This window comes from Variovorax durovernensis, from assembly GCF_977011995.1.
Genome location: NZ_CDRNCW010000001.1, coordinates 309,150 through 366,820, shown reverse-complemented (window position 1 = coordinate 366,820; position 57,671 = coordinate 309,150). Strand labels below are relative to the sequence as shown.

The 57,671-nt window shown below is 65.0% G+C and carries 47 protein-coding genes and 1 pseudogene (2 of these 48 cut by a window edge); 9 read left to right on the top strand and 39 right to left on the bottom strand.

Translation table 11 applies throughout. The annotated features are described in order from the left end of the window. Nucleotides 1-264, top strand: partial view of an IS21-like element helper ATPase IstB gene (istB, locus tag ACWV14_RS01675; RefSeq protein ID WP_454901618.1) — the end only. Its footprint begins 540 nt before the window's first position; only the last 264 of its 804 coding nucleotides appear in the window; its start codon lies off the left edge, out of view; it ends in the stop codon at nucleotides 262-264. A 185-nt stretch (nucleotides 265-449) separates the two neighbouring features. On the opposite strand, the gene ACWV14_RS01670 is transcribed toward istB (ACWV14_RS01675), so the two are convergent. The 3 genes from ACWV14_RS01670 to ACWV14_RS01660 form a co-directional block, all read right to left on the bottom strand. Beyond that, a protein-coding gene (locus ACWV14_RS01670) for an IS3 family transposase (RefSeq protein WP_454902123.1) occupies nucleotides 450-1,648 on the bottom strand; the annotation gives its coding sequence in 2 pieces (ribosomal slippage) (nucleotides 450-1,381 and nucleotides 1,381-1,648; 1,200 coding nt in all). A gap of 33 nt (nucleotides 1,649-1,681) precedes the next feature. Continuing rightward, complete coding sequence (locus ACWV14_RS01665) at nucleotides 1,682-4,105, bottom strand: heavy metal translocating P-type ATPase (RefSeq protein ID WP_454902121.1); 2,424 nt, start codon at nucleotides 4,103-4,105, stop codon at nucleotides 1,682-1,684. A gap of 172 nt (nucleotides 4,106-4,277) precedes the next feature. Beyond that, nucleotides 4,278-6,854, bottom strand: a complete 2,577-nt coding sequence (locus ACWV14_RS01660; protein WP_454902120.1) for a heavy metal translocating P-type ATPase — start codon at nucleotides 6,852-6,854, stop codon at nucleotides 4,278-4,280. A gap of 55 nt (nucleotides 6,855-6,909) precedes the next feature. Here ACWV14_RS01660 and cadR point away from each other — a divergent pair, with 55 nt between their 5' ends. Together cadR and ACWV14_RS01650 are read left to right on the top strand one after the other, a co-directional pair. Beyond that, nucleotides 6,910-7,350 (top strand): Cd(II)/Pb(II)-responsive transcriptional regulator, encoded by a 441-nt coding sequence (gene cadR, locus ACWV14_RS01655; RefSeq protein WP_454902118.1) that lies wholly within the window; start codon nucleotides 6,910-6,912, stop codon nucleotides 7,348-7,350. A 14-nt stretch (nucleotides 7,351-7,364) separates the two neighbouring features. After that, a complete protein-coding gene (locus ACWV14_RS01650; protein WP_454902116.1) occupies nucleotides 7,365-8,372 on the top strand; it encodes a phospholipase D-like domain-containing protein in 1,008 nt (335 codons plus the stop codon). A gap of 67 nt (nucleotides 8,373-8,439) precedes the next feature. Here the strand turns inward: ACWV14_RS01650 and istB (ACWV14_RS01645) are convergent, their stop codons facing one another. Both istB (ACWV14_RS01645) and istA read right to left on the bottom strand, forming a co-directional pair. Continuing rightward, entirely contained in the window at nucleotides 8,440-9,243 is an 804-nt protein-coding gene (gene istB / locus ACWV14_RS01645) for an IS21-like element helper ATPase IstB (protein WP_454901618.1), read from the bottom strand. Beyond that, on the bottom strand, nucleotides 9,233-10,822 hold the full coding sequence (istA, locus tag ACWV14_RS01640) for an IS21 family transposase (protein ID WP_454901620.1): 1,590 nt from the start codon (nucleotides 10,820-10,822) through the stop codon (nucleotides 9,233-9,235). The genes istB (ACWV14_RS01645) and istA overlap by 11 nt, the downstream gene beginning before the upstream one ends. A 58-nt stretch (nucleotides 10,823-10,880) precedes the next feature. Between istA and ACWV14_RS01635 the strand changes: the two genes are divergently transcribed. Next, nucleotides 10,881-11,549, top strand: coding sequence for a WYL domain-containing protein (locus tag ACWV14_RS01635; protein WP_454902114.1), 669 nt, complete (start codon nucleotides 10,881-10,883; stop codon nucleotides 11,547-11,549). 389 nt (nucleotides 11,550-11,938) lie between these two features. On the opposite strand, the gene ACWV14_RS01630 is transcribed toward ACWV14_RS01635, so the two are convergent. From ACWV14_RS01630 to ACWV14_RS01580, 11 genes are all read right to left on the bottom strand, one after another. After that, nucleotides 11,939-13,137, bottom strand: a protein-coding gene (locus tag ACWV14_RS01630) for an IS3 family transposase (protein ID WP_454902123.1) whose coding sequence is annotated in 2 segments (ribosomal slippage) — nucleotides 11,939-12,870 and nucleotides 12,870-13,137 — 1,200 coding nt in all. Because the reading frame shifts where the segments join, the coding sequence is not laid out codon by codon here. 33 nt (nucleotides 13,138-13,170) lie between these two features. Beyond that, nucleotides 13,171-13,884 (bottom strand): hypothetical protein, encoded by a 714-nt coding sequence (locus ACWV14_RS01625; protein WP_455342631.1) that lies wholly within the window; start codon nucleotides 13,882-13,884, stop codon nucleotides 13,171-13,173. Nucleotides 13,885-14,235: 351 nt separating this feature from the next. After that, nucleotides 14,236-15,144 carry an RES family NAD+ phosphorylase gene (locus tag ACWV14_RS01620; RefSeq protein WP_454902110.1) on the bottom strand — a complete coding sequence of 303 codons (909 nt, stop codon included), beginning with the start codon at nucleotides 15,142-15,144 and terminating at the stop codon, nucleotides 14,236-14,238. A gap of 510 nt (nucleotides 15,145-15,654) precedes the next feature. Further along, complete coding sequence (locus ACWV14_RS01615) at nucleotides 15,655-16,473, bottom strand: metallophosphoesterase (protein ID WP_454902108.1); 819 nt, start codon at nucleotides 16,471-16,473, stop codon at nucleotides 15,655-15,657. After that, nucleotides 16,470-16,922, bottom strand: coding sequence for an HAD domain-containing protein (locus ACWV14_RS01610; RefSeq protein WP_454902106.1), 453 nt, complete (start codon nucleotides 16,920-16,922; stop codon nucleotides 16,470-16,472). The genes ACWV14_RS01615 and ACWV14_RS01610 overlap by 4 nt, the downstream gene beginning before the upstream one ends. A 31-nt stretch (nucleotides 16,923-16,953) precedes the next feature. Further along, nucleotides 16,954-17,898, bottom strand: a complete 945-nt coding sequence (locus ACWV14_RS01605) for a metallophosphoesterase (RefSeq protein WP_454902104.1) — start codon at nucleotides 17,896-17,898, stop codon at nucleotides 16,954-16,956. A gap of 23 nt (nucleotides 17,899-17,921) precedes the next feature. Then, nucleotides 17,922-18,425: an HAD domain-containing protein gene (locus ACWV14_RS01600; RefSeq protein WP_454902102.1), complete on the bottom strand. Its 504-nt coding sequence runs from the start codon at nucleotides 18,423-18,425 to the stop codon at nucleotides 17,922-17,924. 26 nt (nucleotides 18,426-18,451) lie between these two features. Next, a complete protein-coding gene (locus ACWV14_RS01595) occupies nucleotides 18,452-18,667 on the bottom strand; it encodes a hypothetical protein (protein ID WP_454902100.1) in 216 nt (71 codons plus the stop codon). After that, complete coding sequence (locus ACWV14_RS01590) at nucleotides 18,664-19,497, bottom strand: metallophosphoesterase (protein ID WP_454902098.1); 834 nt, start codon at nucleotides 19,495-19,497, stop codon at nucleotides 18,664-18,666. The genes ACWV14_RS01595 and ACWV14_RS01590 overlap by 4 nt, the downstream gene beginning before the upstream one ends. 30 nt (nucleotides 19,498-19,527) lie before the next feature. Further along, nucleotides 19,528-19,659 carry a hypothetical protein gene (locus ACWV14_RS01585; RefSeq protein WP_454902096.1) on the bottom strand — a complete coding sequence of 44 codons (132 nt, stop codon included), beginning with the start codon at nucleotides 19,657-19,659 and terminating at the stop codon, nucleotides 19,528-19,530. A 311-nt stretch (nucleotides 19,660-19,970) separates the two neighbouring features. Next, nucleotides 19,971-20,309 carry a hypothetical protein gene (locus ACWV14_RS01580; RefSeq protein ID WP_454902094.1) on the bottom strand — a complete coding sequence of 113 codons (339 nt, stop codon included), beginning with the start codon at nucleotides 20,307-20,309 and terminating at the stop codon, nucleotides 19,971-19,973. Between the two features lie 279 nt (nucleotides 20,310-20,588). Here ACWV14_RS01580 and ACWV14_RS01575 point away from each other — a divergent pair, with 279 nt between their 5' ends. Together ACWV14_RS01575 and ACWV14_RS01570 are read left to right on the top strand one after the other, a co-directional pair. Beyond that, on the top strand, nucleotides 20,589-20,837 hold the full coding sequence (locus ACWV14_RS01575) for a helix-turn-helix domain-containing protein (RefSeq protein ID WP_454902092.1): 249 nt from the start codon (nucleotides 20,589-20,591) through the stop codon (nucleotides 20,835-20,837). A gap of 162 nt (nucleotides 20,838-20,999) precedes the next feature. Beyond that, a pseudogene (locus ACWV14_RS01570) lies at nucleotides 21,000-21,605 on the top strand (ATP-binding protein); the annotation flags it as partial. Between the two features lie 25 nt (nucleotides 21,606-21,630). On the opposite strand, the gene ACWV14_RS01565 reads toward ACWV14_RS01570, so the two are convergent. From ACWV14_RS01565 to tssJ, 6 genes are all read right to left on the bottom strand, one after another. Beyond that, complete coding sequence (locus ACWV14_RS01565; protein WP_454902090.1) at nucleotides 21,631-23,571, bottom strand: serine/threonine protein kinase; 1,941 nt, start codon at nucleotides 23,569-23,571, stop codon at nucleotides 21,631-21,633. 31 nt (nucleotides 23,572-23,602) lie between these two features. Beyond that, nucleotides 23,603-24,316: a type VI secretion system-associated protein TagF gene (tagF, locus tag ACWV14_RS01560; protein WP_454902088.1), complete on the bottom strand. Its 714-nt coding sequence runs from the start codon at nucleotides 24,314-24,316 to the stop codon at nucleotides 23,603-23,605. Nucleotides 24,317-24,449: 133 nt separating this feature from the next. After that, nucleotides 24,450-28,118 carry a type VI secretion system membrane subunit TssM gene (gene tssM / locus ACWV14_RS01555; RefSeq protein ID WP_454902086.1) on the bottom strand — a complete coding sequence of 1,223 codons (3,669 nt, stop codon included), beginning with the start codon at nucleotides 28,116-28,118 and terminating at the stop codon, nucleotides 24,450-24,452. Further along, the gene (locus tag ACWV14_RS01550; RefSeq protein WP_454902084.1) at nucleotides 28,118-29,485 is read right to left on the bottom strand and encodes a DotU family type VI secretion system protein; all 1,368 of its coding nucleotides are present in this window, start codon (nucleotides 29,483-29,485) and stop codon (nucleotides 28,118-28,120) included. The genes tssM and ACWV14_RS01550 overlap by 1 nt, the downstream gene beginning before the upstream one ends. A gap of 8 nt (nucleotides 29,486-29,493) precedes the next feature. Then, nucleotides 29,494-30,789 carry a type VI secretion system baseplate subunit TssK gene (gene tssK, locus ACWV14_RS01545; protein ID WP_422088821.1) on the bottom strand — a complete coding sequence of 432 codons (1,296 nt, stop codon included), beginning with the start codon at nucleotides 30,787-30,789 and terminating at the stop codon, nucleotides 29,494-29,496. Between the two features lie 243 nt (nucleotides 30,790-31,032). Then, a complete protein-coding gene (gene tssJ / locus ACWV14_RS01540) occupies nucleotides 31,033-31,611 on the bottom strand; it encodes a type VI secretion system lipoprotein TssJ (protein ID WP_454902082.1) in 579 nt (192 codons plus the stop codon). A gap of 105 nt (nucleotides 31,612-31,716) precedes the next feature. Between tssJ and ACWV14_RS01535 the strand changes: the two genes are divergently transcribed. The 3 genes from ACWV14_RS01535 (at nucleotide 31,717) to ACWV14_RS01525 (ending at nucleotide 34,907) form a co-directional block, all read left to right on the top strand. Beyond that, nucleotides 31,717-32,085 carry a TssQ family T6SS-associated lipoprotein gene (locus ACWV14_RS01535; protein ID WP_454902080.1) on the top strand — a complete coding sequence of 123 codons (369 nt, stop codon included), beginning with the start codon at nucleotides 31,717-31,719 and terminating at the stop codon, nucleotides 32,083-32,085. A gap of 64 nt (nucleotides 32,086-32,149) precedes the next feature. Beyond that, nucleotides 32,150-34,048 (top strand): type VI secretion system-associated FHA domain protein TagH, encoded by a 1,899-nt coding sequence (tagH, locus tag ACWV14_RS01530; protein ID WP_454902078.1) that lies wholly within the window; start codon nucleotides 32,150-32,152, stop codon nucleotides 34,046-34,048. Beyond that, nucleotides 34,041-34,907, top strand: a complete 867-nt coding sequence (locus ACWV14_RS01525; RefSeq protein WP_454902076.1) for a PP2C family protein-serine/threonine phosphatase — start codon at nucleotides 34,041-34,043, stop codon at nucleotides 34,905-34,907. The genes tagH and ACWV14_RS01525 overlap by 8 nt, the downstream gene beginning before the upstream one ends. Here ACWV14_RS01525 and ACWV14_RS01520 read toward each other — a convergent pair. From ACWV14_RS01520 to ACWV14_RS01440, 17 genes are all read right to left on the bottom strand, one after another. Continuing rightward, complete coding sequence (locus ACWV14_RS01520; RefSeq protein ID WP_081268122.1) at nucleotides 34,882-35,262, bottom strand: DUF4150 domain-containing protein; 381 nt, start codon at nucleotides 35,260-35,262, stop codon at nucleotides 34,882-34,884. The genes ACWV14_RS01525 and ACWV14_RS01520 overlap by 26 nt on opposite strands. Nucleotides 35,263-35,279: 17 nt before the next feature. Continuing rightward, nucleotides 35,280-35,936 carry a DUF3540 domain-containing protein gene (locus tag ACWV14_RS01515; RefSeq protein WP_454902074.1) on the bottom strand — a complete coding sequence of 219 codons (657 nt, stop codon included), beginning with the start codon at nucleotides 35,934-35,936 and terminating at the stop codon, nucleotides 35,280-35,282. 64 nt (nucleotides 35,937-36,000) lie between these two features. Beyond that, nucleotides 36,001-37,032: a pentapeptide repeat-containing protein gene (locus ACWV14_RS01510; protein WP_454905984.1), complete on the bottom strand. Its 1,032-nt coding sequence runs from the start codon at nucleotides 37,030-37,032 to the stop codon at nucleotides 36,001-36,003. A gap of 35 nt (nucleotides 37,033-37,067) precedes the next feature. Further along, complete coding sequence (locus ACWV14_RS01505; RefSeq protein WP_454902072.1) at nucleotides 37,068-39,671, bottom strand: DUF2169 domain-containing protein; 2,604 nt, start codon at nucleotides 39,669-39,671, stop codon at nucleotides 37,068-37,070. Beyond that, nucleotides 39,668-40,063 carry a hypothetical protein gene (locus ACWV14_RS01500; protein WP_454902070.1) on the bottom strand — a complete coding sequence of 132 codons (396 nt, stop codon included), beginning with the start codon at nucleotides 40,061-40,063 and terminating at the stop codon, nucleotides 39,668-39,670. The genes ACWV14_RS01505 and ACWV14_RS01500 overlap by 4 nt, the downstream gene beginning before the upstream one ends. Before the next feature lie 7 nt (nucleotides 40,064-40,070). Beyond that, the gene (locus tag ACWV14_RS01495; RefSeq protein ID WP_454902068.1) at nucleotides 40,071-42,437 is read right to left on the bottom strand and encodes a type VI secretion system Vgr family protein; all 2,367 of its coding nucleotides are present in this window, start codon (nucleotides 42,435-42,437) and stop codon (nucleotides 40,071-40,073) included. A 32-nt stretch (nucleotides 42,438-42,469) separates the two neighbouring features. Further along, nucleotides 42,470-45,184 (bottom strand): type VI secretion system ATPase TssH, encoded by a 2,715-nt coding sequence (tssH, locus tag ACWV14_RS01490; protein WP_454902067.1) that lies wholly within the window; start codon nucleotides 45,182-45,184, stop codon nucleotides 42,470-42,472. After that, a complete protein-coding gene (gene tssG / locus ACWV14_RS01485; RefSeq protein ID WP_454902065.1) occupies nucleotides 45,181-46,353 on the bottom strand; it encodes a type VI secretion system baseplate subunit TssG in 1,173 nt (390 codons plus the stop codon). The genes tssH and tssG overlap by 4 nt, the downstream gene beginning before the upstream one ends. Then, nucleotides 46,350-48,221, bottom strand: a complete 1,872-nt coding sequence (gene tssF / locus ACWV14_RS01480; protein WP_454902063.1) for a type VI secretion system baseplate subunit TssF — start codon at nucleotides 48,219-48,221, stop codon at nucleotides 46,350-46,352. The genes tssG and tssF overlap by 4 nt, the downstream gene beginning before the upstream one ends. 127 nt (nucleotides 48,222-48,348) lie before the next feature. Then, nucleotides 48,349-48,894: a type VI secretion system baseplate subunit TssE gene (tssE, locus tag ACWV14_RS01475; RefSeq protein ID WP_454902061.1), complete on the bottom strand. Its 546-nt coding sequence runs from the start codon at nucleotides 48,892-48,894 to the stop codon at nucleotides 48,349-48,351. Next, nucleotides 48,891-49,754: a type VI secretion system accessory protein TagJ gene (locus ACWV14_RS01470; protein WP_454902059.1), complete on the bottom strand. Its 864-nt coding sequence runs from the start codon at nucleotides 49,752-49,754 to the stop codon at nucleotides 48,891-48,893. The genes tssE and ACWV14_RS01470 overlap by 4 nt, the downstream gene beginning before the upstream one ends. A 97-nt stretch (nucleotides 49,755-49,851) precedes the next feature. Beyond that, nucleotides 49,852-50,334: an Hcp family type VI secretion system effector gene (locus tag ACWV14_RS01465; RefSeq protein ID WP_081268111.1), complete on the bottom strand. Its 483-nt coding sequence runs from the start codon at nucleotides 50,332-50,334 to the stop codon at nucleotides 49,852-49,854. Nucleotides 50,335-50,381: 47 nt separating this feature from the next. Beyond that, nucleotides 50,382-51,890 (bottom strand): type VI secretion system contractile sheath large subunit, encoded by a 1,509-nt coding sequence (tssC, locus tag ACWV14_RS01460; RefSeq protein WP_081268110.1) that lies wholly within the window; start codon nucleotides 51,888-51,890, stop codon nucleotides 50,382-50,384. 24 nt (nucleotides 51,891-51,914) lie between these two features. Continuing rightward, nucleotides 51,915-52,490, bottom strand: coding sequence for a type VI secretion system contractile sheath small subunit (gene tssB, locus ACWV14_RS01455; RefSeq protein ID WP_454902056.1), 576 nt, complete (start codon nucleotides 52,488-52,490; stop codon nucleotides 51,915-51,917). A gap of 88 nt (nucleotides 52,491-52,578) precedes the next feature. Further along, the gene (gene tssA, locus ACWV14_RS01450) at nucleotides 52,579-53,670 is read right to left on the bottom strand and encodes a type VI secretion system protein TssA (protein WP_454902054.1); all 1,092 of its coding nucleotides are present in this window, start codon (nucleotides 53,668-53,670) and stop codon (nucleotides 52,579-52,581) included. A gap of 132 nt (nucleotides 53,671-53,802) precedes the next feature. Next, entirely contained in the window at nucleotides 53,803-54,996 is a 1,194-nt protein-coding gene (locus ACWV14_RS01445; RefSeq protein ID WP_454902052.1) for a fumarylacetoacetate hydrolase family protein, read from the bottom strand. Between the two features lie 74 nt (nucleotides 54,997-55,070). Beyond that, nucleotides 55,071-57,671, bottom strand: partial view of a molybdopterin cofactor-binding domain-containing protein gene (locus tag ACWV14_RS01440; protein ID WP_454902050.1) — the 3' portion only. 1,179 nt of this gene lie beyond the right edge of the window; only the last 2,601 of its 3,780 coding nucleotides appear in the window; its start codon lies beyond the right edge, outside the window; the stop codon is at nucleotides 55,071-55,073.

Genomic DNA, 57,671 nt, shown 5'->3' with positions numbered 1-57,671 from the left:
TCAGGTGGCGCGCTGTTGTTCCATCTGCTGTCCAAACTCTACGAACGCACGAGCGTGGTGATCACAACCAACTTGAGCTTCAGCGAGTGGGCCAGCGTCTTCGGCGACGCGAAGATGACGACGGCGTTGCTGGACCGGCTCACGCATCACTGCCATATTCTGGAGACCGGAAACGACAGCTTCCGCTTCAAGCACAGCTCGGCTCAACCCGTTCAAGCAGTCCAACCTAAAAAGGAGAAAGCCAAGAACTTATCCACACCGTGAGCCGGCTGGCTCGCAAAGAGGGTGGGTCAATATTCGATGGAAATCGCGGGTCAGGATTCCATGGAACTCAACAGCCCAGGCTCACGTAGAGGTTCTGCTTGATGATTCGACTCGTGCTGCGCGACAGCCCTACTGCGAACGGCAACTGACCTTGCCCCTGTTTCGTGTAGCTCTTAACCCACGATTCACGCGGCCTTTTTACGCTGTGCCTCGTACCAGCGCTGCTCGTACTGCATCGGGCTGAGGTAGTCCAGCGATGAATGCAGCCTGCGGTGATTGTAGAAGGCCATCCAGTCCATCACCGCCTGCCTGGCCTGCTCACGGGTAGCGAATTTGTGCCCATGCACGCTGGCTGTTTTCAGCCGGCCCCAGAAGCTCTCGGTCGGTGCGTTATCCCAGCAGTTGCCTTTGCGGCTCATCGATGAACGCATGCCCCAGCCCTTCAAGGCATCTTGGAACTCATGGCTGCAATACTGGCTGCCCCGGTCGCTGTGGAATATCACCCCAGGAGGCGGCCTGCGGCGCCACCACGCCATGGCCAGCGCGTCCTTGACCAGGCTGGCCTGCATGTGCGGCTGCAGGCTCCAACCCACCACCTGACGGTTGAACAGGTCGATGACCGCAGCCAGGTAAAGCCAGCCCTCGTCGGTTTGGATGTAGGTGATATCGCCACTCCAGAGCTGGTTGGGCGCCTCGGGGTTGAAGCGCCGCTGTACCAAGTCGGGCGCCACCGGCAGGCTGTGGCGGCTATCGGTGGTCACCACGAACTTGCGTTTGGTCTTGGCCCTGATGCCGTGCTGCTGCATGAGTTTGCGCACCCGGTCTTTGCCCACTCGGATGCCCCGGGCCAGCAGTTCCTTGTGCATGCGTGGCCAACCGTATTCCCCCTTCACCTCGGCGTGGATGGCGCGCATGTACGCCAGCAGGGCTTCGTCGCTGTGACGCCTGGCAGGTCTACCGTGGCCAGAATCACGCCGGCGCAGCCAGTTGAAGTACCCGCTGGCGCTGACCTCCAGCACCCCGCAGGACACATTCACCGGGTACAGCTTTCTCATTTGGTGAATCCAGGCGTACCTCGCAGCGTGTCCTGCGCGAAGTACGCCGCGGCTTTTTTTGCGATGTCGCGCTCCATGCGAAGGCGAGCATTCTCTGCACGCAACCGGGCTATCTCCATCTGCTCGGGCGAGACTTGGATGCTCTTGTCACCACCGCCCGCACCGTCCAATTCTCCCTTGGCTGACAGCCGCACCCAGTTGCCCAGGCTCGCTTTGGGGATGCCCAGTACCTTGGCCACCACCGCAATCGCCTGACCCGAGCGGACCTGCCGAACAGCCTCCTGCTTGAACTCTCGCGTGTACTGCGCACGCACCTGCTTGTCACTCATCTCTGAACTCCTTGTCGGTATTTTCAACAAGGGTTAAGAACTCCACTTTTCAGGGGCAACCTCAAACTGAGCCAAGTCATCGGCCATCAGGGCGACGTCGGCGGTTTCAAGCGCAACGTCTGAGCCCGCCGCACCCATGGCGATACCGACTGTGGAGTTCGCCATCGCAGGCGCATCATTGACACCGTCTCCGACCATGGCAACCTTGCCATGCTCCTTGCGAAGCGCCTTGATTGCGTCCACCTTCTGCTCCGGCATGAGGTCGCCCTGTGCCTCGGTCAGACCGACACTCTTGGCTACCGCATCGGCGACTTGCTGGTTGTCCCCGGAGATCATGATGAGCCGCTCGATGCCAAGTGCTCGGAGCTCGGCCATGACCTGCGCCGCCACGGGGCGTGGGGTATCCATGACGGCAATCACCCCGAGGTAACGCTCACCTTTGCGCACGACCATGGTTGTTCTACCGGAAGCGACCAGCTTGTCGTTTGCCTCCTTCACGTCCTGAGGCAGTGACGAGCCTGGCAGTTCGGAAAACAGGATCGGCTTTCCGATGTATACGAGCTCGCCGTCGACTTGTGCTTGGACGCCGCGCCCGGTGATGCTTTTGACGTCGGAGACAGCAACCGCCTTCGCGCGATCACCGAGACGTTCGCGCGCGCCGGAGACGATGGCGGTCGCCAGGGGATGGTCGCTGTGCTCTTCGACGGCCAGCGCCACAGCCAACAGTTCATCATCTGTCGCGCCCTGCATTGCTACGGCATCGGTCAGTTTGGGCTTGCCTTCGGTCAGCGTTCCAGTCTTGTCGAAAGCGATGGACGTCAGCGTGCCGAGATTCTCCAGCGGGCCGCCTCCCTTGACCAAGACGCCGCCTCTGCCGGCGCGTGCCACGCCGCTGAGAACGGCGCTGGGGACGGAGATCGCCAATGCGCACGGACTTGCTGCGACCAGAACGGCCATCGCCCGATAGAAGGTGTCGGAAAACGGTTCATCGATCACGAAGCCTGCGAACAGCAGCAGGACAACCAAGGCTAGGACGGCAGGGACGAAGATGCGCTCGAAGCGTTCGGTAAATTGCTGCGTCGGCGAGCGTTGTGCCTCCGCCTCGGTCACCATCTTGACAACGCGGGCCATCGTGGATTGTTCGGCACGGCGAGCAACTGTCACCTCGATGGCACCCGACCCGTTGATCGTGCCCGCGAAAACCCGATGCTCCGGGGCAACGCGATCAAAGGCCGCGAGCGCCGCTTTGATGTCGTCGACTGGCCGCTTGTCGACCGGCACGCTCTCGCCAGTGACGGGCGACTGGTTGACGCTGGACGTCCCAACCACAACGACACCATCGGCCGGCAGCCGCTCGTTGGGCCGCACGACCACCACGTCACCGACCTTCAGTTGTTCGACAGCGACCTCCTCGGTAACATTGTCACGTCGCACAGTAGCCGTCTCGGGTGCGAGTTTGGCAAGTGCCTCGATGGCCTTTCGGGCTCGTCCCATCGCATAGTGCTCAAGCGAATGACCCAGGCTGAAAAGGAACAGCAGCAGGGCGCCTTCCGCCCACTTGCCGAGCGCCGCGGCGCCCAGCGCCGCCACCAGCATCAACGTATCAATCTCGAAACGACGCGCCTTCAGGTTCTCAAAGGCTTCCTTGACTGTATAAAAGCCGCCGAAAAAATATGCAGCGATGTAGGTGGCCGTAGGGAGCCAGACAGGTCCGGCGCCGCTGCGCTCGATCAGCCATCCTGTGGTCAACAGTACGCCCGCGAGCGCGGCAAAGATCAGTTCGCTCTTCTCTCCCAGGAGGCCACCCTCGGAGTGGTCATGACCTGCATGACCGCCAGCACCTTTCTTGCCGTGATCATGGCTTGCATGATCCGCGTGGTCGCTGTGGTCAGGCCCGCTGTGCTTGTGGCCCGCGTGGTCATGCTTGGTATGGTCAGTGGGTTCGCCGCCGGAGCGAGAGGGCTGGGATAGAGTGTCCGGCGGGACGTCCTTCGGCGGTGCGACGGCACCCGCGGCGCGGATCCCAAGCGCTGCAGCCTTCGCCCTCAAGGTTTCTGCCGACACCAGTTGCTGGTCGTATTCAATACGAACGGAGCCGGAGCCCGACACATCTGCTTCCAAGACGCCTGGAAAACTTCGCAGGTCGGCGGCAATGCTGCGCGCCGCGCGTGCATGAAGCGAGCCATCGGCCCTGATCGTCAAGTGAGAGAACCGCTCGCTCAACTGCGCGCCGACCGACCCGACCAGCTCGCGCAAGCGGGTTATGGAGACGACGGACTGGTCGTAGTGGAGGCACAACTGGGGCTGTCGATTGGCATCTCGAACGATGTGAGCCTCGGAGATGCCAGGGCGTCCCTCCAGCGCTTCTGTCAGCCGTTGTACGCAGTGATCCTCGACGTCGTCCACGTCGGGAAGGATCAGGGGTAGATCCAAACGGAGCTTGCTCGAGTCAGTCATGGACATTGCCTTCTAATGAAAAGTGAATACCGAATGCTGTGGCGCTTGCATGAACTCTTTAGCATCTCATCGCGCAGCAAATACTGTCGATCCGCTTTTGAGCCCTTGATGTGCGACAACACCCCAAGTTGTTATGCGTGTCGAGGAAGTACGAGTTCGCGCTCAACCTGTGCTACCTGGATTTGCGCAAGAGCCGCAATCCGTTGAAGACCACGGCAAGGCTGCCACCCATGTCGGCGAACACGGCCATCCAGAGCGTCGCGTCTCCGGTGACGGCAAGAGACAGGAACACGACCTTGATGCCGAGCGCAAAGATGATGTTTTGCCAGAGCACCGCCTTTGTGGCCCGGGACAAACGCACGAATTCGGCCAGCTTGCGCGGGTCGTCGTCCATCAGCGCGACGTCCGCGGTCTCTATCGCTGTGTCCGTACCGGCAGCACCCATGGCAAAGCCGATGTTGGACTTCGCCAGGGCTGGCGCATCGTTGATGCCGTCGCCCACCATGCCGACCACGATGCCTTGAGCCCGCAGCTCCTCGATCGCCTTGAGCTTTTCCCAGGGAAGGAGCTCGCTGCGGACATCTTCGATACCGACTTGCTTCGCGATGGCCTCAGCCGTGTAGCGGTTGTCTCCGGTAAGCATCACTGGTCGGATGCCAAGTTGCTTCAGCTGACGCACAGCTTCGGCGCTTTCCGGGCGCACCCTGTCGGCGATTGCGAAAACGCCGACGGCCATATGCTCTCGCATGAGCACGACAGCCGTCTTGCCTTGTCTTTCTAGGGTGTCGAGGGCAGCCTCGAGAGCTGGCGTGCTGGCGTTGGTCTCTTCAACGAGTCGATGATTGCCAAGGCGGTATCGGACATTTGCGATGAAACCCTCGATTCCGCGACCTTGCAGCGCCGTGAACTTCATGACTTCGGGCAACACTTCGCCAGCCATGTTGCGACTTGCAATCGCTTTGGAAACGGGGTGATCGCTTCTTGCGGACAGCGCTGCGGCAAGCAGCAGGACTTCCACTTCTGTTCCCTGCAATGCAACGACATCGGTGACTGCGGGCTTGCCCTGCGTCAGTGTTCCCGTCTTGTCGAGGGCCAGCACCGTCAGGCGGTGGCCTTGTTCCATGTACAGGCCTCCCTTCACCAGGATGCCGCGTCGTGCCGCTGCAGTCAGTCCTGACACCACTGAGATTGGCGTTGAGAGAACCAATGCGCAAGGACAAGCGATGACCAATAGAACCAATGCCCGATACACCCAGGTGAACCACTCGGCCCCCATTGCCAACGGTGGGATCACTGCGATGGCCAGGGCGAGGGCAAACACCGCGGGCGTGTAGTACTTCGCGAATGCGTCGACGAAGCGCTGTGTGGGCGCTCGGGTGGCTTGTGCCTCCTGGACCGCGCGGATTATTCGAGCCAAGGTCGAATCGCTGGCGCCTGCCGTCACCCGGTACTGAAGCTCGCCGTTTTGGTTGATCGACCCCGCGAAGACGCTGTCGCCGATTTCCCTGTCGACCGGCACGCTTTCACCGGTGATTGCGGCCTGATCAACGGCGGAAGCGCCCAACACCACAACGCCGTCGAGCGCGATGCGCTCCCCAGGCCGAACTCGGACCACCGTACTCAAGGCCACCGAAGAGGCCAGAACTTCGATCCAGACCGAGTTCACTTGCACGGTCGCGGTTTCCGGTGCCATCGTCATGAGGCTTTCGACCGCGCGCCTGGCGCAATCCAGAGATCGTTCCTCAATCATTTCGGCGATCGCGAAGAGGACCATCACCATGGCAGCCTCGGGCCACTGTCCCAGGATTGCCGCGCCTGTCACCGCCACCGACATCAACGCGTTGATGTTCAGATTGAAGTGACGCAGCGCGATCACTCCTTTGCGATAAGTATCCAGCCCCGCCAAGGCGATCGCAGCCGCTGCGAGCACGATGGCTCCGATCGAGTGATCGCCAAGGATCAACGCCACCCCTTCTGCAGACAGCGCCAGTACACCCCCTACGATCAGCCTCCAATGGCGTTGCCAGATCGAAGGTCCCGACCCGCTCTGATCGAGCACGGAACTGGCTGCAGGCTGTTCTGCGACGTTCGGCGCGATCGGGGCAATCGGGGCAATCGGTATCGGTGCGCCAACCGCTCGCACGGCAATGGCGCCGAGGCCACCAGATTTCGCCCTGGGCGTGCCGTTCACACCGAGTGTCACTTCAAAGCCCGAGCGCGAGGCTGCGGCAACGAGTTCACTTTCCGGTATGGCCGTGTGCTCGACGCGGACGGACCGGCGGATGTAGTCCGGCAGGAGAGCACCAACGCCGGCGATCCGGCGCAGTTCTTTTTCCACCATGTTGAACTCTGCAGCGCAGCACATACTTGGCACTTTCAGGATGGTGACGGTAGACCTTCCTGGCGTGGCATCGGCAGCAAGCGCCTTTTTTGCCATGACCTGGCCGCCAGCGAGATGGACTTCGAAACCCGAGCGCGCGGCGGCGGCAACGAGCTCGTCTTCGGGCACAGCCTTGTGCGCAATGCGAACCGAGCGGCGAAGGTAGTCCGGCAAGACGCCAACGACGCCGGCGACCCGGCGGATTTCTTTCTCCACCACACCAAATTCAGCGGCACAACACATGCTTGGTACAAGAAGCATGGTGATGCCGGATTTGAGGGAAGTGCCCAGAGGAGCCTGTGACGGTTCTGCAGTGCATCCCGCCGATTCGCAGCAGTTGCTGGCCTTCCCAGTTGCCATTTCATTCATGGCAAGATTACAAACCCTGAAGTGGATGCAGAGTCAAGCAACGAGGTGATTGATCATGAAGATAGGCGACCTAGCGACCCGGACTGGAGCTGCCGTTGAGACAATCCGTTTCTACGAGGCTGAAGGTCTTTTGCAGGCACCAGAGCGTGCTGCGAACAACTACCGCACATATGGAGAAGAGCATATCAAGCGGCTGTCATTCATACTGCGCTGCCGTTCACTTGACATGGCGCACGATGAGATCCGGGCACTGCTGAAGCTGCAAGATGATCCAGGTCGAACTTGCGTGGAGGTCGATACATTGCTGGCTGAACACGGTAGACATATCGATGAGCGCATCACTGAACTGAAGGAATTAAAGAAGCAAATTCTTGAAGTCCGCTCCTCCTGTGCCAGCAGTGGTTGTATCGGCGACTGTGGTGCCCTGGAATCGTTGAGGCAGACCACGGGGGCAAATCGAACGGCCCGCGGGAATCGCGGCCGCGTGCACAGATAGCAATGCCCTCATCCATGTTGACGATCCCAAAGCGACTTGCCGTTGTCCTCATACCACTGGCAGCTTTGTTGGCGGGGGGATGTGCCACCCTTCCTGAACCGCGGCCACGGCCGGTGACCTTTGCCATAGACGACGCCGGTGCAACGACTTTGGGCAAGCTTTCTTGCCGAAGAATCGCGGGGGACTCATCGGGCATGTCCGGCTTCCGTCTCCTGGCAGAGGCCGCATTCGCGCTAGATGCCCGAGTCGCACTCATTCGGCATGCCGAACGAACGATCGACATGCAGTACTACCTGATCCGCAATGACGATGTGGGGTTGATGCTGCTCAGGGAGCTTCGCGACGCGGCCGCCCGCGGTGTGCGAGTCAGGCTTCTCGTTGACGACTTCTATCTTGGAGGCGAAGACGAGATCTTCACTGCACTGGCCTCATTTCCTAACGTGGAGGTTCGGATTTTCAATCCGCTTCCGTCCCGAGCCTCTGCGTTACCGGTGCGCCTGGCCTTTTCCATGTTCGAACTGCTGCGCATCAACCACCGCATGCACAACAAGTTGCTGGTAGCGGACAACAGCTTTTCTGTAACGGGTGGCAGGAACATCGGCAACGAGTACTTCATGAAGGATGTTGCCGCCAATTTCATCGACGTCGACGTTCTAGCGAGCGGACCAGTGGTCGGCGAGATGTCTCGTTCCTTCGACTCGTTCTGGAACAGTGGTCAAGTTTGGGATGTGCGTGATGTCAGTCGACTTTCCCTAGCGACGCTAGAGGCCCAAAGACGCTTCAATGACGTTGCCCGAACGGCTGTCCCTGACGTGCCGCTCAAAGCGCAGGATCTGTTCGGCAGGCCGCCTGTGGGGCAACAGTTCGCGCAGGGGCACGTCGACTGCCACTTAGCCCATGCTCGCTTCTACGCTGACAATCCAGGAAAGCTGAACCTCCAGCACGACCTAGCCTACAGCGGGAGCGTTTCTGAAGGAGCATTCGACGGGATTGCCCACTCCTTAGAGAAAGTGAGGTGTTGAGTTCCATGGAATCCTGACCCGCGATTTCCATCGAATATTGACCCACCCTCTTTGCGAGCCAGCCGGCTCACGGTGTGGATAAGTTCTTGGCTTTCTCCTTTTTAGGTTGGACTGCTTGAACGGGTTGAGCCGAGCTGTGCTTGAAGCGGAAGCTGTCGTTTCCGGTCTCCAGAATATGGCAGTGATGCGTGAGCCGGTCCAGCAACGCCGTCGTCATCTTCGCGTCGCCGAAGACGCTGGCCCACTCGCTGAAGCTCAAGTTGGTTGTGATCACCACGCTCGTGCGTTCGTAGAGTTTGGACAGCAGATGGAACAACAGCGCGCCACCTGATGCGCTGAACGGCAGGTAGCCCAGTTCATCGAGCACCACCATGTCCGCGTACATCAGTCGGTGCGCGATGTGGCCGGGATTGCCACTGGCCTTCTCTTGCTCGAGTGCGTTGACCAGTTCTACCGTCGAGAAGAAGCGCACCCGGCGGTGTTGGTGCTCGATGGCCTGCACGCCCAGCGCCGTGGCGATGTGGGTCTTGCCGGTGCCCGGACCGCCCACGAGCACCACGTTCTGCGCATCGTCCATGAACTCGCATCGGTGTAGCTGACGCACCAGCGCCTCGTTGACCTCGCTGTTGGCGAAGTCGAAGCCAGCGAGATCGCGATAGGCTGGGAAGCGAGCGAGCTTCAACTGGTAGGCCACCGAGCGTACCTCCCGCTCGGCTGTCTCTGCCTTTAGCAACTGCGAGAGCATCGGTTGGGCCGCCTCGAAGGCCGGCGATCCCTGCTCGGCCAGCTCCGCGACGGCCTGGGCCATGCCGTGCATCTTGAGTTCGCGCAGCATGATCACGATGGCGCCGCTGGCAGGGTCATGTCGCATGGCGCACCTCCTGGCTACTCGACTTGGAGTTCAGCGGCCCGCGCAGGCCGCCAGCAGCGCTGGCACGCCCCCGGAGCGTGTCGTAGCGCAGCACATCGGCCTTCGGCTCGTTCATCAGGCGCAGTGCCTGCGGTGCCGTGACAGGCGCCGGCGCAATGGGCTTGGCATCGAGCAGTCGGTGCAGCACATTCAGCACATGAGTCTTGCTGGCCACGCCGGCTTCCAGCGCCAGTTCGACCGCGGTCAGCACTGCCTGCTCGTCGTGGTGCAGCACCAGCGCCAGGATCTCCACCATCTCGCGGTCTCCGCCTGGCTGCTTCAGCAGCGCGGCCTGCAGCCGCCGGAAGCCCTGCGGCAGCTCGCTGAAGGGCGCTCCGTTCCTGAGCGCTCCTGGCTTGCGTTGCAGCACTGCCAGGTAGTGCCTCCAGTCGTAGACGGTCTGACCTGCGGTGTCGTGGCGACGGTCAATGATGCGCGTGTGCTCGCACACGATCTGGCCCTCGGCCGCCACGACGAGGCGTTCGGCGTACACGCGCAGGCTCACTGGCCGGTTCGCGTAGGAGGCCGGAACGCTGTAACGGTTGCGCTCGAAGTGCACCAGGCAGGTGGGCGAGACGCGCTTGGTGTGTTCCACGAAACCATCGAAGGGTCTGGGGATCTGCAACAGTAGTGGCCGTTCCTGCGCCCAGACATCGGCTACGGTCCCTGGCAGCTTGCCGTGGACGATCTCGCCCCACAGCGCCTTGCAGCGGTCCTCCAGCCAGTCGTTGAGCAGCGCCAGCGTGGCGAACGCCGGCACAGGTTGCCACAACCGGTGGCGCGCATCACGCACGTTCTTCTCGACCTGGCCCTTCTCCCAGCCCGAGGCCGGGTTGCAGAACTCGGCCTCGAACAGGTAGTGACTGACCATGGCGCTGAAGCGCGCGTTGATGTCGCGCTCCTTGCCGCGGCGTACCTTGTCCACGGCGGTCTTCATGTTGTCGTAGATGCCGCGCCGAGGCACGCCCCCGAGTACCTCGAAGGCCCGGTTGTGCGCATCGAACAGCATCTCGTGGGTCTGCAACAGGTAGGCGCGCACGATGAACGCACGGCTGTGGCTGAGCTTGAAGTGCGCCACCTGCAGCTTGGTGCGTTCACCAGCGATGACGGCCCAGTCCTCGCTCCAGTCGAACTGGAATGCCTCGCCGGGACCGAAGGCCAGAGGCACGAAGGTGCCGCGCCCGGTCGTCTGCTGGACCTCGTGGAGATGCGCATGCCACGCTCGTGCAAAGGCCGCCACGCGGTTGTAGGAGCCCTGGTAGCCCAGCGCCACCAGATCGGCGTGCATCTGCTTGAGCGTGCGCCGCTGCTTGCGTGACTTAGACGCCTCGCTCTTGAGCCAGCCGCCGAGCTTCTCGGCGAACGCGTCGAGCTTGCTCGGGCTGATGCGCTTCGCGTAGCTGGGCGCCGCCTCGCCCTCGCGAAGGTACTTGCGGATGGTGTTGCGAGACAAGCCCGTGCGCCGGGCTATCTCTCGGATGGACAGTTGCTCTCGCAGTGCCCAACGCCTGATGACACTCAGTGTCGCCACGTCAATCACTCCTGTGCTCCTGCTGCTAAAAGCAGCAGGTTAGGGTTATCACGTGGGTCAGATTTAGATGGAAATCACCGGGCCAAGTGGGTCACTTCTGGATGGAAATCAACACGAGCAGTACTTAGCGCAGTTGCTGGCCATCAACCGGGGTATCCTGGACCCAACTCAAGCATTGATTGGCAGCCGCCCCCCGACGGAGTCGGTGCTTGTCCCCAACCGGACAGTCGACCGCAGCATCCTCTCCGCGCTGCTGTCGGCCATTGAAGCCTCGCAAACAGTGCGCGTGTGCTATCAGTCGATTGCCCGCGATGAGCCGCGCTGGCGAGACATTAGCCCGCACGCGATGTGTACGGATGGTCTGCGCTGGCACACGAGGGCCTACTGCCAGCTGCGTAGTGGGTTTCGTGACTTGGTGCTGGGACGAATCCTTGCTTTGGAAGATCCTCGACCATCCAGTACCGACGTCGCCTTAGACCACGAATGGCACAACCTCGTGCAGATCGTGCTCGCGCCCCACCCAGACCTGTCTCAAGCGCAGCGTGAGGGCGTAGAGATTGACTATGGGATGAGAGATGGAGCCGTGACCCTGGAGTGTCGACAGGCTATGCTTTTCTACACGCTTCGCACACTAAATTTTGACCACCTAGGGGTCCCACGAGAAGGCGAGCGGCAGCTGGTCATACGAAATCTAGATCGGCTAAGGCCAGTTCTCCCTAAGCTAGGCCAAGCTTAGGCTGGCCAAGAAGAAACTGATCGCGATGCTGGAACAGGTGCATCTGCAGACGGCATGAAGGGCCGCAGGGCCTCTCGAACGCACGGGATGCTCGGCGAGACGAGCCTGTGAGCGCAACAATCAAATACGCGCGCTCGCCATCACGCCAATTTACGACTTGATCAGATCTTCCCTAGGCCGCTGATCACGATTGCACTGGCGCTAACACCGATGGACGGATCCGCGGCCATTGCGACAAAAGCGTGCCTTTCACCAGCTTGTCCATGAGGTGCAACCACACCTCTCATTTCCACAAACCCCTGCGCGAACTTCGACGGCGCGAGCTCTTGGCGGCCCTATCGCAACTAGGCTGACCTTGCCCCTGTTTCGTGTAGCTCTTAACCCACGATTCACGCGGCCTTTTTACGCTGTGCCTCGTACCAGCGCTGCTCGTACTGCATCGGGCTGAGGTAGTCCAGCGATGAATGCAGCCTGCGGTGATTGTAGAAGGCCATCCAGTCCATCACCGCCTGCCTGGCCTGCTCACGGGTAGCGAATTTGTGCCCATGCACGCTGGCTGTTTTCAGCCGGCCCCAGAAGCTCTCGGTCGGTGCGTTATCCCAGCAGTTGCCTTTGCGGCTCATCGATGAACGCATGCCCCAGCCCTTCAAGGCATCTTGGAACTCATGGCTGCAATACTGGCTGCCCCGGTCGCTGTGGAATATCACCCCAGGAGGCGGCCTGCGGCGCCACCACGCCATGGCCAGCGCGTCCTTGACCAGGCTGGCCTGCATGTGCGGCTGCAGGCTCCAACCCACCACCTGACGGTTGAACAGGTCGATGACCGCAGCCAGGTAAAGCCAGCCCTCGTCGGTTTGGATGTAGGTGATATCGCCACTCCAGAGCTGGTTGGGCGCCTCGGGGTTGAAGCGCCGCTGTACCAAGTCGGGCGCCACCGGCAGGCTGTGGCGGCTATCGGTGGTCACCACGAACTTGCGTTTGGTCTTGGCCCTGATGCCGTGCTGCTGCATGAGTTTGCGCACCCGGTCTTTGCCCACTCGGATGCCCCGGGCCAGCAGTTCCTTGTGCATGCGTGGCCAACCGTATTCCCCCTTCACCTCGGCGTGGATGGCGCGCATGTACGCCAGCAGGGCTTCGTCGCTGTGACGCCTGGCAGGTCTACCGTGGCCAGAATCACGCCGGCGCAGCCAGTTGAAGTACCCGCTGGCGCTGACCTCCAGCACCCCGCAGGACACATTCACCGGGTACAGCTTTCTCATTTGGTGAATCCAGGCGTACCTCGCAGCGTGTCCTGCGCGAAGTACGCCGCGGCTTTTTTTGCGATGTCGCGCTCCATGCGAAGGCGAGCATTCTCTGCACGCAACCGGGCTATCTCCATCTGCTCGGGCGAGACTTGGATGCTCTTGTCACCACCGCCCGCACCGTCCAATTCTCCCTTGGCTGACAGCCGCACCCAGTTGCCCAGGCTCGCTTTGGGGATGCCCAGTACCTTGGCCACCACCGCAATCGCCTGACCCGAGCGGACCTGCCGAACAGCCTCCTGCTTGAACTCTCGCGTGTACTGCGCACGCACCTGCTTGTCACTCATCTCTGAACTCCTTGTCGGTATTTTCAACAAGGGTTAAGAACTCCACTTTTCAGGGGCAACCTCAGGCAGAGTGAACAGCTCTTTCATGACTCGTAGTGATTGTTTTGGATCAAGCGCTATGACCACCTCTGCTTGTTCGTCGTCGAGATTCATCAAAATCATCAACGGCATGCCGTTCAGATAGTCGAAATGCGAAACGTCTTCATCGAGCAGGTTCACGAGTTTCGCCGCACCGCGTGGGTCTTGCAACAAGGCATCCAGATAATCCCGCAATGGTTCTGCGTCCGGCCGAACGGGTTGGTACTGAACTGGACTTTTCATTTTTCTGGCCTCACGGACGTGGGTCAGATCTAATACTAGGTCTTCGTCAATCGACACCTTGCGATCAAATGCCCAAGTGTTATATGCATATCGGATATCAACTCCGTTGTCAGACACTGTTACGAGCATATCTTGCTGATCGATCTTGTATTCGCTGAATTTCCCACTGATTGGTCCTTGGACTTCTAACTCTTTTATTTCGAGAAATAGGACCGCAGTACGCTCGACGTAGAATCCGATGTCATAAGGTTTTCGTCCAAATTCCTCGGCATTTTTGGCCTGCGCAGCGGGAGAGGGAAGGCTAATATGCACCCGGGCTGGGGCGATGTTGGAAGCGGCCATCGCATTTCGGAAGTAATGTTTGATAGCCTCAACAATTTGGAATTGAATTAGGGATTCTTGCTTTGGCATTTTGTTTTGGGTCACGTCGCTTTATTTGGCTTGCTTCACGTTATTTCCTTTGGAACAGCCATCGTCCAAACACCAACCGCATCAAGACCTGCGACGCCCGCTTCGAAGTCTTCCTAAATGTACGGGCGTCGATTGGACTCTGCTCACCTCGACTACTCACATGCCTATGGCACTCCTGTTCTACCGTGGAACACCTAACGGACTTGTATGTTGCTGGCGAGCACGCATTCGCCCGTTTGTTGATTTTGCCCCGGATGTGGCGCTGAGCAGGGCCTCCAACTCACTGGCATTGGTAGTTCTGAGGGTCAATCCTTCGCCGCTTTTCTTGCCATAAATGAAGTCTGGCGACACGCACCGGCAATCATCTCAATAGCTCAGAGCTTGTTTCATTCTCTGCGTGATCTTCATCGATTCGATCTCGTGCACCTTGGCGCTGTTCTCGACATACTGGACTGGGGCATTGGTGTATAGCCTTGCATCATCAGAGTATTTGCCCAATGCTCCATTGAAGATCACCACGTTCGTGCCACCATTCGCTTGCGACGATTCAAACAATATTGCATCGTACTTGCCGCACGAATAGAGATAATCGGCGACGACCTGCGTCTCTAAATACTCATGCTCCGCGCCCGCCGGAATCGGGCGTGCAATCCGCTCTTGAAGCTTTCGTAGAAGACCGCGCATTACGGCTCGTTTTCGGTAGTTTGGCTCCCAAATGCTGAACCATGCGCCCTTGCTTCGGGAGAGCACTCTGAAGTCGACCACCTTGAGTGCGCGCGTGACCTGGAACTCCCCGACTACTACTCGGCTTCCGATTGAGGGCCTTGTCTCCGCAACTGCCGTTTCAAAATCTAGAGCGGCATAAAACGCAGGGCTCCGCTCAGCGTTCATGCGATTTGCGGGTGTTCTGTTCGGAGGTGGCGCGTGAAGTTGCCGAGCAAGGTCGTGCACTATTGGCAGGAACTCTTCCTGACTGTTCGCACGCCTCGCCCGATAGAGGCGCCTACCAACCTCGAGCACGGTTTGGGGCTTGACTTCCTTCACAAGCCCCCCCGCGGAGAGCTTCCCCAATACAGCGAACAGGTCATTCAGAAAATTGAGAGCCTCGTCGTTGAAATACCTGCTCCCGGAGCGAAGCATTGTCTGGAATTGCACCCATGCTTGATCTTCTGCTTCATGGTCTTCTCGATCGCAGATCCACAGGTGCTTCTCGTCCGGCGCCAGTGCAAACCCAACCTCGGCTCTTGCAACAGCTGCAATCAAGTCATTGACCATGCCGGCGTTTGCGGCTTCTAGGTTTTTCCGAACCACCTCACCCACTGGACGCGGTTGACGGTATATGCGAGATGCGGGAGTCGAGGTATCACGGAGCTCTTGCAGTCGCGTAACGACAACTGACGCAAGCGCATTAACGAACGCGAACGAACTCACTCTTTTGCCGCAATATGTGCAGATGGAATGCGCCGACGCTGCCGCTTGCACGAACAGCGACCTGTAGTGAATGCAGGACTCGCACGCAAGCTTTCCTTGATTCGCGGAAACAGGGGGTCCTAGGACTGTCATGTGTATTGGGCAAGGATGAGATTTCGAAGGGCGGAGTGCAAGTTCTTACCCCATTCGACGCACCGGATAGAGCCTCACGATTGAGGTTCGAGAGACGATGTGGACGCAAGAGGTTGATGGCACGCACTCGCACGAGCAAATCTTGCTCCATGGAGCGATACATGTCACGCAGAACACGAGCTGTTTGCAGCTTCTGCTGCACACAAAAATTCGCGTCTTGAGTCAGATCTCGATCACCAGCCCAGGTTCGAACGCCTTGTTTTCAATCCTACCGCTCCAGTTCACGTAGCCGCGCGGATTGCTCACGACTCGGCAAGAACGGACTCGATAGTCGAACTGCTGATGCGTATGCCCATGCACCCAGAGTATGGGCACATTGAAGAAGGCATCCGGAAGCTCGTTAACGAACGCGCCTGAAGCCCAATCACCGGCGTAGCGCTGCGCGAGCGAACCACGATGAGGTGCGTGGTGCGTCACGACCACCGTCGGTCCGGGAAACGTTTCCGAAAGCTTCTCGCGCAACCAGGCGCGCTGCGCCTGATGAAGCCGAAATGTGTCCGCCGCCTGGAGCTTTCTTCCTTGCCTGTAGCGCCAGGTATCGGGCTCAGCTGACTCGTCAATCGTGCGGATCAGCGCGTAGTCGTTCAGCAGATTGGTTGCCATCTTCATGGCGCGCCCGACATCGCTGACCGGACCTTCAGGCGTCTCGATGGCGAGCGCAAAGTCGGTCCACAGCGTCGCACCGAGAAAGCGTACCCCGTCGATCACCAGCTCGTCACCGTCGAGCAGATGGACATTGCTTCCTTCGGCTTCGCGGCGCGCCTCGGCCAGTGTCGTGTCCAACCGTCCGTCGTAGTACTCGTGGTTTCCAAGCAGATAGATCACCAGCTTGCCGCGAAAGCGATCCGCCGCCCACTGGACGGCGCGCTTGGCCGGCGAATGAATGTCGCCCGCGAGGACGACGACATCGAACTTAAGATCCGGCACCGGCTCGAATGGGGCGAACTCGAGGTGAAGGTCGGAAAGAACCAGTACTTTCATTGGGATGCCCCTTCAAAGCGCGCACGAAGCTCGGCACCGGCCTTGTCGTCGAAGCCGGTGAACGAGCCGCACACCACCAGATGGTCCTTGTAGTGATTGAACTGCCAATAGGCATCGTCGAGTGCGACCCATGGCTCATCTACTGCATCGTGGATCTGTAGCCAAGCAAGGATTTCTCCTTCGCGCTTCCCGTACGGCGGCGGAAGACCAAAGCCCGAATGCGGCGTGGCTCCGAGAATGCGGGCCCGAATGTCGCTGGAGAACGGCTTCAGCAAGGTCTTGTAGAGAAACTGCTCGCGCCAGGATGAACTGATGACGATCTTCACGTGTGGGAACTCGCGCAGCAACGCCTCCAGGCGTGGCAGGAAGCAGAAGTCGATGTCGCCGTTGAGGATGTGATCTTCCCCCTCCGGATGCAGCACGCCGTCGAAATCTAGGAACAGGATCACCCTGAATCTCCTGGCCCACATCCATCGGCCCTCATACGACACCGCCGTGTTGAATGGCGTTGAGCATCGATTGCACCTTGTCAGAGCCACCCCCGGCCGCGAACGCCGCCGGCGTTTGACCATCGAGAAGTTCGTGCGGCTTGTTCAACCAGGCTTCGGTTGCTCCGCCGAACACTTGGGTCGCGAGATTCAGTAAGTCTTGTGGCGGGCTTTCCAACCCAGCCTCTTCCTGGGTGCTCCGCGGCCACGCCAGGTGCGAGCCCATGTCGACGCCGAAGGCCCTGAACGGCGCCGCGGTGGTCATCAAGCCCTCGCCGACATAGTCGATGCACCGGTGGTGGTGTCCGTGAACCACCAACTGGACGCCTAGCTTCTCGGCGAGCTCGTCAATCACCTGCCAGCCGTGCGGGTGAGCCGACGGCGCCTCGTGCGTCACCAGGATGTCGGCGGGTCCGCTTCGCAGCAACCGCTGGTACTCATCCGGGAAGATGGAGGACCGGTGCTTTCGGGAGATGCCGTCGCGCCACCGTTCCTCGCGCTTCATGGTGCGGCGCATGGCCTCGCTCGACTGGAACGCCGCCTCTTCGATGGGCCGCCGAGGATCCCAGATCTTGCTGCGGAAGATACCGCCCAGGCCCGCGACCTTGAACCCCGCGATCTTGACGACCCGCCCGTGCAGGTTGCAGGAGGCGAGCTCCGATCCCCAAAGGTTGTCGTAGTCGGCGTCGGAGTCCGTGTCGTGGTTCCCGTGGATGAACCAGATCTCGGTGAGATCCAGGATCGACCTCAGCTCGAGGTGCAGAGGCCGGCGCGCCTGGATGTCACCCAGCAGCACGATCGCATTAGGCTGAAAACGCTCGACCGCGGCGATGACCGGATCGAGATCGCCATGCGGGTCGCCGAAGAACATGAGCTTGGGCTTCGACTGGTTGTGCTCGGATCGCGCATGGAGGTCCGACGAGATGGGCGGGTTCATTTCATGTACCGAATGGCGGTTCATCACCCAGCCGCGAACCGCAGGAAGTGCGAGCGCAGCTCCTGGAAGCTGTCTTGATCGAACGCCCGCGTGGGATCGGTGAGCACGAGCCGCGCGAAGCCCGCTTCGAAGCTTGAGGGCCAATCGTCAAGTGCAACCCACTCTGCGTCACGGCGGCTATTCCCTTCGAGCCAGGCTTGGATCTCCAACTGACGCCGGTGGTGGACGGCCACACCGGGGTCAATCTGCGGCGTCGCGCCGATGATTCGGTACCGGATGTCGGCGCTGAAATAGCGCTGCAGCTGCTCGATGCTCTCGGCCAGCCGCCAATCCGACGAGATGATGACGTCGACAGACTCGAACTCTCGAAGAAGCACTTCCAGCCGCGGCAAATGGCTGAAAAACCTGCTGCTGAACGAGTAGCCCACGCCGACAGGATGGAGAACACCATCGATGTCCAGGAACAGCAAATCGCTGGAATCACCCGTGCCGCCAAAGGCATCATGGGGCAGCGTCGCTTCTGCCATGGGTAGACGGCCAGTACAGGGCTTCATCATCCAACAAACCCGGCCTGGAAGGACTCAAGGAGATTGAGCACATCGGCAGCTCGCCCTTCGGCTACCAGCGACTCGGCGGTCCTGTAATCAAACAGCGCGAGTGGCTCGTTCCTGTACCAGAGGGTGGCCGCCTCGAGGTCCCCGCCCGAGACCGCAGTCGCGGCAGCCAGCACTTGCTGGATCGTGTGGGTAGATGATTGGATGTCGCTCATAGCTCGACCACGAGCTCGGGGTTGAACCGCTTGTTCTCCAGGCCGCGGCCATGCTGCAAGTACCCATGGGGATTACACACCACCCGGCAGTTCCCGACCTGATAGTCGAAGCTCTCGTGGATGTGGCCGTGCACCCAGAGTGAGGGCACTTCGAAGAAGGAGCTTGGGAGCTCGCTCACAAAAGATGCGGACAGCCAGTCGGACTGATAGTGCCGCGCGAGAGAGTTTCGATGCGGGGCGTGGTGGGTCACAACCACCGTTGACCCGTCGAAGGGCTCGGCCAGCTTCCGGGCCAGCCAGGCGTGGTCACTCTGGTTAAGCGCCCGCGTGTCTTCGGGTACCAGACGGCGCTTTGTTGACTTGGCGGCTACCGCTGGCGCATCGGAACACCCCGGCGCTTCGGCCCACCGGATCGATGAGTAGTCGTTGAGATGGACCTTGGCCGCCTTCGTGGCCCGCTCGACGTCGACGAGAGACCCTGCCTTGGTCTGGATCGACAGCTCGAAATTGGTCCACAGCGTGCAGCCCAGAAACCGGACGCCGGCGATCACGGCTTCGCCGGGCGCGAGAAGATGCACGTTGCACGACCTCGCGGTGAGCGCCATTTCCTTGAGCGTGGTCTGCAGAACACCTTGATAGAACCCATGGTTGCCGGGCACGAAGACGATGGGGACTGTCTCCCCAAAATTCTCTGCCTGCCGGGCCCAGCGCATGGCCTTGGAGCCGGGCACGGAGAGATCCCCGGCAAGGATCACGACGTCGCAATCGACCTGCGGGACGAGAAAGCTACCGAACTCGAGGTGCAGGTCCGAAAGGATGAGCAGCTTCACGTCGGTAGGCCCATTTTTCCAGCAGCGTATTCAGGCCATCAGGATCGAGAGCTTGGCGTTCCATGCCTCGCCATCGGACTTAGATGGCACGGCAACGCGGATCGTCGGGCGATCGAAGTCACTGGTCTCGAAGAGGAAGTGCACGTGCTGAAAGCGAAACATCGGGTTTGCGGATATTCGGTCCATAAGAGCTGCCAAGTCTTGAAGTAATCGAGGTCAACTGTCCGGGCAGTCCTTCCGCGACTGACGATGCAGGCCTTCCGGGCATCCGGATCGAACAGGATGCAGGTTCCCGCCCCAATCGCCCAGCATGCGGCGAGGATCGACCGGGAATAAGCTTGCGCCCGATACCTGGCCTAGTTCCCGGAGTAGCTGTTCACGTCCTGTCTGGATCGAACGAGGAGATGCGATCCAGGCCCAGTAGAAGAGAGCCAAGACGAAGGCGAGCGCCAGGAGGAGCGGGATTTCCATGTTCAGTTGACCGGCCAGATCTGGCGCTGAATGCTGAACGGAGTGCGGATGTCGTAGTGTGTGAACTGGGCTCCGCGCTCATCTTCGAGGACCAGATGTTCGACTTGAGCGGCGTCGGCGTTGGTCGCTGACCAGATCTTTCGGATGTCTCGAATTTCCCAACGATCAGGATCGCTCTCCATCGGCGCCAGATACTGAACGTGTCGCAGCGATTGCGGCCCCACGCTCTCGAAGAGATTGAGGAAGTCACTTTCGTAGATCAACAGGGCACGCTCTGAGATCTCAAGGTCGTCTTCTTGCACCACCCAGGTCGGGAAGAACGCAGGAATGCTCAAGTTCAACTGGACTGCTCTCCAGCACCTCGCACCAGGCCCTGCCAGCATGGAGGAGATCCTTACCTCGTGCGAATCCATCGTCATGAACATAAAAGTGAACCCTACATGTTGCAGTCGAAGGTGAAGCCTGATCTCGAATACCTTGCCACTCTTGTGCTCAAGCAATTCAACAAGCTATACGAACGCTGTGTACTACGACTCAGAAAACCATTTTGCTACTTAAACGCATCAAATTACCATCTTAGCGCTGTCGATAAAAAACACTAGACAGGGAATTCTTGGTGGATGGGCCAACCTCAACCAAGAACACACAGTGCAAGGCAACGGGTAGCCTTCCGTCTGCGCGTTATCCGCGCGGAACGCCGCATCTCTCAGGAGCAGCTCGCCGAGGCTGCGGGGCTTCATCGGACATTTGTAGGGGCCGTTGAGAGGGAGGAGAGGAATATCTCCATCGACAACCTTGAGCGCCTTGCATACGCCTTGGACGTTGACGTTTCGCTTCTGATTTCGCCTGTGGTCTCTCACTCACGGTGATTAGGAGGCGACGACAACCTCGAGATGCTCAGCGGGAAGTTATCCACAGGCCCTCGTCCTCCCCCTGCACCCCCTCCTGTTTTACGTAGATCTTCGAAGGCGCAGACCGAATACCTCGGGGTCTCAGCCATCTGTCATGTCACTGGTATAACTAAGCGGTGCGTCGATGAGTTCCCGGAATTCGCACGCTCGGCGCTGGAGGCGCTGCGCGAACCGCTGGAGACCGGCACCATCACTATTGCACGCGCAGCGCGGAGTGCCGAATTCCCGGCGAAATTTCAACTGATCGCCGCGATGAACCCCTGCCCTTGCGGCTACCTGGGTTCCGCGTCGAAGGCCTGCCGCTGCACGCCCGACCAGATCTCGCGTTACCAAGGGAAGCTCAGCGGCCCGCTGCTGGACCGCATCGACCTCCACATCGAGGTGCCCGCGGTGTCGGCGCAGCAACTGCTCGATGCGCCTCCCGGCGAATCGACGGAGAGCATCCGCGGCCGGGTGATCGCCGCGCGCGAACGCGCGATGCAGCGCCAGGGCTATGCCAACCAGTCGCTGCAGGGCAGCGCGATCGACAAACACGCCGGGCTCGACGATGCGGCGCGCAGATTCATGTTCAACGCGGCGGCCAAGCTGGGATGGTCAGCGCGCAGCACGCACCGCGCACTGAAGGTGGCGCGCACGATCGCGGACCTGGGGTCGGTGGAGGCGGTGCAGGTGGAGCATCTGGCTGAGGCGGTGCAGTATCGGCGGGCGCTGCGGGACAGCGCCTGAAGAATCCAGACGCCGCTGCAGCCTCCTACTTGAACTCGTGACTCACCACAGGCGCCGACTTGCTGTCCTGCACAGTCACCCGTTGCCGATACACCTCGAGCTCGCCATTGCGCACCTCGATGTTGTAGATGCCAGGCCGCAGCGGCAGCGACTTGAGCGGCGGGCTCACGCCGCGGTCGGCGCCGTCGACGAATACCTGACCCCACGGGCGGATGTTGAGCACCACGCGGCCCATGCCCGGCGCGGCGGCGGTCGCGTCGGGTGCGACCGGCACCGCGGGTGGCGACAGCCGGTTCAGCTCGGCGATGGCGTTGCGTGCGTCGCGGGCGTGCAGCCCGCGGCGGTAGCGGCGCAGGTAAGCTTCGTAGCCTTCGCGCGTGTTCTCGGCCTGGGCCAGGCTCCAGTCTTCCGCCTCGGCGGTCGCGAGCGCTGAATCGGCTGGCGTCGTGGTCGGCGGATTGACCGGCACGTTCTCGATCGGCGTCAGCGGTGCGCCGGCCGGCGTTGCAGGGGCTACAGCCGGCGCACCGGCGACCGGCGTACTGGTACCGCCGCCAACAGTGGCAGGGGCCGTCGTCGGGCCAGCATCGGTGACGGGCGGCGTGGTTGCCGGCACACCCGGCGCAGCACCCGCATCCGTGGCCGGCGGCGGCATCACAGCAGGCGGCGACGTGTTGCTCGACATCGGCCCAGCCGGTGGCGGCACCGGCACCATCGCGGTCGAGGTCTGCTGCTTCATGCCCGACGTCAGGCGCAGGCCGATCCAGCCACCCACGGCCACGAGCGCGACGAACAGCACACCCACCATGACCCAGGGTGGACGGCGCGACGACGCTGCATTCTGCGTCTTCGTCTTCTTCACGGCGGGGGCCGGGACCGGCGTCTCCACGGCAGCCACCGGCACGGGCTCCAGCGGCACCGGCGCCGACATCGGCGAGAACTGCTGCGGCACCAGCGGCGGCGGCGGCGGCGTCGCCGACACGGGCGCCGCGGGAATGATCACCGCCGGCACGCCCAGGCCGCTCACATAGATGTCGCCCAACTTCACCAGCCCCAGCTCCGCGGCGAAGGCAGCCACGGTCTGCGTGCGGTCCTTGCTGTGCACGGCCAGCGTGTGGTCGACGGCGGCGCAGAAGCCCGGGCTCAGGTCTTCGCGGCCCATCGAAGACAGCGGCACATAGGCGTCCTGCACGCTGCGCACCACGGCCGAGGGCGGCGGATGGCCCGTCACGGCACGGTAGAGCACGGCGCCCAGCGCGTACAGGTCGGTCCAGGGGCCCTGCAGCAGGGTGTTGTCGTCGGCGTACTGCTCGATGGGCGAGTACCCCGACTTCACCATCACCGCCACCTCGTCGACCAGGTCGGCGATCGACTTGCGCGCCGCGCCGAAGTCGAGCAGCACCGGCAGGTCATCGGGCTGGATGAAGATGTTGTCGGGCGCGATGTCGCGGTGGAAGCACTGGCTGCGGTGCAGCGTCTCGAGCGCGCCCAGCAGCGGCCCCAGCATGCCGAGCAGCCAGGCCTCGTTGATGCGGCCGGGCTCGTCTTCGGCGAGGCGCCGCAGGGTGCGGCCCTTGTAGAGCTGGATCGCCATGTAGGCGGTCGAGTTGGCCTCCCAGAAGCGATGCACGCGCACCAGCGCGGGATGGCTGAACTGCGCGAGGGTGCGTGCCTCGTTGATGAAGCTGCGCAGCCCTGCCTGGAAGGTGGCCGTGAGGCGCTCGGAGCGCACGAGCACGCTGTCGTCGCCCACGCGGCGCGCGAGCATCGACGGCATGTATTCCTTGATGGCCACTTCGCGCTGCAGCGAATGGTCGTACGCGCGGTAGACGATGCCGAAGCCGCCCTCGCCGATCACCTCGAGCAGTTCGAATTCATCGAGCCTGTGGCCCAGCTCCAGCGGATGCGGGCGTTCGTCGGTTGGCGTGTCGGCCGCAGTGCCTGCGGTGCCGTGCGTGGTGCTCATGCGTCTTCTCCTCCCTCGGGATGTCGGCTTTTCATGCCCATGGCACATGCCCCTGCGAAAACAACTTGGAAAACAGCGGTGTGTTGAGCCCGCCACCATGGGCCGCGGTACGCAACGGCGAACCGTCGGCCTGGTTGGTCCACCAGTAGCTGGTGCTGCCGGACGGGTCGAAGCACAGTGGAAGCTCCGGCCAGCCGAGCCGCTGCTGGGCGCTCGCGCCACCCGCTGTAGGCCCGAGGATCGAGAGAATGTCGTCCGAGCCGCCGCTCGCGGTCTGGAAGCCGGCGCGGCCCGCGGCCAGCACCTGGCCGTCGAACTGGTCCGGCGCCACGCCGTGGCGGATGGCCTGCAGCAGCGCGCTGCCGCATTGCCAGTACCACGCGGCCGAGCCTTCGAGCACCGACGGCCGGTAGTTGCGCGCGGCCACCTGCAGCGTGACGCACACCGGGTAGTAGCGGCCCACGCGGTCGCAGCTCGGCGCGATGCAGCCGAACTGCACTGCGTCGACGCCCTGCGTGGCGGGTATCGCGAAGTTCCACACCGGCGCCACCGCGTAGTGCCGCGTCATGGCGTCGGGCCAGCGCTTGAAGCTGCCCAGGCCGTTCTGCATCCAGCGGTCCCACCAGGCCTGCAGTTCGTGCGGCATGCGGCGGTAGAGAAAGTCGCCGGCGGCGGGCAGCTTGCCGTACCAGCCGATCTGTTCGTCGACGGGCACCCAGGCCTGCGGGGGAATGCTGCTGTTCATTAGATATGCCCCCAGACAACATCGCGGCATATGCCAGGCACACCGCGGAGCCGGCTTTGCCGGGCCGCTGGTGCTGCCGCCCCCTGCAAGGGGGCAGGAGAAGCGACACGAAGTGCGCGAAGCCTGGGGGTGTTCATGATTTCCCGGGGCACGAGAAGCTGTTCATCTGCGGCAACCGCAGCGGGTTGTAGACGCTGTTGGCCGTTACCGCCAGCACCACCTTCTTGCCTTGCAGGTCAAAAGTCGCGTTGAAGGATTCGGGCGAGCTGCCCGACGAGATCGATGCCTTGTCGAACAGGCGGTGCAGCGCCCACGGCCCCTCGGTCACGATGCCGCCGGCGGGCGTGCCGTTGGCCGTGGTCACCTGCAGCCGCACCTGGTTGCTGTTGCGCGGTCCCGGCCACTTGACGGTGCTGGGCGCCTGCGGGCCATGTGCATAGCGCACCGTCTGGCCGTCGACGTCGAGCGTGAACTGCGTGAGAGCGGCGTCCATGTCCTCGGGCCGGATGTCGAGCGTGAACGACGGCGTGCGCCCGCCCGCCATGCCCGAGAAGAACACGTCGCGGATCGCCTGCGCCTTCTGGAACGAATCGAGGTAGGCCGAACGCCCCGCTGCGCTGCCGTCCACGCCGCGCTTGAAGGCCCATGGGTTGACCGAGGTGTCGACCTGGGTGATGAGGTTTTTCTGGAAGAAGTCGTCCATCATCCCGCCCGGTGCGAACAGCTGCGCGAAGTCGCCCGAGGCCACGTCCCGGTTCGAGCCGCGCGTGAACGGGTAGCGCCCCGCGATGGCCTGGTTGCAGAACGAGCCGATGCTGGCCGCCGCGCTCTGTCCGATGTTCTGCCGCGTCACCGCCGCCGCCTTCGACGACGCGGTGGCCGACAGGTCGTTCAGCATGCCCTGGAATGGCACCGGCAGGCGTCCCGCTTCTGCCTGCACCTTGGTGACGGCGTCGCTCGACGGCGGGATGTTGCCGCTGCGCAGCGCGGTGTCGGTGGCGGTGAGGAAGGTGTAGAGCTCGTTGATGAGCGCGGCGGTCGCATCGATGGGGGCCTGCCCGCCCTGCTTGGGCGCGGTCACCATGCGGCGCAGCGGCTCGAAGTGGTTGTCCACCAGCGATTCGGGCCGGTCCACCTGCGCATTGCGGCGCTGGCTGCCATCGGGCTGGCCGATGAGTTGCTCGATGCGCTCGCGCGTGCTGGCCACGCGGTTCTGCGCCTGGTCGAGCAGGCCGCGCGCTGCCTCGTCGTGGTTGCGCAGCAGGTCGGTCTCGCGCGCCGCGCCACGGATGATGCGCGACATCGGCGACTCCGAGGTCGAGAGCACACGCGTCATCTGGATGCTCTGCAGCAGCGAGCGGCTGTCGGCCAGCCGGATGTCGGTGAGGTACTCATCCCACACCCGGATGTAGTCGGTGAGATAGAGCCGGCGCACTTCGCGCAGCAGCAGCTCGCGCGAGGTGATGTCGGCAATGCCCGGCGCGCGGATCTGCAGCACCCAGCGGTCTTCCTGCTCGAGCGACAGCGTGGTCTCGGCCATGCGCTTGTCGAAGATATCCCAGTAGCCGCGGTAGGTGAAGAGCGTGGGAATGCCGTCGGTCAGCGGCTTGCCGCTCGCGCGGCGGATCACCAGTGCCGATTCGGCACCGCCCGCCTCCGCGATGGTGAAGGCGTTGGGCGGGCTGGTCTGCAGCAGGATGCGCCGCAGCCGCGCATAGGAGCGCTGGGCCAGCGGCACGCCGGCCAGGCGCTCGCGCGTCTGGGTGACGAGGCGCTCGTCCTTCGCGAAGGGCGAGGTCAGCACGCGTCCCGCGAACAGCGCCTTCAGGTGCGACTCGAGGTTGGTGCGCTGCTCGCGCGTGAGCGACGCGCCGATCTTGCGGTCCACGTCGCTCAGCAGCCAGGCCTGCAGGAAATCGGCGTCGTAACGCTCGGCGTCGAACAGCATGAGATAGGCCTTGAGCGCCTCGTAGCTGTATTCGGCGTCGTTCTTCGAGGCTTCGCGCAGCGACTGTTCCACGCGCTGCGCGGCCTGCGGCAGCAGCACGGTTTCCAGCGCGCGCTGGTAGACGCCGTCGGTCGCGGCCTGCAGCTTCTCGCCCTGGTAGAGGCCGAAGCGGTATGACAGCGGCGGATCGCCGACGTCGAAGTGGCTCGACTTCGGCAGGTCGCGCAACCGGTCGAGGATCAGCAGCGAACTCGCGATGTCGCCGCCCGAATCGACCACCGTCGGCAGCTCGCCGCGCGCCGCCGCCTTGTTGAATGCCTTGGCATTGCCGTCGACCTCGGCCACGTAGTCCTTGTTGTTGCGCCAGCTGTTCACGCATGCGCCCAGCAGCACCACCAGCAGCACGCCGATCAGGCTGTAGCCCGCGATGTCGATGGCGCGCTTGCGCCGGTACCAGCGCAGGTTGGTGCCGGCCACGCCCGCGTCGCGGAAGATCACCTGCTGCAGCAGTTCCTTCAGGAAGTAACTCTTGCCCGGGCCCGGCGGCGGCGCGGGCGGCGCGTTGACCTGCAGGTAGCGCTTGATAGCGCCCATCACGCGGTCGAAGGCCGTGCCTTCCTGCGTGCCGCTGGTGAAGTAAACGCCGCGAAGCATCGACGCGGCCTCGAACTTCGACGGATTGAACACGTCGGCCAGGAAGGTGCCGAGGATGTCCTCGAAGCTCGCGAACTGCTGCGGCAGCAGGTAGGCCTGCGCGCGCCGCATCGGGTCGGGCTCGGCGGCCAGCAGCTCGGGCAGGCGTTCGTCGAGGCGCTGGTGCAGCAGCCTGTATTCCTGGTGGAAGCGTTCGCGCAGGTCGCCGCCTTTCAGCGGGGCCGCGCCCTTGCCGGCCTTCGCGCTCTTGTTTGCGGCATTGCCTTCGATGGGGAAGGTGAAGCCCCACACCTGCTGGCGCTCGGCGCGGCCCAGCGAGCCGAAGTATTCGTTGAAGCCCGCCAGCAGGTCGGTCTTGGTGACCAGCACGTAGACCGGGAAGTCGATGCCCAGGTCGTTGCGCAGCTCCAGCAGCCGCTTGCGCAGCGCCATTGCGTGGCGCGCGCGCTGTGCGTCGTCGGCCAGCGGCAGGTCGGCGATGCTGATGGTGAGGATCGCGCCGTTGATGGGCTGGCGCGGGCGGAACTTCTTCAGCAGCTCGAGGAAGCCCTTCCACTCGCTCTCGTCGGTCTCGCGGTTGCTCTCGTGCGTGGTGTAGCGCCCGGCGGTGTCGATGAGCACCGCCTCGTTGGTGAACCACCAGTCGCAGTTGCGCGTGCCACCGATGCCACGCACCGCGGCCTTGCCGAGCTGGTCGGCCAGCGGAAAGTCGAGGTCGGAGTTGACCAGCGCCGTGGTCTTGCCCGAGCCCGGCGCGCCGATGAAGATGTACCAGGGCAGCTGGTACAGGTACTGCCGGTCGAACACCGAGAAGCGGCTCGCGGGCTTGCCGTCTGCCCCCTGCCCGAAGCGCATGTTCTTGAGGATGGCCGTGGCGTCGGTGAAGCCGCTCTGCAGCTCCTTGATTTCGGGCGCGTCCTCGGGCTTGGCCTCTTTCTCCTTCTTGGAAGGCGTGCGCAGCTGGTTCAGCAACTGCGCATTGAGGCGGCGCTCGCGCCACTTGCGGTAAACCAGCCGCGCGAGCCAGACCACGAACATCAGCGCGATGACGGCGATGCGCACGATCTCGTCCTCGAGCGGACGGTAGCGGCCCACCGCGATCGCGGGGCCGATGATCCAGATCAGGAACGCGAGCGCGATCAGCCCCAGGAAGACCCAGAGATCGCGGCTGATGAGAAAACGGAAGATGGCGCGCAGCATCAGCGGGCTCCTCCCGGCTGTTGTGGTGCAGGCGCGGGCACGCCGGCCACCGGCGCCACCAGCAACGTGACCTCGACGCGGCGGTTGCGCGCGCGGTTGGCCGGCGAGTCGTTGGGCGCGATGGGGTCGGCGTCACCCCGGCCTTCGGCGCGCAGGCGCTCGGGCCGTGCAAGGCGCGTGGCGATCATCTTCTTCACCGCGTCGGCGCGGGCCTGCGAGAGTTGCCAGTTGGACGGAAAGCGCACGCTGCGGATCGGCTGGTCGTCGCTGAAGCCGCTGACCAGCACGTTGCCTTCGACGGCATTGAGCGCATCGGCCACGCGCGCGAGCACCGGGGCGTAGCGGTCGAGCACACGGTCGGAGCCCGATGCGAACAGGCCGTCGCCGCGCAGCACCACCACGCTGCGGTCGGCCTCGTCGCGCACGGTCAGCAGGCCGTCGCGGATTTCGGGTTCCAGGAAGCGCTGCAGGCGTGGCGTGGGCGCGGGCATGACCACGGCGCGCGCGGTCTGCGGCAGCCGCACTGCATTGACGGCCGCGAAGGCGCCATCGGAAGTGCCCGCCAGGTTGAACGTGAGCAGCGCGAACGCGACGAGCAGCAACACCGCCGCCACCGCGCCCACGGCCCAGACCGGCAGCCAGTTGCGCGTGCGGCGCACCGGCGCGCTCGCGTCCTGCCAGTGCGGCGACAGCGGCACCGCGATTTCGCCGCGCGTCTGCCGGATGATCTGCAGCAGCCGCTGCTTGAGCGTCTCGAGCTGCGAGCGACCGTTGTCGATGACGCGGAAGCGTCCCTCGAAACCCAGCGCCAGGCAGAAGTAGATGAGCTCGATCAGGTGCAGGTGCTGCTGCGGGTTCTGCACCAGCCGCGACAGCAGCTGGAAGAATTTCTCGCCGCCCCAGGTCTCGTTGTGGAACATCACCAGCAGGCTCTGCGACGACCAGATGCTGCCGCCCCACGGCGTGAGCGCGGCGGCCTCGTCCACCGCCGTGCACAGGCAGTAGCGCGCGCCGATGATCACCTCGGGCGCGATGCCCGCCTGCTGCGCGCGTGTCTCGAAGCGACGCACTTCGTCGACCAGGTGCTCGCGCAATTGCGCCGGCGCAGGGTGATGGCCGGTCGCGCGGATCTGCGGGATCAGGTCGAGCAGCGGATTGGCCGCCGCCACCAGCGGGTTGTTGCCCGCGAGCGCCGTATCACCCGCATGCGGACGACGCGCGTCATGCCATGCGGTGAAGGACTCGGGCTGCGCGCCCATTCCGCGCTGCGCCGCGGGCATGCCGCCCGCGTCTGCAACTCCGCCGCCACCTGGATTCGGCGGCACGAAGCCTCCCGCGCCGACGGCCATGTCGTTCACACCGTTCATAGAGTCCCTCACGGACGGATGGCCCAGAACTCCATGGCCAGCCCGGGAAAGTCACCGGCCAGGTGCATTGCCACGCCGCCCGACTTCTCGAGCTGGCGCCACATGTCGCCGCTCTTGTCGAGTTCGAAGTAGTGGTAGCCCGCGTTGTACGGAATCTGCCGCGGCGCCACCGGCAGCGGACGCACCGTCACGCCCGGCAGCTGCAGCTGCACGAGGTCGCGAATGCGCTCGACCGAGCCGATCTTCACCTGCGTGGGGAAGCGCTGCTGGATGGCGTCGGCCGGCAGGTCGGCATGTACCGCGAGCACGAAGCCCGCGTTGCGCACCAGCACCGGGTCGGGCATGCGGCCCACGCGCACGCCGTGGCTGCGCTCCTCGAGCTCGATGGCGATCGCGCTCTGCTCGAGCACGGCCGACAGCGAACGCCGCAGCTCTTCCATCAAAGGACGAATGCTTTCGTTGAGGTTGTCGTGGTCGTACACCGGCCACAGCACCGGGCGCCGCGTGGGCGAAGTGTGCGTGGCCAGGTGGCAGGCCAGCTTGAGCCAGTCGATGAACAGCTGCTCGGGATGCACCTGCACCGCCTGCTGCGCATGCCACGTGAGCGCGAGATAGCGATTGACCAGCTCCAGCAGCAGGAAGTCGGACACCTCGCTCACGCCGCCGCGCCCCGGCTGCGACAGCCGCGAGGCCAGTGCCTCGGAGCGCTGCGTGAGCAGGCCGTGCAGCTCCGCGATCATGCTGCGCAGCATGGTGTGCGCGGAAGCATCGAGCACCGGCGGAATGTAGTTGGCGTCGATCACCAGCTTGTGGTCGGTGCGGCGCTCGATCACGCGCACCGCACCGATGGCCTGCCATTCGGCAGTGAGCGAAGACGCGCGCGCAAGGCGCAGGCGCGGCGCGGCAAGCTGCAGCACCGCCGGGCCCAGCGCGACCGCGTTGCCGTCGTTCACCTCGCGCTCGATCACGCCGAAGCGCGCGGCCGAACCTTCGTCCTCCGAGAAGATGACCTCTTCGCTGCCTGGCCTGCGCAGCGGCAGTGCGAGCACGATGAGTTCATCGGTCAGGTCGTTGGGTACTTCATAAGGCAGCGGCGCGTCTTCAGCACCGAAGGAAAACGGCGTGCCATCGGGCAGCACGCCTGCGCCGCCGAGCAACGACACGCGGCCGAGCGCATAGGCATCGCGATCTATCTCGAGATGCAGCCAACCCCAATAAGCGCCTTGCAGGCCGGCAGTGCGACGCGTCACGTATTGCTCGACGTAACGCTCCAGTTGCTGGAAATGCTGGGGCCGCAGGTACATGCCTTCGGACCACACCACCCTATTCGCCAACGCCTGCGGATGAGCGCCGTTTCTTCCAGCGCCCTGATTGCGAACTGTCACCAAAGACCTCCTGGGAGTGCTCACATGGAAGCGGAAGGCGCATGCACGGACGCCCTCCCATCGAACGATTTTTTTGCTCCGATGCTACACGGCGCGTCTTACGATTTGCCCCGCATTTCGAGCGCGAATTTCTCGCACTTTCGTACTAGGGAGTACAGAAAATTAACGACTTGGTAGCACCTCGATGCCACTCTTGCGGACCACGACCTGCACAGCCTGTTCGCTCGGAGAGAACTGCCAGACCTTGTACAGGTTTGTTTGCTTTGGCTCCTTGAGCGGCAGCACGATGCGCCAGCGCGCGGCTTCCAGCTTGCGATAGCCCGCGATGATGCCGATGGCGCGTGAATCGAGACCCGCCTCGCGTTTGAAGACACGCTCTTCGCCGCTGCGCATGATGGCCTGGTCGGCGTTCACGAGTTCCGCAGCCAGCGTCTCGCGGTCGCGATCCTGTAGTGCAAAGTAGTCTGCTGTCTCGAAGTTACCGGAAGATTTCAGCTCGAAGACCTTCACCAGGATGGGTGCGGCCTGGCCGCGTCCGTCGGGGTTCACGCCGTCGTCGATGCGCACTGTGACGGCATAGGGCGTGGGCAAGGACTTGGCTGTGGAAGCGCATCCACTGAGGCCCGCCAACAACGGTGTGGATGCAAGTGCGCCTTGCAGCAGGCTTCGTCGATGCATTGAGATCTCCCCGGCTGGTTCGCGGCCTATATTATCGAAGTCATGCGCATCCACGATGCGCATCGCGTCGTTGTCGCAACACTGCGGCACACTGCCTCAAACATTGCTTTCGCAAAGTAGGAGAGAAGATTGAAGTCATGTCTGCCTGCTCTGGCGTTCACACTTTGCGTGATAACGGGTTGCACGACCCCGCCGCCGCCCGAGCCCGCACCGCAACCCGAGCGCCTGAGCCAGCAGGTTGCACGCACGACCCTCGAGCGCGCGCAACAGGCCTATGACGAAGGCGACTACGCCAAGGCCATCAGCACGCTCAAGAGCGGAGGCGTGTCGGTGTTCGAAGGCGCGGAGCCGGCCACGCGCCTCGACGCGATGAAGCTCGAAGCCTTCAGCTACTGCGTGGCCAACCAGGTGCCCGAGTGCCGCGCGCAGTTCCGCAAGATCCTCGACGCCTTCCCGAGCTTCGACCTCAACGTGGCCGAGCGCAAGCACCCCGTGTGGGGCCCGGCCTTCGAAGCCGCGAAGCGAATGAAGCGTTGACCGGCCACGCCGGTCCCCGCGCCCTGCGCACCTTGCGCGGGCGCCACAAGAACATGGAGATGCCATGCGTTGGACGGTGATCGAACATGCCGGCAAGCCGGTGGCCTCGGGCCCCTCGGCACTGCTGGCCGCACCCGGAGGAACGATCGGGCGCAGCCCCGACAACCACCTCGTGCTGCCCGACGAGCAGCGACAGATCTCGCGCCTGCAAGCCACGGTGCGCTTCGACGAAGACGGCGCGGCGGTGCTTCGCAACATGAGCGCGGTGCTGCCCATCAGCGTCAACGGGCAGACGCTGGTGCATGAGCAGGAAGCGCGCGTGGCCGATGGCGACCGCGTGGCGATCGGCAGCTACGTGCTGGAGGCCGCGAGCGCGCTGCGCGCTGCGCCGGCCGTGGTGGCTGCACCACTGCAGCCCCCACCCTCTCTCCCTCCTTCTTCGATGCAGGCGCCACAGCCGTTCGCGCAAGCGCCGGCTTCGTCCGCGCCCATCGATGCCTTGCTGCCGGCTTCTTCAGGCTCCGACGTGTTCTCCGACCTGTTCGGCGAAGGCGCGTTGCCCATCGGCGATACGCAGCCCACCGTGGCGATGCCGCCGCCGATGCCACGCGCGCCCGTGCAGCCGCCACCTCCTTCGCCTGCTGTTCAAGTGCATGCGCCGGTACCGCCCCCGCCACCCATGCCCGTGCAGGTACCGCCGAAGGCAGCCCCAGCCTCGTCGCAGATTCCTTCCGCCGAAGATTGGGACGCCATCCTCGCGAACGCGCCGCGCCGCATCGACAGCACGCCCGCGCTTATGCCAGACCCGATGGCGCACGAGCCCTTCGAGCTGCCGTCGCAGGCGCGCCGCAACCCGGTCGACCCGCTCGCGGAAATGAACCCGCAGGCGGCCCACGACATGTCCGGCATCGCGCTCAAGCGCGGGGTCGATCCGCTCTCTTTCTTCACGGCCGACGACAGCGCGCATTCGCCGCTGTCCGACCCGCGCCCGACCGCGCTGACGCAACACGACGCAGGGCTGCCCGGCGACGTGCATCCCGCGCTCGACCTGCTGCAGAACAACAAGCCGGCCGTGCCGGGGTACAGCCATTCGAACCATGCGCGAGAGGTGACGGCACAGTTCCGTCCGCCGTTGCCGGTGGCGCCCGTGCCCGCGCCGCCTCCTGCGCCTGCGCCGGCACCTGCCGTCGCCGTGGAGAAGATCGAGCAGGCGCCTCCGCCACCCCCTCCTCCACCGCCGCCCGCGCCACCGCCAGTGGTCGCCGCACCGGTCACGCCAGCTGCCGCCATCTCGCCGCCGCCTGCAGCCGTTACCGCGCCATCACCGCAGCCCATTGCGCCAACCACCGACCTGTCGTCGTCCGAAGCCCTCTTCAAGGCTTTCCTCGAAGGCGCAGGCGTGCCCGAGATCGCCGGCCAGCAACCGCTCGACATCGAAGCCATGCAGCGCCTGGGCCGCATCATGCGGGCCTTCACCGACGGCACCATCGAGCTGCTGTCCTCGCGCGCCATGCTCAAGCGAGAGGTCCGCGCCGAGATCACGATGATCGTGGACGAGGAGAACAACCCGTTCAAGATCCTGCCCAATGGCCGCGCGGTGCTGATGCAGATGTTCGGCGCACGCATGCCCGGCTTCCTGCCGCCCGAGGCCGCCGTGCACGACGCGCTCGGCGACCTGCAGTCCCACCAGCTCGGCATGGTCGCCGGCATGCGTGCCGCGCTGCTCACGCTGCTGCAGCGCTTCGACCCCGCGGCGCTCAGCCGCGACACGCCGCACGACGGCGGCATCGGCGAGAAGCTGCTGCCCGGCGGACGCGAGGCGCGCCTGTGGCGCCAGCTGCAGGCACTGCACGCCGAGACCACGTCGGCCGTCGAGGACGACTTCCAGGCCGTCTTCGGCCGCGCCTTCCAGCAGGCCTACGACAAGGAGATGGAACGACTGAAGGAGGCGCGCCGTGGTTGAAGCCGCCCGCTTTTCCTCGTCGTCCTTCGCCGTGCCGATCTCGACCTCGCAGTTTTCCTGCGTGGGCGAGCGCAGCGGCAACCAGGACGCCATCGGCTACCACCTCGACGAGCGCAACGGCTGCTTCGTGGTGAGCGACGGCGTGGGCGGCAACGCCGGCGGCGAGCTGGCTTCGCGCATCGCGGTCGACACCGCGCTCGACACCTTCGTCGACGACCCGTCGCTGGCCGCCGACAACATCCAGCGCTGTGTGAAGGCGGCCAACGACGCCATCCTCGCCAAGCAGCGCGAACTCGCCGACCAGAGCCGCATGAGCGCGACCTTCGTGTCGCTGTTCGTCGACCGCGCGAGCAACCAGGCCTGCTGGGCCCACGTGGGCGACAGCCGCCTCTACTGGTTCCGCCGTGGCGCGCTGATGCAACGCACCGAAGACCACAGCCTGTCGGAACGCTCAGGCGACGCCGCCGCGAGCCAGCACAACGGGGGCGAGCGCCTGGTGAAGACCAATCTGCTGTATCGCGCCCTCGGCGCGCGCGCCGCAGCAGAGGCCACCATCACCGCGACGCAGCGCCTGGCCGACGGCGACGCGTTCCTGCTGTGCACCGACGGGCTCTGGCAGCTGATCTCCCAGCAGGTGATGGAGCGCTCGCTGCAGTTGGCCGACAGCGCGGAAGAATGGCTCGCGCTGCTGCGCCGCGCGGCCGAGGCCAAGGCGGACGAGACGCAGGACAACTACTCGGCGCTGGCCGTGTGGGTGGGGTTTCCGCAGCAGGTGACGCTGGCGGGGGCCGCGACCACAACGGCCACGGCAACAAGAACACCGCCGGTGGAGTTCAGGCCGCCAGTATCAACACCTTGAACTGGCTCGGCACCAGCCGCAGGCCGACGATGTTGCATCGGTTCTGCGTGGTGATGCTGGTCATGCGCGTGGCCGGAGTTCCCTTGAGCAGCATCGTGAAAGCGCCGGTGATGTGGCGCGCCTGCTGCATGAAGGTCTGGGAGATCATGCCGCCGAGCGCGCCGGGCTGATCGCCCAGCGTGATCGGGATGAAGGTCGCCATGTTGTGGGCGGGCATGCCCATGTACAGGATGTTCCAGGCGTTCGGGATGGCCATGAAGCCCATGCCGAAGTTCGGGAAGGGAAAGGGAACGGGCGTTCTGCAGACATCGGGAATCGCGAAGTCCATGCCCATGAGCTGGCAGTTTCCGAACATGCGGGTCTCCTTCGTCTTCAGCCCATGTGGATCTGCGCGGCGTCGACCTTGACCAGTTCCTGGCCGGTCACCACCGTGTGTTGCCCGTGCAGGCGCACCGTGCCCGTGGCCTCCTGGTCGAGATGGCCCACGCGCGCGCGGTCGGTCTCGTCCACCAGCCGCAGCGCATTGCGCGCCATCTGCACAACGCGGTCGGCCACGCTCTCGAACACCTTGCCTACCAGCCGCAGATGACCGATCGTCGCATCGGCGGCTTCGCTGGTCAGGCGCGAGTGCGTGAATCGCGCTTCGGCGCACTCGGCCTGCATTTGCAGCATGGCGGCGCTTTGCAGACGCAAGTCGGCATCGCTCTCGATCGACACATTGCCGCCCCGCGTCGTGGCCAGCGTCAGGTCGCCGGCGGCCTCGATGCGGCTGGCCGATGGATCGGCCTGTTCGATCACAGCAATCAGGTACACGCGCAGCCGGTCGGGACCGCTGAGCATCACCGTGTCGCCGGTGCGGGGCATGAGCAGGCAGCTGGCCGCGCGACGGCAGGCCCAGGTGGCACCTGCTTCGTCCTCCACGAGGATGCGGCCATCGGCGCGAAAGCCGGCCAGGCGGCCGATGAAGTGGACCGGCTCCTGTGCTTGCGCACGAGAGGGCGGCTCTGCATGAAGTGCGACGACGTTCATGGCGTTTTCTTCCTTTCTTTCAGTGCTTGCGTTGCTTGCATGGGGTTCCTGCGCTCGCCCCGCATCATCCCGGGGCCTGCCGGCCGCCGCGCGTGTCGGACCAGGACTGCGCCTTGTGCAGTTCCACGTCCTGTTCGATGAGACCGCCGCGCCCCGAGAATTTCGCCCCCTCCTGCAGCGCGCGATGCATGCGCGTGCGCAGGAACTGCGCGCCCCGAAGGTCTGCCCGCGTCAGGTCGGCATGGGAGAAGTCTGCATCCTGCAGTGCGGCGCGCGCAAAAGTCGCGCCGGCGCAACGCGCTCGGTGCCACACGCTCAGCGCGAAGGATGCATCGCTGAAATCCGCGCCCTCGGCCTTTGCATCGGCCCAGATCGACTGGTCGAAGCGCCCGCCAGTGAACACCGCGCCCGCCAGCTGCGCCTGCGGGAACAGCGTGGCGCAGGCGTTCGCGCCCGCAAATCGCGCCGCGTTCAGCGTTGCGCCCTTGAAGTTGCTCTGCGTCAGTACCGCGTCGCTGAAGTCCACCTCGTCCATCCGGCTGTCGGTGAACTGGCACAGCACCAGCTCCTGCGCCGCAAAGCGCATCCCGCGCAGGTCGCACTCCATGAAGGTCGTGCTCTCGCAACGCGCACCGGCGAGCACCATGCCGCGCAGGTTCGCGCGCAGGAAGGTCGCAAAGGTGAGCGAGGCCCCGGTGCAGTCCAGCCCGTCGATCTCGCATTCGCCAAAGGTCACGCGGTCGAGCTGGCGCGTGCGCATGCGGGTGCCGTGCATGCGGCACTTGAAGAAGGAAACGCGCTCCACGTGCGCGTCGTCGAACGCGGCATCGTCGAGCGCGCACTCCATGAACGCGACGTCCTGCACGAATGCATGGTCGATCCGCGCGGCTTCGAGCCGGCTGCGAAAAAGCCGCGCGTCCTTCAGCCGCACATGGCGAAGGTCCGCCTGCGCGAATGTGCAGTTCGACAGGGTGGCGTCCTCCAGGCTGGCGTGCGCGAGAAGCGAGCCGCTGAAGTCCACGCGCTCGAACACCGCGCCCGACAGGTCGAGCCCGCTCAGGTCCCAGCCCTTGCAGTCCAGGTTCGTCAAGGTCACTCCATGTCGGATCTTGTCCAGCAGCTCGTCGCGCGTCATCTATCTTCAGGTACGGCGCGCCGGGCCGGCAGCACCTTGGCATGGTGGGTATAGGCGCCGTCCAGGCGCGTCGTGCCGTCGATGAAGGCCTGCGACACGTCGGCACGGAACAGGTTGGCATCGTGCAGGTCGGCCAGCCGCAGGTCGGACTTCGACAGGTTGCTGTCGATGAAATTCGCGCCCGCCAGCGAGGCGCCCGTGAAGTCGGTGCGTATGAACAGGCTCTCGCCGCCGGCCAGCCGGTCGAGCTGCGCGCCGCGCAGGTCGCAACCCGAGAAATCACAGCCTTCGAGCTGCACGCCGCGCAGGTCGGCACCGGCCAGGTTCACGCCGCGCAGGCCGCAGTGCCTGAGCACCGCGTCGCGCAGCACCGCGCCAGCCAGCGAGCTGCGGTGCCCGAAGCTGCTCGACACCAGCGTAGCGCCGGTGAAGTCGAGCCCTTCATGCCCGGCCAATGTGGTGAAGCCGCAGCTATCGAGCGAGGCGCGCGCGAACGACACACCGGCCAGCGTGCACTCGATCCAGCCCATCTGGCGGAACGACGCTTCCTCGAACGACACGTCCTCGAAGCGCATCTTGATCATGGCCACCTGCAGCCAGCGGGACTGCCGCAGATCGCACTGCTGCCAGATGCTTTCGTGCACATGGGTCTGCTCGAACACGGCCGAGCCCATGGCGCAGGCGCGGAACACGGTCTTGCTGCAGTTCGCATGGCGCAGGCTGGCACGGCTGAAGTCGGCGCCGTCGCACAGGGCCGCGCCCAGGTTGGCGTGATCGAACCTGCAGTCGGAGAGCACCGCGCGCTCCAGCCGCGCGCGCGCCAGCACCGCCTGCGTGAAGTTGCAACCCGCCAGCCGCGCACCCTGCAGGTTGGCGTCTTCGAGGTTGGCGCCGCTGAAGTCGGCTCCGCTCAGGTCCATGCCCGACAGGTCGGCGCCTATCAGGTTCATGCGCGCGAAGTTGCGGCGGCCGGCTTCGGCGCGGCCCAGGCGCCGCCGCAGCTTGGCGGTGCGAAAGCTCGATGCGGGTGGGGCGGCATCGAGCAGGTGCGCGGTGTACAGGTGCCCCTGCCGGATCTGCGCGGCCATGCGCTCGCGCGCCTGCGCGGCATCTGCCCTGGCGCCGGCCTGTGCTTCGGGCGGGAGCCTGTGCACCTGCTCGTCGAACGCTTCAAGCCGGGCGAGTTCCGCGATCACCTTGTCGGGGTCGAAGCGGTTGCGCTGCGGCGGACCCGGCGGCGGACTGCCGTCGTGCCGCGACGCGGCAATGGCCTGCTCGCTGCGCGTCTTGAGGTCCTCGCGCGTGCGGGCGATCTCCGCTTCCATGCGTTCGCTGTACTCGGGCAAGTCGTCGAGCATGAGGGATCCTTCGATCTTCACCGGCTCCGGCAGCAGCTTGTCGGGGTCCAGGCCCTCGCGCAGCAGCCGGGCGCGCTCCTGTTCGTGCGCGCGCAACTGGCCGGCGCGCTGGTTGCGAACCGAAGGCTTGGCGGAAGCGTCCGGCAGCCGGTCGCCGGCCCAGGCGCCCATGACGGCCTTGGGCACGAGGTCGCTGTCGCGCACCGCATGCACGGCGGACTTGGGGTCCAGGCGCAGCTGCAGCACCGACTGGTAGTGCGCGAGCGGCCTCGCCTCGTTCTCCAGTTCGAGCGCCGGCATGATGTGCTTCATGTCGGCGGCGTCGTCTTCCGCAATGGCGAAGCTGCCGTGCCAGATCAGGATCACGCGCCGGCGATGCGGAAAGAACCACGCCGTGCTCAGGCGCAGCGGCGTTTCCTGCAGTTCGCTGCCGTCAGCGTGCCAGCTTGCGAAGCAGCGTGTGCGCCAGCGCGGCAGCGCACCACGCAGCACCGGCTCGTCCGGATGCATGTTCCAGATCTCGTAGGGCGCACCGGCGGGCAGCTCCGGCATGCCGGGCCAGCGCTGGTCGGGTGGCGCGGCGTTGAAGTAGCGCCAGTCCATGTCGTCAGCGGGGCCGGGGTACTGCGTCTGCAGCCATTGCTGGTCGTAGGAGCGGCCGAGCAGTTGCGCCCGCTGCGGCCAGTCGGGCGGAATCGCGCCCAGGCTCGCGGGCCGCACGGCACGCCCGGGCGCCGACATCCGGGCATCGGGCGACTCCACGTTCGGCAACCGGCGCGTGCGCACGCCGTTGACGATCTCGTCGGCGCTGCCGACGCCCTGCGGGTTCTGCGGCACCGACGCGCCGCCGTACGCATGCGCCCAGTCCAGCGGCATGCTGTCGAAGGGCTGGGGCGGCGTGATGCGGCCGTCGAGCCAATAGCGATCACCGGACACATGAAGGCGCTTCTCGCTGCCGGCCACGACCATCTTCACCGCGCACATCGTCCTGTCGGCCTGGTGGGCGGTGTAAGCATGGCCGCTGGCGAGCCACTCTGGTTCGTGCTTGGGCATGCCCAGGTCGAGCACGTTGCCGGGGCCGATGTCCTCGGCCGCCAATTGCCAGAGCTCCTGCTCGGGCATCAGCCTGGGATCGTCCTCCAGGCTCACCAGCCCCAGCACCGCCACGCCGAGCATGTCGTTGCCGCGCCAGCGCTGCGGCCTCGTGAGGACGCTCAGGCGGAACGGCTTGACGGTCTTCATTGGCGGGGCTGGTCGATCGCCACGTGATGCGTTGCCGGATCGACCTTCACCTTGACGATCTGCCCCGGTGCGAACTGCGGCAGCCTGACCGGGCTCAGCGGCACGTCGATGCTCGTCTCGAAGCCCGGCACCGCGCCTGCCGCGTCGACCTGCAGCCGCAGGTGCGTGATGATGAAGATACGGTCGACGCGAGTGCCGGTGTCGTTCGCGTCCAGCACCCGCGCGGTGGTCGGCAGGCCGACGCGCAGCACATGCTGGCTACGCCCCGCGCCGGAGACCGCGTCGTTCGACATGCGCTGCAATTTCATGATGCCGACCGCACCGCCGACGAACACCGTCAGCACCGCTGCCGGAATGAGGATGAACAGGTACCAGTAGTCGCCGGCGCTCATGATGGCATCAGGCGAAGCCCGTCAGCAGCTTGAAGTACAGCGCCACTTCGCCCATCTCGATGTCATAGCCCTTGTTGGCGGTCTGCGCCAGCGTCTGCGTGGTCGCATAGAGGCCGAAGGCATAGCCGAAGCCGAAGAATTCCAGCCGTGCGCCGTTGGTCGAGACCTGCACGAGGTTGTTGAAGTTGGCCAGGCCGCTGCTGCTGGTGGCGATGGCGTTGAAGTTGACGTTGATGCCTGTGTTGGACAGGCGCACCGGCGCGGAATCCCAATGCAGCTCGCGGCTGATCTTCTTCACCCAGTTGGCTTCCAGCGTCATGTCGCCGGACGCGGTGATGACCACGTCGCCGCCCGTGGACTTGATGGTCACGGTCTTGGCTTCGCCGTCGTAGGCGTCGCTCACGGTGGACTTGTGGGTGCCGGTGATCGTCTCGGTCAGGCCGGCCTTGAGCGTGTCGGTGGACGCCCCCGTCACCTCGCGCGTCCAGGTCGACTTGAAGGTGTCCTCGCGCGCATCGTCGACCGTGACGCTCGAAGGCCCGTGCACGGTCTCGCTGCGCACGCCGTTGATGACGACGGTCTCGTACGCGGTGACCGTATCCAGCCGGCCCGCGACCACCGTGCGGATCTCGTTGGCGAGCACGGTGTCCACGCGCGGGCCGTTGATGGTCTCGGTCTGCAGGCCGTTGACGGTCTGCGTCTGCGGCCCGTTGATGGTGATGGTCTGCGGCCCGTTGACCTCCAGCGTGTCGGGGCCGTTGACGGTCGCGTCGCGCAGCGTGTTGTCCGTGAGCACGTCGGGGCCTTCGATCACCGTGGTGCGGGAGCCGCCGGTGTCGTGCGTCTCGTCGGCTTCGACCGACACGTTCAGGTTGCGCTCGGCATGCAGCGCCACGAACTCGGCGCCCATCCTGTCCTCGAACACCAGCGAATTCGCCGTGGCCGGCGAGCCGCCCTGCGTGGAGCGGGTGACGAAGCCGCTCTTGGTGTCCTCGCCCGGCAGATCGAAGGGCGGCATGTGGCGCGGGTTGTACACGCGCCCCGTGATGATCGGCCGGTCGGCAAGGCCGCCGATGAAATCGACGATCACCTCCTGCCCGATGCGCGGCGTGAACACCGCGCCGAAACCGTCGCCCGCGAAGACCTGCGACACGCGCACGAAGCACGAGCAGTTCTCGTTGCGCCGCCCGCTGCGGTCCCAGCGGAACTGCACCTTCACGCGGCCGTACTGGTCGGTCCAGATCTCCTTGCCCTCGGGCCCCACCACCACGGCCGTCTGCGGGCCGCTCGTTCGCGGCACACTCGTGACCCGGGGCGCGCGGTACGGCAGCGAGGTGGGCTGCACCACGAAGCCGAAGCCGTACTCGCCCGGCTCGACGCCCGAGGCGTAGCCGCCCTCGCGCAGCGCATACGTCACCGAAACGATCAGGTACTCGCGGTTGTCGTCCTCGCGGCTCGAACCGCGCATGCTGAACTTGTAGCCCGGCGCCATGCCGCGCACCGTGGCGTGGCCCTCGCTGCGCTCACCCAGGGCCTGCGCCTCCTCGAGCCGCACGCGCGCGTAGTGCTCGCCCTCGCCGGCGTTGGTGAACTCGCCCAGCCATTCGTACATTTCGTAGTCGGCATGGTCATGCGGCTGCGGCTGGGAGCGCACGTTGGTCAGGTCGCTGCCAGGCGTGGTGAAGTTGAAGTCGTCGACCGTATAGCGGCCGGTGCGTACCTCGCCGGTCACGCGCCAGTCGTCGATCACCTCGACGTCTTCCGTCACGTCGCGGTCCGACGCGAAGTAGTCGATGGTCTCGTAGCCAGGCATCGGCTCGTGCGCGCCGATATCGTCCACCAGCACCAGCGTGTGCTCGTTCTGCTCGTGCTTGAAGTAGTAGTAGATGCCTTCGAGCTCCATGAGGCGGCTCACGAACGCGAAGTCGCTCTCGTTGTACTGCGCGCAGTGCTCCCACTGGCGGTAGGAAGCGGTGAGCTTCTTCTCGAAGGCGAAGCTGTAGTCCGCGAACACCTCCTCGAGCATCTCGACCACGGTCTTGTTCTGGAAGATGCGATAGCCGCTCGTGCGCGTCAGATACCAGAGCCAGGGGCGCACGATGGCGCGATAGACGGTATGGCGCGAGGTGCGGCCCTCGCGCCCGATCATCGAGAAGCGCACCACCTGCCCGCAAAGGAATCGCGGTGCCCCGGCCGTCTTGATTTCCAGGGAAAGCGGCTTGCCCAGCACCGACTGCAGGTCGATCGAAGCGCTCGGGCTCAGCAGGTCGACCTCGAACTCGAAGAGCCGCGACAGGCCTTCGGTGCCGTTCATCGAACGGAACATGAGCTGGTCTTCCGCGAGCGGGGTATGGGCGATGACGATACGGTCCATGGCTGCTCCCTTTCTTGGCCCGCCGTGCGCTCTCAGCGTTCGGCTTGGGAAAATTCGTAGTGGAAGTCGTCTCCCGCCGCGCTCAGCCGCACGGCGGCGAGCTTGCGCGCACTGACCGTGGCGCCGATGACTTCCTCGCTCAGACGCGGAAGGATCGTGTGCGTGAGGATCGCGTCGATCATCCGGCCACCCGACTCTATGGCCGTGCAGCGCCTTGCGACCAGTTCGACCGCGCTGTCTTCGTAAGCCAATGCAATGCCGTGGTTCGCCTGCAGGCGCGCGGCGATGCGGTCGAGCTGAAGGCGGATGATGCGATGCAACGCTTCCGCGTGCAACGGGTAATAAGGCACTACAACCAGGCGGCCGAGCAGCGCGGGCGCGAACACTTTCAGCAGCGGCTCGCGCAGGGCAGCGGCCAGCGGCTCGGGATCGGGCCGCAGGGTCGGGTCTTCGCACAGTTGCATGACCAGGTCGGTGCCGACGTTGGAGGTCATGATGATCACGGTGTTGCGAAAGTCGATGTGCCGGCCTTCGCCGTCTTCCATCCAACCCTTGTCGAAGACCTGGAAGAAGATCTCGTGCACGTCGGTGTGCGCCTTCTCGATCTCGTCGAGCAGCACCACGCTGTAGGGCCTGCGTCGCACGGCCTCGGTGAGCACGCCGCCTTCGCCATAGCCCACGTAGCCGGGCGGCGCGCCCTTGAGCGTGGAGACGGTGTGCGACTCCTGGAACTCGCTCATGTTGATGGTGACGAGGTTCTGCTCGCCGCCGTACAACGCTTCAGACAGCGCGAGCGCGGTCTCGGTCTTGCCCACGCCCGAAGGGCCGCACAGCAGGAACACGCCGACGGGCTTGTTGGGGTTGTCCAGGCGCGCACGCGCCGTGCGGATGCGCCGCGAGATGGTCTCCAGCGCATCGGGCTGCGCGACCACGCGGGCCGAGAGGATCTCGCCGAGCTTGAGTACCGACTGCGCATCGTCGCGCACCATGCGGCCGATGGGAATGCCGGTCCAGTCGGCAACCACGGTGGCGATGGCCTGCGCATCGACCGCCGCAAGAATGAGCGGCGACTCGCCCTGCAGTTGCACGAGCCTGTCTTGCGCCTGGGCGAGTTCCGCGCGGATCTCTTCCGCGGTCTTCGCAGGCTCGGTATCCGATGCCTGTGCATCTTCCTGCGCATCGTCAGCCTGTGCCTGTGGCACCGCCGCGGGCGACAGCTGCTTGCGCAGAGCCACGATGCGTTCGACCAGCGCACTTTCCTCCACGCGCCGCGTCTCCAGCAGCGCAAGCTCTGCCTGCGCCGATGCAACCTGCGCCGCGATGTCTTCCACGCGCTGGTGCTCGCCCACGCCGATGGCCGCTTCGCGCCCCGCAATGCCCGACTCTATGCCCAGCACCTCGATGCGTCGCTGCAGGTCTTCGATGGCGGCCGGCAGCGCATGCTGGCTCAGTGCCACGCGCGCGCATGCCGTGTCGAGCAGGCTCACCGCCTTGTCGGGCAGCTGGCGCGCGGGAATGTAGCGGTGCGACAGGCTCACGGCCGCCTCGAGCGCGGCGTCGAGAATGAGCACGCCGTGGTGCTTCTCGAGTTCGGCCGAAATGCCGCGCAGCATCACCACCGCCTTCGGCTCGGTGGGCTCGTGCACCTGGATGGTCTGGAAGCGCCGCGTGAGCGCCGGGTCTTTCTCGATGTACTTCTTGTACTCAGACCAGGTGGTCGCGCCGATGGTGCGCAGCCGCCCGCGCGCGAGCGCCGGCTTGAGCAGGTTGGCCGCATCGCCGGTGCCGGCGGTTCCGCCCGCGCCCACCAGCGTGTGCACTTCGTCGACGAACAGCACGATGGGCTTCGGGCTCTTCTCGACCTCGTCGATCACCTGCCGCAGGCGCTGCTCGAACTCACCCTTCACGCCAGCGCCGGCCTGCAGCAGCGTGGGGTCGAGCACCCACAGCGACACGTCCTTCAGCGAAGGCGGCACGTCGCCGGCCGCGAGGCGCGAGGCCAGTCCCTCGACCACCGCCGTCTTGCCGACGCCGGCTTCGCCGGTCAGCAGCGGATTGTTCTGGCGCCGCCGCATGAGGATGTCGATGATCTGGCGGATCTCGTCGTCGCGGCCGTACACCGGATCGAGCTCGCCTGCGCGGGCCTTGGCCGTGAGGTCGCTTGCGTACTTGGCCAGCGCGGAGCCGCCGGCCGGCGGGCCCTCGCCCTGGTGCGCATTCGCGGACGCGACGGCCGGCACGCCTTGCGCGGCGGCCACGTCGTAGTCGTCTTCGGGCGAGCCTTCGGTCCACGCCGCGAGCTGTGCCACCAGCACGTCGGGCACGATCTTGTCGAACTCGCGCGAAATGCCCGACAGCACCTGCCGCAGCCCCGGCGTCTTGATGATGCCCGCGAGCAGGTAGGCGCCGCGGATCGAGGTGGCCTCGAAGCGCAGGCTCGCATAGACCCACGCGCGCTCGACCGCGTTGTCGACATGCTCGGAGATGTCGCTGATCGACGTGGCGCCGTGCGGCAACCGGTCGAGCGCGCGCACCAGGTCGTTCTCGACCGCGTCGAGGTTAAGGCCCGCGCGCTTGATGATGCGCAGCATGTCGCTGTCCTGCAGCTGCAGGATCTGGTGCAGCCAGTGCACCAGCTCCACGTAGGCATTTCCGCGCAGCTTGGCGAAGGCGGTGGCGGTTTCCAATGCCTTGTAGAGCATCGGGTTGAGCTTGGAGAAGAGCGAGACGCGTCGAATATCAGTCATTGGATCGAGTCGATGGGAGCCGCCGATGCGGAACGGGAAAACAAAGCCTCGGGCTGGAACACCATGTCGCCCGCGTCGGTGTCCTGCAGGCGCGTGCCGAGCCAGCTGCCCCAGCCGAGCTGCTGCCTGCCGCCGAGCTGCATGCCGTGGGCATCCTGCTTGCGCAGCACGAGCCGCAGCTCCCACGCGAACTCGATGCCCACGTACTGGCGCACCCAGTCGACCACCTGCTGCAGCCGCCTGGTACCGGGCAGAAGCTCCTGGAACTCCTGCTGCGACAGCGGACCAAGCTCGACGCGGAACTTGCTCTGCGCATCGCGCACCGCGATACCGACGGTGGCGCCGCCGCCCAGTTGGTGGTTGCGGCCAGACAGGCCGAGCGTGCTGAGCTGGCGCTCGTCGATGCGCACCCAGTCGCTCACGAATTCCTCGATGCGCACGGGCACGTCGAAATAGAGCCGCAGGATCTGGATCAGGCCCTCGGGGTTTCGCGTCTGGCGCACGAGGTGGCCGGCCATGAAAGTGCGCGCATGGTCTGCGATGCGGTCGCGCCCCTTGAGGCCCGGCTGCCCCATGTTCATGAGGCTGGCGACGTAGTCGACGAAGCGATGGCCGTCGGGGCGGTCGAGGCTGTTGACCGACTGCGCGTCGGCCCAGGCCCGGTAGAACAGCAAGATGAGCCGGTGATGGAACAGGTCGGCGAATGCGCTCAGCGTGTCGTCGGCATGGTGGCGCTTGCGCTCGCGCGCGTATTCGGTCATGTGCAGCGGCAGCGGGCCGTTGGGACCGAACAGGCCGAAGCCGTAGATCGAGATGCGCGGCGGACCGTCTTGCGACGCATCGACGCCCGCCACGTTCGACGGCGCGAAGGCCATCGATGGCTCCTGTCCGAGCCGCAGCGGCTCGTCGATGGGGCGTGGCGCACGGCCGAGCAGCGGATGGTCGCTCTGCGCGTCGAGCCGGCGCAGCAGCATGAACAGGTCGTGCCCGAAAGGCTGGTCGACCAGTTGCGCCCAAAGCTCGGGGTCGGCCTCGGGCAGGCCGCGCGGCAACGGCGTGGATTGCAGCGGTTGCGGGATGCTGTAGCAGACGTCGGCCGTGTCCTGTGCAGCCTCGCCGTCGCGGACCGGCAAGGCCGCCATGTCGTCGGTGAAGCTCTCTTCGCTCATACGGCGGGGCGGCGGCCTACGCGAGGGGTCCAGCGCGCGATTTCTCCGCGCTGCAGGCTGGACAGCGCGAACTCGGTGAATGCATTGAGCGACACGTGGCGGCTGAAGAACTGCTCCAGCACGGCGCCGAACAGGTACGGGCTCGCACCCGAGAAAGCGACCTCGTCGATCTTCAGCGCGATCTCCACGCCGCGCCCGAACACGATCGGCCCGGGTTCGGGCAGGCGGCGGAACACCGGCGCCAGCGCCATCGAACGCACGCCCTGGATCTGCCGGCGCACCGACGGATCGGCCAGGTTGCCATAGAGGTCGAGCATCTCGCGCAGCGCGGCTGCACCCTGCGCCGCGTCGACGTCGGTCAGGCTCAGGTAGTTGAGGCCGAGGTGGCTGATGAGCCGCCAGGTGAGCGCGCCTTCCGCCAGTGCCGGATAGGGCCGCGACGGGCCGCGCAGGATGCGGATCGAGCGCACCGGCGCCGACACGCGCAGCGTGAAATCAGACTCCAGCCCGGTCGGCAGCAGCAGCGGCAGGTCGCGGTTGGTGCACAGCGCGTCGAGCGTGATGTGGCGCAGGCTGTGCGGAAATGGCGCGTCGTGCTGGTCGACCAGCGACACATACACCTCGCTGCCGGTGTAGCTGGTGCGCGTGCCCTGTGCGCGGGCGCGGTCCGACACCAGCCGCGGTTCTCGGCGCAGCGAGAAGTAGGCTCCGAAGTCGCCGTCGTCCGCCGCGAACGAACCCAGGAAGGGCCGGAATTCGCGCTCTTCCGATCCGTTGGCCATGTGGCCGGTCACGCGCTCGACGGTGAAGATCTCGAAGTCGCGCGGCCGTGTGCGGTCGATGACCGCATGGTGCTCGTGCTGGCCCGGGCCCACCGGAATGCGGTCGCTGCGGCGCGGCACGAGGTTGATGATGGGCGTGCAGAACAGCGAGAAATGCCTGGCGTCGACCAGCCGCTCGAGGTCGGCATCGGCGCGGTCGAGCAGGATCACGATTTCCATCGTGGTGCCGCCCATGGCCTGCGCTGCGGCGCGAAGCTTGTTGACGCTGAAGAAAAGGTAGCGGTCGGGGAACGCGAAGTACTCGTGCAGAAGGCGGTATCCCTGGAACGAACGCGCGTCGTAAGGCAGCAGCGCCTGGTCCGGCGAGAAGCCTTCGTGGCGGATGGCATCGTCGCCGAGCGGCACGATGCGCGCGGTGCTGCCCGGTCCGCTGCGGCACACGGTGCCCACGGCATGGTGCGCCACGAGTTCGAGCACGCGCAGCGCATGCAGCTCGGCGCCCGAGAGGAAGAACTCGAGCCGCTCCAGCGGCATTTCAGAGAAGCGCGCGCCGCCCACCGCTTCGAGCCGGATGGTGAGCGCGCTCTTCGCCTGCCGCGCAACCGCCGGCATGGCGTGCGCGATCTCCGCCGGCACCGGGCCGATGCCGGCCTCGGCAACACGCACCGGCCACAGCGTGACGGCGTGGCCCGTGCGGAATTCGCATGCCGTCTGCTCGCCCTTGATCATGCGCCCGCGCAGGATGGTGTGGCGCGGCAGCTCGTAGCCGGCCTTCAGCGAGCCTTCGTTGAGGTTGCCGTCGATCTGCACCACCGCCATCGCGGGCAGCGGCGCGAGGAAGTTGGGGTACACCACCTCCAGCAGCCGCTGCGAGAAGCGCGGAAACTCCGCGTCCATCTTGAGCTGGATGCGTGCGGTGAGAAAGCTGAAGCCTTCGAGCAGGCGCTCGACGTACGGGTCGCTGACCTCGATGCCGCGCATGCCCAGGCGGCCCGCGATCTTGGGATAGCGCTGCGCGAACTCGGCCCCGAGCTCGTGCATGTAGGTGAGCTCGCGGTTGTAGTAGTCGAGCAGCCGGGCATCCATCAGTAGCTCACCCCCAGGCTTCGCGCACTTCGTGTCGCTACGCCTTCCCCCTCACCGGGGGCAACACCGGTGGCCCGGCAAAGCCGGTTCCTTGGTGTTTCTTGAAAAGAAGGCAAGAGCCACCGCATCACAGGCCTCCCGTGGGCCGCAGCACCATATGGCCGCTCTCCAGGTCCAGCTCGGAACGCAGGATGAATTCGATCGGATATGGCACCGACCACAGCGTGCCGCGAATTTCGAGGGCGAGCAGGTTGTGGTGCTCGAGGTCGGTCGCGTCAGTCACGCAGCGCACGTCGATACTGTCCTTCATGATGCGCGGCTCGAAGTCGATGATGGCGGCACGAATGGCGGCCTCGACATCGGCGAAGTCGACTTCCGACATGCGCCCGCCGGCCCAGCCGCGCACGCCGTAGTTCACCACCGAGCGGCGCGCGCGCGGCATGGCGTTGATGCCGTGGTCGGCGCCGAAGTTGGTGGTGTTGAGCAGCCACTGCAGGTCGCGCAGCACCGAGTCGCGCAGCAGCTTTCCGCTCATGAGGAACGCGCCCGCGCGCTCCTGCCGGCTTTGCGGCGCCTTGTCGGTGAGGCGGTCGAGCAGCACGGGCTGCAGGCGGTCGCGCGCAACGCTTTCCTGCGAGTCGCCGTCGACGTGGTTGTCCATCAAGGCGCTCATGCGGCGGCGCCCTCGTGCGTGATCTCGATCAGCCGCAGGTCGAGCAGCGAATGGTCGCCGGCCTCGCTGATCAGCGTGCGCTGGCCAACGCCCGCGTATTGCTCTTCGCCGGCCAGCGGCAGCCAGTCGGTGCGGCGGCCCAGCGTGGTCTCGTCGTCGAGCCCTTCGAGACTGCCCGGGTAGCGCACGGGCACCAGCCCGTTGAGCGCGCGGCCGTCCTGCAGTTCGATCTCGGCCGGCGCCCACAGCAGGTCGACCAGGTGCTGGGGACGCGAGAACTTGATGCGGCGTACCTCCGGCAGCGGCAGCCATGCGTAGCCCGAAGGCGTGAGCAGCTCCAGCACCGGGCCGATGCGCACGTCGCCGTCGCAGAGCCATTCGAAATCGCTGCGCTGCACCGGCTCGCCGTCGAGCGCCTGCACGGCGCGTGCGTCGGAACGATCGACGCCGGTGAGCGCGCCGCGCAATGCGGGCGCGGCCTGGCGTGCGGTCTCGCGCAGGGCCGCGGCTTCTTCTGCGCGGGCCGCCGGCAGCGCGGCGGCGGCAACGAGCTGCTCGACCCATTCCGCATTGCCACCGACGATGGCCGGCGCGCGTCCGCCGGCCCAGAATTCTGCGCGATGCCGTTCCCCAGCGAGCGCCATCGAACAGGTGACGCTGGCGGGCGTGAACGTGGGATCGAGCTTTGTAGCGAGCTTGAGCTGGTCTTCGGCCCGTTGCCATTCACCGCGCAGCGCGAGGAAGTGGCACAGGGCGAGCCGCAGGCTGGCGTTCTGGGGATTGGCGCGGATCTGCCGCTGTACCCATTCGGTGTGCTCGGCCACGGAGCGTTCGCCAAGCACTGCAAACCCATCGCCCATGAAGTGTCCTCATTGACTGACCGGCACCACGGCACAAGGCCGTGGCGCAAGAAAGAGGGAAAGGGAAAAAGGCGGCCGCGCGGGCCGCCGAAGGAAATCAGGCTTCCTTGTTTTCCTTGATGTTCCAGCCCAGCACCGTCTCGGCGCCCTTGCCGCCCTTGTCGGTCTGTTCCCAATACTGCTGCTTCACCTTTGCGGCCTGGAAGGCGTACTGCACGAACACCGCGTCGGAGCCTTGCTCGGCGGTGTACTGCACCGAGGTGACCAGCACTTCTTCGAGCGTGACGCGCGTGTATTCGATCTGCGAGCCGCCGGCCTTGCACACCGACACCTCGACCTTGCTCAGGTGCTTGCCACTGGCGCAGTTCTTCATGACCGAAGGCGCCGCCTTGTCGATGCGCGCGAGCACCTGCAGGTCGTTGAAGCTCGCCTTGCCCACGCCACCGCCACCGCCGCTGACCATGTTTCCAGGCTGCGTCGCTCCCCATGCAAACGACTTGATGTCGGTCCAGTCCTTATGGTTCGAATCCTTCGATTCGCCGTTTGCACCTTCGACGCGCATGAACATGTCTACTGCCATGATTAACCCCCAAAGTTATTTGCGCCCGGATTCGGGACGCTGTTGAATTAGCTGCTGTCCTTCTTGTTGGATGGCAGCTTCGAAACCAGCCGCAACGACACCGTCAGCCCTTCGAGCTGATAGTGCGGCCGGAGAAAAAACTTGGCAGCGTAGTAGCCGGGGTTGTCCTCGATGGCTTCCACCTGCACTTCGGCCGCCGCCAGCGGCTTCATTGCCTTCGTGTCCTGCGACGAGGTGCCGGGGCTGCCGTCGACGTAGTTCATGATCCAGTCGTTGAGCCAACGCTCCATGTCCTCGCGCTCGCGGAACGAACCGATCTTGTCGCGCACGATGCACTTCAGGTAGTGCGCGAAGCGGCAGCAGGCAAACAGGTACGGCAGGCGCGCCGCGAGGTTGGCATTGGCCGTGGCGTCGGCGTCGTAGTACTCGGCCGGCAACTGCAATGACTGCGCGCCGATGAAGGCCGCGAAGTCGGAGTTCTTGCGGTGCACCAGCGGCATGAAGCCGTTCTTGGCCAGTTCAGCCTCGCGACGGTCGCTGATGGCGATTTCTGTCGGGCACTTCATGTCGACGCCGCCGTCGTCGGTCGGGAAGGTGTGGGTGGGAAGGTTCTCGACCGCGCCGCCCGATTCGACACCGCGGATGGACGTGCACCAGCCGTACTGCTTGAACGAGCGGTTGATGTTCACGCCCATCGCATAAGCCGAGTTGGCCCAGGTGTAGCGGTTGTGCGCGGCCGAGTCGGTCTCTTCCTCGAACTCGAACTCGTCCACCGGGTTAGTGCGCGCGCCGTACGGCAGGCGCGCCAGGAAGCGCGGCATGGCCAGCCCGATGTAGCGCGCGTCTTCCGAATCGCGCAGCGAGCGCCATGCGGTGTGCTCGGTGTTCTGGAAGATCTTGGTCAGGTCGCGCGGGTTCGAAAGCTCCTGCCAGGAATCCATCTGCATCACGGTGGGCGATGCGCCCGCGATGAAGGGGCAATGCGCGGCGGCGGCGATCTTGGCCATTTCGCCGAGCATCTCGACGTCGGGCGGGCTGTGGTCGAAGTGGAAGTCGCCAATGAGTGCGCCGAAGGGCTCGCCGCCGAACTGGCCGTATTCGGCCTCGTAGATCTTCTTGAACAGCGGGCTCTGGTCCCAGCCGATGCCCTTGTGGCGCTTGAGCGAGCGCGCAACTTCTCGCTTGGAGGCGCACATCACGCGGATCTTCAGCTGCTCGTCGGTCTCGGTGTTGTTGACGAGGTAGTGCAGGCCGCGCCAGGCGCCTTCGAGTTGCTGGAAGTCTTCGTGGTGCAGGATCTGGTTGATCTGCTCGGAGAGCTTGCGGTCGATCTCGGTGATGATGGCCTGTACCGAGCGGTAGGCATCATTCGAGATGGTGACCGTGTTCTCCAGCGCCTGCACGGCCAGCGTCTTGACGGCGTTCTCCACCGCCTCGCGGGCCTGGTCGGTCTTGGGCTTGAACTCGCGTTGCAGCAGGTCGGAGAACTCGTTCGGCTCGAGCGCCTCGACGGTGGCCTGCGCGCGCGCGGCGCCTTGCTTGGGTGCGGTACTCATGGTGGCGGTCCTTGCTGCGTGCGCTTATTCGGAAGAGTTGCCGGGCGTGGCGGTGCCGACTTTTTCATTGGCCGCTTCCACGGCCTTGGCCACCGCGGGGTTGGGCGCGGAAGCCAGCGACTTCAGCAGCGCCGGGTTCTGCAGCGCCTGCGCGATGAGTTGCTCGGCGCCGTTCTTGCCGTCCATGTACGACAGCAGGTTCGACAGCTCCGTGCGTGCTTCGAGCAGTTGCTGCAGCGCGTCCACCTGGCGCGCGATGCGCGCGGGCGAGAAGTCGTCCATGCTGTCGAAGGTGATGTCGACGTTCATCTGGCCGTCGCCGGTGAGCGTGTTGGGCACCTGGAAGGCGACGCGCGGCTTGATGGACTTCATGCGATCGTCGAAGTTGTCGATGTCCACCGCCATGAACTCGCGCTCGGCGAGATCGGGCATCGGGTCGATCTGCTTGCCCGCGAGATCGGCGATGACGCCCATCACGAAGGGCAGCTGGATCTTGCGTTCGCTGCCGTAGATCTCGACGTCGTACTCGATCTGCACACGCGGCGCGCGATTGCGCGCGATGAACTTCTGACCACTGTTCCTGACACGGTTGTCTGCCATAAGCGTCCTCTTGAATCTGAAATGCGTGCGGATCTCACCCCTGCCGCGCGCTGGCACACAGCGGCGCGGCGCCCTTGCCTGTTTCCTCTTATTGCGTGCCGCTCCCGCCGTTGAGCGGACGCCCCGCGAGGCTTTCAATCTTTTGCAATCCCTCGGGCACGAGTTCTTCGATGATCTGGAAGAAGTTGAGCTCCAGCAGCCGCTGCGCGCGACGTATCAGCATGGGCGACGGGTGGCTCGGCTCCGTGCGCTCCAGATACTGGCAGGCTTTCTCCAACAGCACTTGCACATCATCACGGCTCGATATTTCAATATCTTTAATGCGAACCGAGCGTAGTCCTACGCCGACATTTTCGGCAGTGCCGTTCGTCATGGTCTGCAGGCTGCCATTTCCTTCTGTACCCACTGTGGCGTGGGGTGAAACGGATTCGGCCTGGTCTTGCTGCGACTGCTCCGGCAGCAGTTGGACAACGGTGCGCAGCGATCGCTCGAGCCGCGAGAAGTCGGGCGCCCAGCTCTGTCCGAGCGCACGCTCGGAGGTCTCCCGAATGCGCTGCAGCAGTTCGAGCGCCTCGCGCAACGCCACCACGGGCGCCGCCGCCTTCTCGTGCGCTCGGCGCGCGGCGTCGCGCAAGCGGCCGATGCCGCCGGGGTAATCTATCTGGTCGGTCTTGCTCGAATCGAGCAGCGCCTCGACCTGCCGCAAGGTCATGGACGCGCCACCATCGTCGAGCAGCCGCGCATCGCGAACGCTACGCCCGAGCCCTTCGGCTTCGGTCAGCGCGGCCAATGCGTTCATGCGCGGCAGAGGGTCTTCGAAGCCGTCGTCGATCACGCGCGGATGCACGTCGTCCCAGAATTTCTGCAGTACCGCATCGACGAGTTGCAGGCCTTCGACATAGCCGGGCAGTCCGCGGCTCTCGGTCCAGGCCAGAGTGAGCGGCACCAGCACGCGAAGGTCTCGCGTACGCGAGCACAGCTGCTTGGCGATGCGCTCCACGCGCGCCCAGTCGGGCGGCTCGGCTGGGATGATGGTCGTGCCGAACTGCTGCTCGCGCTTGCCTGTCGTTGCCTGTTGCAACGCCATGAAGTCGGGGTCGTACTCCAGGTCTTCACCGCACGGATGCGGGCCTTCCACAGGCGACTGCAATAGTTCGATCTCGCTTGGCGACAACCTCAACTCCCTGTTCAACCATTCTTAATGCTCGGTATCTTGATGGGAAGCCAAGACGTGGTCAACAACAACGGAGTGCAACGTACTGCCTCTGAATCACAAAGGAGTACAACTCCTCGCAAACATCAAACAGAACGTCTACAACTCCGGCGACAGCAATCCACGCGCACCCAAATTGCGCATCAACGCACTGATACCGAAAGTCCACATCGGCGCCTGGTCCGCATGAACCACGCGATTGACCAGTGCACCCAGCTCCGGCGCGGCAATGCGCACACGGTCGCCTACGACATGGGTGAATCCTTGCCCAGGCCCGTGACGGTCTTGTGTCGGAGCAAACATGGTTCCCAGAAACAACATGAATCCGTCCGGGTAAGCGTGATGTTTTCCCACTGTTTGCGAAACAAGATCCAGCGGATCGCGGCTGATCTTCGACAGTGAACTCGATCCCTGGAGCGTGAAGCCTTCAGGCCCCTTCACTTCGAGCGCAACGGTGATCCTTCGCACGTCGTCGATGCCGAAGTGCGCATCGAACAGCCGGATGAAAGGGCCGATTGCGCAGGACGCGTTGTTGTCTTTCGCCTTGCCAAGCAGCAGCGCACTGCGGCCTTCGAAGTCGCGCAGGTTGACGTCGTTGCCCAGCGCGGCGCCGAGCGTCTCGCCGCGGCTGTTCACCGCAAGGACGACCTCGGGCTCGGGGTTGTTCCACACCGAGCCCGAATGAATGCCGACGTCGGCACCGGTGCCCACGGCCGCAAGTACCGGCGCCTTGGTGAAGATCTCCGCGTCAGGGCCGATACCGACCTCGAGGTACTGCGACCACACGCCCTGCGCGATCAGCACTTCCTTGACCTTCATCGCTTCGGGCGAGCCGGGCACGATGTCGGCAAGGTTGTCGCCGAGCACGCTGCCGATGGCCGCGCGCGTGGCCTCGGCCTTCGATGCGTCGCCGCGCGCCTGTTCCTCGATCACGCGCTCCAGCAGGCTGGCAACAAAGGTTACGCCGCTGGCCTTGATGGCCTGCAGGTCGCAGGGCGCGAGCAGCCAGGGCTTGGCCGTATCGCGCACGCTCTCGTCGCTGTTGGCAATGGCTTCGTCGATCGAGGCGATGCGCGGCGCGCCTTGCAATGCGCGGCGAACGGCTTCCGCAGGCGATCCCTTGGCTTCGAGCAGGTCGCTCATGGTCGGTGCGATCTTCGACAGGTCGTACAGGCTGCCGTCGTGCACGCCTACAAGCACGGGGCCCACGCCTGGTTGCCAGAGACGGCCGACGAGGGTGGCGCGCTCGGCGTCGCGGGGGAGGCTGGAAGAAGTAGAAAGATTCAAGGGCATGGCGTGATGTCTCTGTGGATGGTGCTACGTGGCATCGTAGCGGCGCATCCGGGAAACGGCAGCCAAAGCCCCTGTCAGTGCCCCGCGCCGTGCGCGGGCGCGGCGCGCACGCGTGCCACCTGCGCGGGCAGGTCGGTCCACGCGGGCTCCTGCGGCGCAAAGCGCGCGCGCATGTAGCCAGCCAGCTCTGCGATCTGCCGGTCGTCGAGCGCATCCCGGAACGCGGGCATGAAGCCGATGTCGCGCGTGGCGGGCTCGCGCACGCCGTCGAGGATGGTGCGCAGCAGGTTGTCGGGCCGCGCGCTCGTGAGGTTGCTGTTGAGCGCGAGCGGCGTGTTCACGCCGAGCAGCGTGGGACCGTTGCCGTCGTGATGGCAGGAAGCGCAGGCGCTGTCGAACATGCGCTGCGCGGGGCCGAGCAACTGGCCCTGCGTGCGCGCCGCGTTCTCGACCGCCTGCCGCGCCACGGCCTCGGGCGAGACAGCAGGCTCCGGGTTGAAGGAGCCGAGATAGGTGGCCATCGCGCGCACGTCTTCGTCGGGCAGCTGCTGCATCTCGCGCACCACCTCGGCCATCGGGCCGCCGGCGATGCCGTGGCGCTGCGTGTGGCCGTGGCGCAGGTAGCGATAGAGCTCTTCGGCGTCCCACGGCACGGCGGACTTCGACAGATGCGTGAGAGCGGGCGCCTCCCAGCCGTCGACCATCGCGCCCGACAGGAATGCGCTGCCGCCCTGTTCGGCGCCCAGCGCATTGCGCGGTGTGTGGCAGGCGCCGCAGTGGCCCAGGCCGTTGACGAGGTAGGCGCCGCGGTTCCACTCGGCGCTCTGCGTGGCCACGGGCTGCATGGGCGTGGGGTCGTGGAAGAGCGCGTTCCAGCCGGCCATCAGCGGCCGCATGCTGAACGGGAACTTGAGCTCGGACTTCGGCGTTTCCGCGCGCACTGCGGGCATGGACATGAAGTACGCATAGAGCGCCTGCAGGTCGTCGTCGCTGGTCTTGGCGAAGGCCGTGTAGGGGAACGCGGGGTACAGGTAGTGGCCGTCGCGCGAGACTCCTTCGCGCATCGCGCGCTGGAAGGCGCTGAACGACCAGCGGCCCAGGCCGGTGTCGGCATCGGGCGTGAGGTTGGTGGTGTAGAGCGTGCCGAATGGCGTGTCCATCGCGCGGCCGCCCGCGTTGGGCACGCCGCCGGGCGCGGTGTGGCACACGGCGCAGTCGCCGGCGGCGGCGAGCACCCGGCCGCGCTCGATGGTGGCCTGGCTGTAGACCGGCGCGGTGAGCGACACGGGCGCGATGGCCGAACGCCAGCCGAGCAAGCCGGCAATGACGCCGATGCCGCCGACGACGAGGGCTGCGCCGGTCGCCCACACGCCCTTGCGGCGCGGCCAGACTGCATTGATCCTTCCCGCTCTGGGGGAAGGCTGGGAAGGCTGGGATGAGGGCACGGCAGCGTCACCATTCGAGCGCTGCACGCCCCCACCCCCGCCCTCCCCCAGAGGCGGAGGGAGACACTCCTGATTCAACCCTGCCAGCACCGTCTCCGGCGTGAACGGCGGCGACCTGAACCGCACCCCCGTCGCATCGAAGATCGCGTTCGCGATCGCCGCCGTGCCCGGCACCGACGACGACTCCCCCGCGCCCAGCGAGGGTTCGCCCGGCCGCGGCATGTGCATCACCTCGATCACTGGCACTTCGCGGAAGTTGATGATCGGGTAGCTGCCCCACTCGCGGCTCGCGACCACGCCCGAAGGCAGCACGCCCGGCAGCTGCACGCCGCCCTGCCCTTGGTGCTGCTGCTGTTGTTGCTGCTGCGGCGCGAACTGCACCTGCTCCTTCAACGCCCGGCTCGTGGTCTGGATCACGTTGCCGTGCACCTGGTGCTCCACGCCCGCCGGGTTGATCATCAAACCCGCGTCGTGCCCCACCACCACGCGGCGCACATGCACCTCGCCGGTCTTGCGGTTGACCTCCACGTCGGCCACCCACGCGGCCCACGCCGCGCCGAAGCCCGGCCACTTGCTGTGGATGTAGCGCGCGTAGGCAAAGCCCTGGCCGAACAGGATGTCCCCGCCCTCGCCCAGCCCGCCGTCGGCGTTCTCCTGCGGGCCGGTGCGCATGCGCCAGCCGGCCTTCTGCGCGGTGGCCTGCACCAGCTCGGCAGCGCGCGGGTCCTGCAGGTAGCGCAGGCGGAACTGCACCGGATCGACGCCCGCCGCCGTGGCAAGCTCGTCGATGTACGACTCGTGCGCGAACGAACTCGGCAATGCCGACACGCCGCGCAGCCATGAGGCGCGCACGATCGGCGCCATGTCGTTCACCTTCACGCGCAGGTTGTCGTAGCTGTACGGCGGGCGCGCGGTGCGGTCGCCCATCTCGTAGGCCTGCGCCACCGGCTCGATGGTGCGCGTGAGCAGCAGCGCCAGCGTGGGCGCGCCGTTCGACGGGTACGAGGTCTCGAAGTCGTAGGCGGCGACGCGGCCGTCGGCCATGAGGCCGCCGTCGATCTCCATCAGCTGCGCGGCACCCTTGGGCTCCCACGCATGCTCCTGCTCGCGCGTGAGCTGCACCCGCACGGGCGCACCCACGGCGCGCGCGAGCAGCGCGGCATCGGCGGCCACGTCGTCCGCGCCGTTGCGGCCGTAGCAGCCGGCGGCCTCCATGCGGACCACGTCGAC

Excerpts from the sequence above, each read along its gene's own strand:
- ACWV14_RS01665 (WP_454902121.1), bottom strand. The coding sequence starts at position 4,105 with ATGACTGACTCGAGCAAGCTCCGTTTGGATCTACCCCTGATCCTTCCC.
- ACWV14_RS01660 (WP_454902120.1), bottom strand. The coding sequence starts at position 6,854 with ATGAATGAAATGGCAACTGGGAAGGCCAGCAACTGCTGCGAATCGGCG.
- cadR (WP_454902118.1), top strand. The coding sequence starts at position 6,910 with ATGAAGATAGGCGACCTAGCGACCCGGACTGGAGCTGCCGTTGAGACA.
- ACWV14_RS01650 (WP_454902116.1), top strand. The coding sequence starts at position 7,365 with ATGTTGACGATCCCAAAGCGACTTGCCGTTGTCCTCATACCACTGGCA.
- istB (WP_454901618.1), bottom strand. The coding sequence starts at position 9,243 with ATGCGACATGACCCTGCCAGCGGCGCCATCGTGATCATGCTGCGCGAA.
- ACWV14_RS01635 (WP_454902114.1), top strand. The coding sequence starts at position 10,881 with ATGGAAATCACCGGGCCAAGTGGGTCACTTCTGGATGGAAATCAACAC.
- ACWV14_RS01620 (WP_454902110.1), bottom strand. The coding sequence starts at position 15,144 with ATGGTCAATGACTTGATTGCAGCTGTTGCAAGAGCCGAGGTTGGGTTT.
- ACWV14_RS01615 (WP_454902108.1), bottom strand. The coding sequence starts at position 16,473 with ATGAAAGTACTGGTTCTTTCCGACCTTCACCTCGAGTTCGCCCCATTC.
- ACWV14_RS01605 (WP_454902104.1), bottom strand. The coding sequence starts at position 17,898 with ATGAACCCGCCCATCTCGTCGGACCTCCATGCGCGATCCGAGCACAAC.
- ACWV14_RS01600 (WP_454902102.1), bottom strand. The coding sequence starts at position 18,425 with ATGGCAGAAGCGACGCTGCCCCATGATGCCTTTGGCGGCACGGGTGAT.
- ACWV14_RS01595 (WP_454902100.1), bottom strand. The coding sequence starts at position 18,667 with ATGAGCGACATCCAATCATCTACCCACACGATCCAGCAAGTGCTGGCT.
- ACWV14_RS01585 (WP_454902096.1), bottom strand. The coding sequence starts at position 19,659 with ATGTTTCGCTTTCAGCACGTGCACTTCCTCTTCGAGACCAGTGACTTC.
- ACWV14_RS01575 (WP_454902092.1), top strand. The coding sequence starts at position 20,589 with ATGGGCCAACCTCAACCAAGAACACACAGTGCAAGGCAACGGGTAGCC.
- ACWV14_RS01565 (WP_454902090.1), bottom strand. The coding sequence starts at position 23,571 with ATGAGCACCACGCACGGCACCGCAGGCACTGCGGCCGACACGCCAACC.
- tagF (WP_454902088.1), bottom strand. The coding sequence starts at position 24,316 with ATGAACAGCAGCATTCCCCCGCAGGCCTGGGTGCCCGTCGACGAACAG.
- tssM (WP_454902086.1), bottom strand. The coding sequence starts at position 28,118 with ATGCTGCGCGCCATCTTCCGTTTTCTCATCAGCCGCGATCTCTGGGTC.
- ACWV14_RS01550 (WP_454902084.1), bottom strand. The coding sequence starts at position 29,485 with ATGAACGGTGTGAACGACATGGCCGTCGGCGCGGGAGGCTTCGTGCCG.
- tssK (WP_422088821.1), bottom strand. The coding sequence starts at position 30,789 with ATGTACCTGCGGCCCCAGCATTTCCAGCAACTGGAGCGTTACGTCGAG.
- tssJ (WP_454902082.1), bottom strand. The coding sequence starts at position 31,611 with ATGCGCATCGTGGATGCGCATGACTTCGATAATATAGGCCGCGAACCA.
- tagH (WP_454902078.1), top strand. The coding sequence starts at position 32,150 with ATGCGTTGGACGGTGATCGAACATGCCGGCAAGCCGGTGGCCTCGGGC.
- ACWV14_RS01520 (WP_081268122.1), bottom strand. The coding sequence starts at position 35,262 with ATGTTCGGAAACTGCCAGCTCATGGGCATGGACTTCGCGATTCCCGAT.
- ACWV14_RS01515 (WP_454902074.1), bottom strand. The coding sequence starts at position 35,936 with ATGAACGTCGTCGCACTTCATGCAGAGCCGCCCTCTCGTGCGCAAGCA.
- ACWV14_RS01505 (WP_454902072.1), bottom strand. The coding sequence starts at position 39,671 with ATGAAGACCGTCAAGCCGTTCCGCCTGAGCGTCCTCACGAGGCCGCAG.
- ACWV14_RS01500 (WP_454902070.1), bottom strand. The coding sequence starts at position 40,063 with ATGAGCGCCGGCGACTACTGGTACCTGTTCATCCTCATTCCGGCAGCG.
- ACWV14_RS01495 (WP_454902068.1), bottom strand. The coding sequence starts at position 42,437 with ATGGACCGTATCGTCATCGCCCATACCCCGCTCGCGGAAGACCAGCTC.
- tssH (WP_454902067.1), bottom strand. The coding sequence starts at position 45,184 with ATGACTGATATTCGACGCGTCTCGCTCTTCTCCAAGCTCAACCCGATG.
- tssG (WP_454902065.1), bottom strand. The coding sequence starts at position 46,353 with ATGAGCGAAGAGAGCTTCACCGACGACATGGCGGCCTTGCCGGTCCGC.
- tssF (WP_454902063.1), bottom strand. The coding sequence starts at position 48,221 with ATGGATGCCCGGCTGCTCGACTACTACAACCGCGAGCTCACCTACATG.
- tssE (WP_454902061.1), bottom strand. The coding sequence starts at position 48,894 with ATGAGCGCCTTGATGGACAACCACGTCGACGGCGACTCGCAGGAAAGC.
- ACWV14_RS01470 (WP_454902059.1), bottom strand. The coding sequence starts at position 49,754 with ATGGGCGATGGGTTTGCAGTGCTTGGCGAACGCTCCGTGGCCGAGCAC.
- ACWV14_RS01465 (WP_081268111.1), bottom strand. The coding sequence starts at position 50,334 with ATGGCAGTAGACATGTTCATGCGCGTCGAAGGTGCAAACGGCGAATCG.
- tssC (WP_081268110.1), bottom strand. The coding sequence starts at position 51,890 with ATGAGTACCGCACCCAAGCAAGGCGCCGCGCGCGCGCAGGCCACCGTC.
- tssB (WP_454902056.1), bottom strand. The coding sequence starts at position 52,490 with ATGGCAGACAACCGTGTCAGGAACAGTGGTCAGAAGTTCATCGCGCGC.
- ACWV14_RS01445 (WP_454902052.1), bottom strand. The coding sequence starts at position 54,996 with ATGCCCTTGAATCTTTCTACTTCTTCCAGCCTCCCCCGCGACGCCGAG.